This is a genomic window from Flexistipes sp. (genome assembly GCF_036172515.1).
Taxonomy (GTDB): domain Bacteria; phylum Chrysiogenota; class Deferribacteres; order Deferribacterales; family Flexistipitaceae; genus Flexistipes.
This window is the reverse complement of sequence record NZ_JAXKVW010000005.1, coordinates 1-57671: the sequence shown is the minus strand read 5'-3', so window position 1 is coordinate 57671 and position 57671 is coordinate 1. Positions and strand designations below refer to the sequence as shown.

Genomic DNA, 57671 nt, shown 5'->3' with positions numbered 1-57671 from the left:
GATCCCCACTCCAATCAGAAAGTTGTCGTAAGAAGGAATGAGCGCAACAAAATGGTTAACCCTAAATCAAAGGTCACTTATGAGCTGCTGCGTCCGCAATTCTCCGAAACGGAACTGGAAGCACTGTATATGTATCTAAAACCGGGTGCTTTCAGCGGCAAGGAGAGCCATTCCCATATAGGTGAAGAGTTTGTAATTGTTTTGAAAGGGCAGTTGGAGGTTTCAGTTGAGAACGAAAGCTTTCTTTTGGATGAAGGTGACTCGGCTTTATATAAATCCAATCATCCGCACAGCTGGAAAAATCCTTCTGATGAAGTCACGGAAGTTCTCTGGATAAATCACCCCCCCACATTTTAAAAGTGTTTATTACGATAAATTTGTTGTCTCCATACTAACTCAAAAAATTAAACAATCATTCTTTAGAAATAATAAGAACTGCCAACTATACAGATTTTTGAAAATTAATTACTCAAGTTTGCTTAACAAAAGAGCTTTATAAAATAGAAGTTGACTGCAAATTGTTTTTATAATAAAAATAATAAGCTAAGGAGGTGGCTATGAAATACATATGCACAATATGTGGTTATATTTACGACCCAGCAGAAGGTGATCCGGACAGCGGGGTGGAGCCGGGCACAAAATGGGAAGATGTACCCGAAGATTGGGTATGCCCTGAATGCGGAGCTCCAAAAAGCAGTTTCGAGCCTTATGAAGACTAAGTACTAAGTTAAGATAAGCCACCAGAAGGTGGCTTTTTTTATAGGAGGACAAAATGAAAGCGGTAAAGATAAAAGACAATATACATTGGGTCGGAGTATACGATCCCGACCTGGAAGTTTTTGACATTGTAATACCAACAAAACACGGAACAACGTACAACAGTTACCTTATTGAAGGTACAAAAAGTAAAGCTCTCGTGGAAGCCAACAAATTTGTTTTCACAGATGATTATCTCAACACAATAAGAGAGATTACCCCCATTGAAAAAATAGACTATATAATACTCAACCATAATGAGCCGGATCATTCGGGAGCCTTACCGGAGCTTCTGAAAATAAACCCCGACATGCAGGTTATTTACTCAAAGACTGCAAAAACTTTTGTCGAAAATATAGTAAATACTGAGTTTGACGGACGCTCAGTAACAGACGGAGATTCAATAGATCTTGGCGGCAAGACATTGAAATTTTTTCATACTCCCTTTCTGCACTGGCCTGACACGATGTTTACATATTTAGAGGAAGACAATATACTTTTCCCTTGTGATTTTTTAGGCGCACACTACTGCCCTGATAATATATTTAACGACCAATTAAAAAACAAAGAAGAAGCGAAAGGAGCATTTGAATTTTACTATAACTCAATAATGCGCCCCTATAAAGAACACATATTGAGGGCATTGAAAAAGATTGAACCGTTAAAAATTGACATTGTCTGCCCTTCTCACGGTCCGATTTTAAGGGAGAATCTTGATTACTACCTGAGTTTTTACAAAGAAAAAGCCGAAAGATATTACAGGAATAACCCGGAAAAACAGATTACCATGGTATATGCTTCCGCGTATGGAAATACCAAACTCATGGCTGATAAAATAAAAGCCGGTGTGGAAGAATCAGGGGTAAAAGTTAAAATGTTTGATGCTGCCGGTGACGATATCAATAATATTATTGATGAAATTGAAATTTCTCACGGTCTGCTTGTGGGCACTGCAACGATAAATGCCAAAGCGCCCAAACCTATCTTTAACCTATTTGCACAATTGGTTGCACTGAATGTTTCGGGCAGAAATGCAGGTGCTTTCGGCTCATTTGGCTGGAGTGGCGAAGGTGTCAAAATGAGTGAGGATATTTTAAAAACAATGCGGATGAAACTACCACAGCCTTCGCTAAAATTTAAAATGACACCGAGCAAAGATGAGCTTCAGGAAGCATACAACTGGGGCAACAGCTTTGGTCTCTCTGTTATGGAAGGATAAACGGACTGAAGGGGCTTAGTTCCCCTTCTCCTCTTTCTAAAAGATTTTGTATATATCCTCCTCATTGCCTGCTACATACAGCTCGTCATCTTCCTGAAATTTTATATCCGGATCGGTAATTAATTTTATTGGATTATCTTTACGTTTGAAAAGTATAGCGTTTATATTGTATTTTTCACGCAGCTTAAGATCTTTCAGAGTTTTTCCGGCAAATTTTTTGCCCAGTTTCACATTAACCAGCTTTACTTCACTGTCCACATCAATTATTTTTAATATATCAGGTCTGCTGATTCGGTGTGCCAGACGTTCAGCCATCTCTCTTTCCGCCAGCACAACTTCATCTGCTCCGATTTTCAGGAGAATTTCCTCATGTATTTTCCTGTTAGCTTTAGCGATAATTCTTTCAACTCCAAGTTTTTTAAGATTGGTAACGCATAAGATCAGCTGTTCAAGGTTGTCACTCATACCCACGATAACCGTCTTAAAATCCTGTATTTTTAATTCCTCTAATGCATCATAGTCCGAAGCATCGGCGACAACAGCTTCCGTAACCTTCTCTTTTATCTGCTCAACAAGTTTACGGTTTCTGTCCACAGCCAGAATGTTATTGCCAAGTTCAAACAGTTCTACTGCAAGTCTGTAACCGAAAATACCCAAACCGATTACTGCATAATTTTTTTCACTCATATATCACCCCAGTATTATTTTTTCTTCCGGGTAAGTCAGTTTCGAAGTTTTTTCTTTCAGTAAAAGCATAGTTATCAATGTAGCAGGCCCGATTCTGCCCAGAAACATACAGGCCGTTATAATTAATTTGCCGAAAATACCTAATTCGCCGGTGATACCTAAGCTAAGCCCCACCGTTCCTAATGCGGACGTAACTTCAAAAAGGGTATCCATAAAGGTGAAGTCCCCGAAATAAAGGAGTAAAAGCGTTGCTATTACAAGAAAAAATATGTACATGGATATAAGTGCATATGCTTTAAGTATATTAATCAAAGCTATGTTTCTGTTGAATATCACAACTCTTTTGTTGCCCCTCAGTATACTATACATTGAAACAACAGCTATATAAAAAGCCGTAGTTTTTATACCGCCACCGGTTGACCCCGGAGATGCTCCGATAATCATAAATACAATCATCAAAAACTGCGTAACAACATGAAGACTGCCTATTTCTACTGTATTAAAACCGGCGGTTCTCGTTGTAATGGCTTGAAAAAAACTGTCAATAACACTCAACGTGCCTTTTTCGAGCATAAAAATCAGTAAAGTCCCTGAGATAATCAACGCAAATGTAGTGTAAATAACAATTTTAGTGTGCACTTTTATTCTCTCATTGGAAAAAAGCGTCATAAAAATATTATAGATCACATAAAAACCTAACCCACCAAAAACAATAAGAAACATCGTTGTTATCTTTACAATACTGTTACTGCCGACAAGGCTGCTGTCAAATGTGGAAAAACCTGCATTACAAAACGCCGAAACAGCATGAAACAAGCCGTAATAAGCTGCATCTTTCAAAGCAAAGCCGTCCAGAAAAAAACCGTAACTCAGAACCAAAAAACCCACAAACTCCATTACAAATGTATAAATAACAACAATAATTAGTACTTTTTCAGCTTCCTGTATGCTTTTACTGTCAGTTATTTTGGCAACCATAAATTTTCTGGAAAAATCGAGCTCACCGCGCAAAAAAAGCAGCAACGACGAAGTCAATGTCATGATTCCTATTGCTCCCACCTGCATCATAAGCATAATAAAAAATTGTCCCCAGAAATTAAAACCAGACGTGTCCACCACAATAAGGCCTGTAACACAGACAGCTGAAGTGGCAGTAAACAATGCATCGATATAAGAAAGACCTTCGGTATGCTTTACAAAAGGCATTTTTAAAAGGAATGTACCCGCTATGATAAAAAGCGCAAATGTAATAAAAAGGTACATCCAGGGATTTATTTTAAAATTAAACATAATCAAATAAAAAAGAGAGACTTAAAAAGTCTCTCTATAATAAGTTATTTCACTTCTTCAAATTTTTCTTTAGACGCGTTACATACAGGACATTTTTCAGGCGGTTCTTCGCCTTCATAAATGTAGCCGCATACAGTACATTTCCATTTATTCATATTCTCTCCTTATAGAGCAACGACTTCCTTCACCTCAGGAATAGCTTCTTTAAGCCGCATTTCTATTCCGTGTTTCAAAGTCATAGTGCTGAAAGGACAGCTGCCACAGGCTCCTGTCAACTGCACCTTTACCACACCTTCATCACTAACGTCAATAAGCTCTACATCGCCACCGTCTGCCTGAAGAGACGGTCTCACCTTTTGGAGCACTTCTTCAACTCTTTCTTTCATAATATCTTAAACCTCCTGATTTGTCTCTTTATTTTTAATTTTTTCTTTTATTTCGTCAACAATTTTCGGATCTTTACCCACTCTCTCATAATAATCTTTAAGAGCAGCTTCAATAGCTTCCTCAGCCATTACAGAACAGTGGATTTTTGCCGGCGGCAGACCTTCAAGAGCCTCAACAATAGCATTATTGGTAAGCTCAAGAATTTCTTCCACTGTTTTCCCTTTCAGGAGCTCCGTTGCCATAGAACTCGAAGCAATCGCTGCACCACAGCCGAATGTTTTAAATTTCACATCCTCAACAACTCCATCGTCATTGATTTTGAGAAAAAGTTTCATAACATCCCCGCAAGCAGGGTTACCTACTTCACCCACTCCGCTGGCGTCCTCGATTTCACCCATATTCCTGGGATTCATAAAATGTTCCATTACTTTTTCACTGTATGGTCCTTTTGCCATAATTTCCTCCTGCTATTTGTTATAATATGGTGACATTTCACAGAGTTTATTAACAATCTCCGGTGTTATCTCCAGAACTCTGTCCACCTCATCCTCAGTATTGTACTTTGACATGGAAAATGTAAGTGAACCGGCACAAATATCATTGGGAACACCTACTGCCGTCAGCACATGAGAGGCTTCCAGCTCATCCTCGTCCTCAGCCTGGATATTTGAGGAACATGCCGAACCGCTTGCCCCGTATACATCTTTTAGCGAATACCATAAAAGGAGTGATTCGCCTTCTATATATTCAATCCAAAAACTGACATGACCGGGTAACCTATCGTTCTTGTCTCCAGTAAAGTGTATGAAGTCGAACATTTCGTCAAGGCCATTCCACAACTTTTCCTGCAATTTTTTCATCCTGGGTACATATTCGCCCATTTCTTCCTTTGCAATGCGTGCTGCTTCGCCCAGACCTACAATGGCCGGTACATTTTCAGAGCCGCTGCGGATACCTTTTTCCTGAAACCCGCCGTCAAAAAGAGGGTTTATCTTCACTCCGTTTCTAACAAAAAGTGCTGCAGATCCTTTGGGACCGTAAAAATTCTGGCCTGCAAGACTCAGCAGATCACATCCGAATTCATTTACATCAATCTCTGCATGACCCACTCCTGCAACAGCATCGGTATGAAAAAGAACCTCATTTTTCCTGCAAATCTCACCTACTTTTCTTAAATCCTGAACAGTTCCAATCTCAGGGTTAGTATGCATAACCGATACAAGTGCAGTTTCGGGGGTTACAGCTTTCTCCAGAGCATTCATATCTATCTTTCCATTTTCATCAACTTTTACTTTTGTAATATCATAGCCCTCGTTCATTAATTTTATGCATACATTCTGTACGGAAAAATGTTCTATTTCACTTATAACTATATGTTTTTTTTCTTTTATTCTATCAGTACCCAAAACACCTTTTAAAGCAAGATTATTCGACTCAGTGCCGCAGGATGTAAAAATAATCTCATCATTCTCAGCACCTATAAGATCAGCCACATATCCCCTTGCCTCATCAATTGCCTCAAAAGCTTCCCTGCCCAGAGGATAAAAATGTGCACTGGGATTTCCGTATTTTTCCGTATAAAAAGGGATCATCTTATCAATAACTCGTTTATCAGGTTTCGTTCCGGCAACATTATCCATATAGACCATAAATCGCTCTCCTTACATCACAGTTTTTTTAGCTCATCTAATATCTGCTTTGTATAAATATGCAGATAGTCACCATAAACGGTTACCATACCGTTATTCTCTTTTCTGAAAACCAACCCTTCATTGGCTATAATATCTGCCAGGTTCCCCGTTTTCCCGTACAAATCTTCGCCTGCAACATTTTCTGTATTGCCACAAATGTCCAATATAAGTCCTGTTGAAACAGGTAGCAACCTAAAAATAAAATTTTTTCTTACTTCATCCTTTATATTTGTCAAATATTTATCAAAAAGGGTGTTGCCTTCTGTTGCAACATTGAAACCCAGATTAAAATCAATAACCTTACTGTTATAGTCTGAGAAAGCCAAAAGGTGTCTTGTCTGGTTTATCAAATCATCAACACCGTCTTTGCCGAAAACAGCAGCAGGCAGACTGCATACGCCCTTAATTTCATCAATGTCATCACACACAGAGTTAAGAATATACTCCACCGGATTTAGAACTTTACAGATATCAACATCCTCAGAATAGTATCCTGCTGCATCAATAACGCTGCCGTCAAAATCACCGGCATTGCCGGCCAGACTGTCACCGCCTGGCAGAACCAGGAGAACATCTTCATCGCCAAACTGACTTAATTCTTCCATTTGAGCTGAAGGAACTTCCGACTGCAAAACAGGCATTTTCTCTTTTTCTGCATAAACATTAATGCTAACCTCAGGCATCTGTCCCTCTATTGCAGTAATAACTTCATTTAACAGTAAAGATTCCCCTGCAAAAATGCCCACTTCCATTCGCATAATAACACCTTTTTTGTCTTTTTAAAGAAGATACACATGATTTAATAAAATGCAATAGGTATTCTGAAAATTAATTTTCTATTTTTGAATATTTTAACGTGCCGTTATCCATTGTAAATCTGAGATTCTTTACCGGTTCCCGCCACCCTCCGAGATTTCTGTAAATATCGCCGTTATGTGAAATGGTTATTGCTGCGGCGTTTCCAATATCTATAATAAAAAAATCACTGAAGCTTATGGTTTTGGTCAAACCACCTTCAGCTATAAAATCCAACTGTTTTTCATTATCTATATTCACATGAACCCAACAAGTATCTGAAAAATCCAGCGATACATTATATTTCTTTTCAACAACTTTTTTCTCTTTATTTAATTCCTGCGTTATCTCATAAGGAGTGATTTCATTATCCTTAGCTTTCCCGTCACTTTCAGTTGCATTTTCTGTAATTGATGACTGGTTGTCTGTTTTCGGCGTTTGTTCCTTTTCACCCGCAATTTTTTCCGAAGAAATATTGTCATCCGGAAAGGCTTTGCTTTCATTTAAGTCAGTGTTATTTTCCGAAGCCCTGTTATCCGTAACAAGCCCTGCATTGCCCTCTGTCAGTCTTATTTCCTTATGTGTGGAATCAGAGGGTACAAATATGTATGCAAGAATTCCCCCAATAATAAGCAGGAGAAAAACAGCGGCAAATACTGGAAATTTTCTTTTCGAATCAGCAGAAGAATAATCCTCCTCCGATTCCTGAGCCTCCTGAACCTGAAAATCTTCCTTTTTGCATTCCGATTCAAAAAGACTTTTAACATCATCGTATGTGTATCCGAGATATTCCGCATATTTTTTCACAAAACCGTAGCAATGTACATATGAAGGGAGACTGTCAAAATCACCGCTTTCAATAGCTTCAATTGCCGCCTTACTTATCAACGTTGCTTTTGATACATCCTTTATACTCTTATCCTGCTCTTTTCTTTTCTCACTGAGAAAATGACCTAAATCACTCATAATAAAGCCCCATTTTTTTCAGATAAGAAGCGGCTGTTTTTGCTTCCTCACTGTCAGGCTGCAGTTCTATAATTTCTTCCATAACTTTTGCAGACTGTTCATATTTGTTCTGATTGTAATAATACTTGCCCAACTCAAGATTTGCTGGAAGAAAAACAGGGTTTCTCTTTAACGCCTTTTTCAAAATATCTATCGCCTTATCATGCTCTTCCCAGCTTTTATAAATTCTGTACATATACATATATGGAGACATGAACCGGGGGTTGGTTTCCACTGCCCTCTTAAAATACTCCAGTGCTCTGTCGTAACGCCCTTTTCCATAAAGGGAATACCCCATGTTGTAATAAATCATTCCATGATTTGGATATCCGGGATCTTCGAGCACAATTTTCCATTGTTTTACAGCCTTTTCAACATTTCCAAGAGAAGCCAATGTGGAAGCATATGCATTATGGTAGTCGGAGTTGGAAGGGTCCAGTTCAATAGCCCTCTCTAAATATTTCTGTGCTTTCAGCAACTTGTTATGCTTCAGGTAAAAAGTGGCAATTGCATAGTGTGTTTTGGCATCGTTTGGTTTATATTTCAGTGCCTTTTCAAACTCTCTGATTGCCATATAATCCTTATCTGTATTCAGATAAGCAAGCCCCATTTTGTAATGCGACTGAAAAGCATTATCATTTTTTGCCGCACAGCCCAGTATAACGAAAATCAATAATAAACTAAGCGCTATTCTTTTCATAAATTAACCTCAGCCCGTATAGTGTAAGATTGGGTTCATATTCTTGTATATATTTTGATTCATCAATATAAATGCTTCCTAAACCTCCCGTAGCCACAGCCTTTACTGAACTGCCTTCAAACTGCTCTTGAATAATTTTTTCTATTATGCCGTCTATCATTGAGAGGTAACCGAAATACACTCCGGATTTCATCGATGAAGTTGTACTGTTTCCCACAACTTTCCGGCATTTTTCTATTTCAATCTCCGGCAACTTCGCCGTCTTTGAATGCAATGCATTTACAGAAAGTTTTATACCGGGGCTGATAACCCCTCCGATATATTCACCCTTTCTGTTCACAACATCAAAAGTTGTGGCCGTTCCAAAATCAACAACGATACAAGGCGCCTTATAATATTTAATCGCAGCAGCCGCATTCACAATTCTGTCAGCACCAATTTCCTTGGGGTTTTCAAATTTAACAGGTACCCCCGTTTTTATACCGGGGCCGATAACTATGGGTTCAATATCAAAATATTTGCGGGCAAGTTTAGTAAAAGTGTAAACAAGCGGCGGCACAACACTGGAAATAACCATTCCGCTCAGCTGATCAAAGTCTATTCCCCTGTTTTTAAGAAGAAGCATAATAGTGGCAGCATACTCATCGGTTGTTCTCATGGAATCGGTTGTTAACCTGCAATTTCCTGCAAGATTGCCCTGCTTATCAAAAATCCCGAATACTATGTTGGTGTTGCCAATATCAACGGCAAAAATCATAGCCTATGTCACCAGAGTAAATTTTTGTCAGTTTACCTGATTTTTCTGCAACAATCAAGGCACCATTTGAATCGATACCTTTTTCAAGAACTTCCGTCTTTTTATTATCGATATGAATATTGACAGGTAAGTTCAGATGAGCTGAATAATCGTACCATAATTTTTCAATATTTATTTCATCATTCATAAACCTGCTGAAGTAATCCTCGAATGTGTTCATGAATAAAGCCATAATTTTTTCCAGTTCGGCATCCTTTCCCGTTTCGTCCTTTATTGAGGAAGCCGTAGGGATAATCTTGTTTACCTTTTCTGCATTTACATTAACCCCGATGCCCAGAACAATTTTTGCAAGTTTATTCCCGTTAAATTTCGTATCAATTAAAATACCGGCAATCTTTTTACCCGCATATACAATATCATTAGGCCATTTTAAGTAGCATTTAAAATAAGTTCTTAAAACATCGCACATGGCAAAACCGGCTAAAATATTGAGTGGAAGTATACGGTCACCCTCGATTTTCGGCAGAATTAAAGTAAAATATAAGTTTCCCCCTTCAAAATCAGCCCATCTACGCCCGCTTCTGCCCCTGCCTGATGTTTGCCTTGACGCAGTTATTGCAGAAAATACAGGGCACTTATGTTCAAGTGCATAGGTATTAGTGGACTGCAGCGAATCAAACACCTGCAGATTTCTGCCGAAATTTTTTGTTTTCAGGAATAAATTGTACTTATCTCTGTCAAACATTGAGTGTTGTTTCAACTAATTTCAAAAGATTTCCGGTATCGGGAGATTTGGTAAGCATTTCAACACTTTCATAATCACCAACATTGAAAGCACCGGGATTTGCGGTATATATGATAATAGGTACTTTGCTCGTTTTTCTGATTCTCTCCAGGAATTGCACACCGTCAAGCTTAGGCATGCGCAAATCCAGTATAACGAGATCAACATCCTCTTCGCTAAAACTTATCAGAGCTTCTTCACCGTTTACGGCTGTAATAACATTGTAATTCAGATCACAGAATTCATCCCGCATCAGCAGTCTTATATTGTCGTCATCGTCAACAATCAGTAGAGTTTTCAACTTATTCCTCCTGCAAAGCAGAATATATTTCTTTTTTCACAAAAATTGCAACCAATTTTTTACCCAACATCCCCTTTTCTGCCTTGACGTTTAAAATCCGCAATGTTTTATTCCAGGATACAGCTCTTTTATACGGTCTGTTTTGTGCAGTCAAGGAATCATAATATATCAATGAATCTTTCCACCATAATTAAAATTCATTTGCAATACATTTTACTTGCATATAAAATTATAACATAATTCCTTAAAAAGGGAAAAAAATATAGGAGGTTATTATGGCTACTGAAGTGGGAGAAGTTTATTACTGTGAAATATGTGGTAACAAAGTTGAAGTTTTGGAGAATGGAGCCGGTGACCTTGTTTGTTGCGGAGAAGAAATGGTGTTAGTGGATTAATCCATGCATTATCGGCGGCACAGTTTCTTAAAGTGCCGCTGCTTTTTCTATCATTTCAATACTTTTACAACATAATACAAACATATCTTGAATTTTGAGCTAAATTTTCTTATAAGCATACATTCAGTTCATATCAACGGAGGAAAAAATTGGCAGGACACAGTAAATGGGCAAACATAAAACACCGTAAAGCGGCTCAGGATGCAAAAAAAGGGAAGGTTTTCACAAAAGTCGCTAAAGAGATAACCGTGGCAGCTAAGCTTGGCGGCGGTGATCCTGAAATGAACCCGCGTCTGAGAATGGCACTGGACAAGGCAAAAGCAGTTAATTTACCTAAGGATAATGTGGACAGAGCTATAAAAAAAGGAACGGGAGAAGGTAACGAAGCAAACTTTGAGGACGTTATGTATGAAGGCTACGGTCCGGAAGGTGTGGCAATACTTGTCCAGGCACTTACGGACAATAAAAACAGAACCGTTTCTGAAGTACGCAGCACAATGGCTAAGAAAAACGGCAATATGGGTGAAGCAGGATGTGTTTCCTGGATTTTTGAGAAAAAAGGTGTAATAAGCATCCCCCTTAACAACGTCGGAGAGGACCAGATAATGTCATTGGCTATTGATGCAGGTGCCGAAGATGTGGAAACGGGTGATGACTCATACGAAATAATTTGTGACCCCGCAGACTACGAAGACGTAAAAAAGACAATTGAGTCGGAAAACATTTCATACGAATATGCCGAAGTAACCATGAGACCGAAAACAACTATAGAAGTAAAAGGGGATAATGCCAAAAAAGTCATTAACCTTATTGAAGCACTGGAAGATTTAGATGACGTTCAGGAAGTTTATGCAAATTTTGACATAGATGACAGTGAATTAGAGGACGAATAACGTTGATTATCTTTGGAATAGATCCCGGCCTCAACAATACTGGTATAGGCATTCTGGACGTTTATGAGAAAAAAATATCTTATAACTCTCACTATGTAATAAAGACCAATGCCAAAAATTCTCTGCCTGAGCGCCTTAAAACAATTTGCTCCTCACTGCAGAACCTTTACACTGAATATAAACCTGAGTATGCTGCTGTGGAAGATATTTTCTATTCGGTAAATGTAAAAAGTGCAATTCTATTGGGACAGACACGAGGAGCCATAATTGCCACCTTGTTGGGATGCAACGTTGAAATGTTTGAATTCACCGCATTGCAGATAAAAAAATCTGTTGTGGGATACGGCAAAGCCGATAAACATCAGGTAAAAAAACTGGTGGAACTTCACTTGGGTAAAACATTTGACAAAAAGATCCCTCTTGATGCAACGGATGCTTTAGCCTGCGGGATTTGCCTCGGACTGAGTTTAACAGGAAAATACAATGTTTTATAGTATTTCCGGAACCTTAGTACATAAAGAACCCGGTAAGGTTGTATTGGAAACCGGCGGCATTGCTTATGAAATTCTGATTGCACTGAATACTTTCTCCGCTCTTCCTGAATCCGGATTCTCTGTAAAGCTTTATACCCATCTTATTATCAGAGAAGACGGTATGTATTTATACGGTTTTCTGGATGAGCAGGAAAAACGGATTTTTTTGCTGTTGAACACAGTATCCAAAGTGGGTCCCAAGCTTTCGCTGGCTGTGTTATCCGGGATATCAACACAAAAACTTAAAGATGCCATTTTGAGCAATGATTATCCACTCATTGCCACAATTCCGGGAATAGGCAAGAAGACTGCCGAAAGAATTGTACTGGAGTTAAGGGATAAGTTTGATGAGGTATTTGAACCGGTGGAGCAGAAAGCCTCTGCAGCCGAGGATGTTTTGAGTGCTCTGGCAAATCTCGGGTACAAGAGACAGGACTGTAAAAATATTGTGACAAAACTTTCAGGCGATTACGACGATTTTGAAACCCTTCTTAAAGAATCACTGAAAAAACTTTCCAAATAACCACAACCCGGCAGGCTCTCTCACACTCCCACTCACTCCCACATTGAGAGCTTTGAATAATCCCATATTTGTCACCCTGAACTTGTTTAATGTGTTCCACATATTTACCAACCTGTTAGGTTGGTGCCACAGGGTCTCATAAACTCTTGATAATACAAGATGCTGAAATAAATTCAGCATGACGTTTTTGTATAATTCAAAGCTCCCACATTCATATGCACTTTCACAGTCAAACATTATTGTTAACAGCTTTCATATAATCTTCGTAAAATTTTTTTTCACTAAATAAAAATGTTTTATCAGAATGATGCATAATTTTATCCGCCAGTCCATCAATATCGTTTTTGGAATATATATTTTCTTCAGGAATTATTTCAGGTAAAACCCCGACATCTGAAGCAACAACAGGGATACCTTCGGCCATAATTTCAAAAGCCACACGGCAAACGGCTTCTGAACCGGTGGAAGCAACCACCCCGAGATCCAATGCACTCAGACAGTCAGCAATGTCTTCCCTGTATCCTGTTATTACTGATATTTTTTCGATTCCGTTTTCCTTTAAAAGGTTCTTTATATCCTCATTTGACAGATTAGTTTCATAACCAATCAAAACAAGACGTATATTCTCCATCCCCTTGGCATAATAAAGCTTGCCTACAGCCTTTATCAGATTCTCATGACCCTTAACATAATCAAACCTGCCCACAATCCCCACAACATAATCCTTTTCGCCAAAACCCATTTCTTCTCTTACCCTCGCTCTTCCTTTTTCACTATAAATAAATTTTTTATCATCAACCCCTCCGTAGACAACACTGATTTTTGACGGGCTGACTCCAAGATTTTCCACATATTTGTTTTTTATAATTTCCGCAGATGTAATAATTCTGTCGCAAACAGAGTGAACAAAATAATTAAAAAATCCCTTTTTGGGCTCGCGGGTATCGCCCCTTGTACGAATAAGTTTAAAAGATTTTTTGCCGAGAACTTTCTTAAAGGCAAAATACCAGAAAAACTCCCCGCGGTGACAGTTCACAACGTCAGGATTAAAACGTTTTAAAAGCTTATTCACTTCGCAGATATTACGAAAAACTTTCAGTGGATTATTCGAATTCAGATCCAGTCCGACAGTTTCAAGAGAATACTGCCCGGCTTTATCCATCGGGGGTGTGCCTGGTAAACCGAGGACAATGACATCATGTCCATAACCTTTCAAAATTCTTGAAAGATTTACGGCATACCAGGCAGTAGCATTGTACCATCTGACATTCACAACATGCAAAAATCTCATTCTGCCGCTTAATCAGCCTGCTTCCTCAGATAAGTGGGAATCTCAAATTCCTCCTCATCAAAATCGTCCAGCGTCTTTAACCCTCTGTCCATTTTCTTTATATTGTTGACCTTTTTAATGATTGATGAACTCTCAGGCGTGGATTTTTTCACATATTCATCCAGATTAACAGTTTTTGTACTTTCCTTAACCTTGCCTATACCGGTTGCAACAATAGTAACTTTGATTTTACCTTCCATATTCTCATCAATAACCACACCTTTGTAAATTGCAGCATCTTCACCGGCATTTTCATAGATAAGCTGAGCTATATTCTGGATTTCAAACATGGTCAAATCGCTTCCACCCGTAATATTAATCAGAATGCCCTGGGAACCTCTTATATCGGCATCTGCAAGCAGAGGACTCATCAGTGCACGTTTGGCAGCTTCTTCATCCCTGCTCTCTCCTGATGCTTCACCTATGCCCATAAGTGCCATTCCCCGGGAGCTCATAATTGCTTTAACATCGGCAAAATCCACATTGATATATCCATCGCTGTTAATTGTATCCGAGATACCCTGCACACCCTGTCTTAGTACATCATCGGCAATTCTGAAAGCTTCCTGAAACGAAGTGGTTTTGTCGATAATATCCAGAAGCCTGTCATTGGGAACCACGATAAATGTATCCACATGCTCCTTCAGGAACTTCATCCCCTGGTCTGCAAATTCATTCCTCCGTTTTCCTTCCCAGTAAAACGGCTTAGAAACAACGGCAACAGTTAGCGCCCCCAGGTCTTTTGCAATACTTGCAATAACAGGAGCTGAACCGGTGCCAGTACCACCGCCCATTCCGGCAGTAATAAAGACAAGATCTGAGCCCCTGAGTGCATCTTCAATAGCTTCGGCATCCTCAACAGCGGCCTTTCTTCCCACTTCGGGATTTCCGCCCGCTCCCAGCCCTTTGGTCAGCTGTGTTCCCAGCTGAATTTTAAGCGGTGCCCTGTTTTTAGACAAAGCCTGAGCATCGGTATTAGCAGAAATAAAATCCACACCATCAATACCGGCTTTAATCATGTTGGTGATGGCATTTCCGCCGGCTCCACCAACGCCGATTACCTTAATAACTGCACCTTGTGCAATTTCCTGAAATTCAAACATAATATTCACCCCCGTAAAGTTTAGAAAAACTCTCCAAACCAGCTTTTCATTCTATCCAGAACTTTTCTGAATACTTTCTCATCGCTTCCTCTGGAAATTTTCACCTGTTGGTGCCCCTTTTTGGCAGCATGCAGAGTAAGACCAACACCTGTTGCATAAACAGGATTTTCCACAATATCAGTCAAACCACCGATGCCCTGAGGCCTGCCTACCCTGACCGGTACCTCAAAAATTGAAGAGGCCAGATATTCAATCCCCTCAAGGTTTGAAATACCGCCGGTTACCACAATCCCGGCACCCAGTATTTCAAGAAGCTGCTTTTTCTGCAGTTCTCCCAGAAACATCTGGAAAATTTCCTCACTTCTCGCCTGCAGAATTTGGGTCAGCACAGGTCTTGAAATTTTTCTGGGAGGTCTTCCGCCCACTGAAGGTACATTTATGACTTCATCTTCTGAAACAAAGTCCATCCAGACACAACCGTGCTCCTTTTTAACCTTCTCTGCTTCAGATTCCGGTGTATTCAATCCAATAGATAAGTCCCTGGTAAAATTATTCCCGCCAATGGAAAGAACAGCTGTATGGTAAACCGCATTCCGTTTATAAACAGCCATATCTGTCGTGCCGCCTCCTCCATCGATAAGGCATACACCTATCTCCTTTTCATCTTCCGACAACACGGCTTCGCTGGAAGCAAGCTGCTCAAGAACAATATCATCCACTGAAATTCCCGCCCTTTCGCAACTCTTTAAAATATTCTGGGCACTGCTCACCGCTCCGGTAACAATATGAACATCCACTTCAAGCCTAACACCGTTCATACCTATCGGGTCCTTTATCTCCGTTTGTCCGTCCAGAATAAACTGCTGAGGAATAACATGAAGGACTTCACTGCCGATAGGTACATCAACTGCAGAAGCGGATTCAATGGCTCTTTCCACATCTTTCCTGCTCACTTCTCTGTTTTTTACGGCAATTATTCCTCTTGAATTAAAACTTTTAACGTGTCCTCCTGCAATACCTGCACAAACGTTCTTAACCTGAACACCGGCCATTCTTTCGGCTTCTCTTAAAGCCTCAATTATAGCTTTAACAGTACCGTCAATATTAATCACCACTCCTTTTCTTAAACCGGAGCTCGGCACACAACCAAGGCCGATTATATCCAAACTGTCATCATTATTTTTTCGGCCGATTACTGCACAGATTTTAGTGGTCCCTATATCTAAACCTGCATAAATATTATCCTGCTTCATTCAGCACCCCTTTTACATAAATTTTCTCAGGCACTCTTAAATCAAGATATTCAAGGGATGAATATCTCTCTGTCAAAAAGTCCTTTAGCCGGTACGCTTTTAAAAAAGCATCAGGACTGTATGAGCCTTTTATTTCATAACTATCTTTGTATATTGTGAAATAGGATTCTTTTAAAACAATCTTTCTATAATTATTCAGCGAGCCCTTTTTATAGATTTCAGCAAAATTTTCTAAATAGGATGAGCCAACGGTATCTTTCATAAACACACTCATATCATTCTCACTGCATTTTACCTGTATTTTTTTGGAGTTATACGTGTAAACAAAACACTCGCTATCATTTTTACATGTAAATAACCCCTTATTTTCATAGACAATTATTTTTACCGTGGATGGCCAGATACGTTTTATTTCCACTCTTTCAATCCATTTGTCTTTGGTTATTTTTTCAGCCCTTACATCAAACTTGAAAAGGTTCTCACCCAGGTGTTTTTCATACATTTTTTTAAGTCTTTCTCCGTTTCCATTGATTACACCGGAGATTTCTATATTTTTCACATCAAAGTAATCGGAGCTGAAAATCATTTCTTTGACATTAGGATAAGCCCAAAAAGCGATAAGCAGTAACATTGCAATCATAAAAACAGCTTTCAGATAAAATTTAACCATGCAATTCTCCACTCGTGTATAGTATTTCCTCCACAAGTTCTTCAAAATTTATTCCAGCTTCGGCTGCTGCCTGCGGCAAAAGGCTCGTCTCTGTCATCCCCGGCAATGTGTTTATTTCAAGTATATACGGTGTGTTTTCCTTATAGATAAAATCCACTCTCCCGTATCCTGTGCACCCTGCGGCATTAAAAGCCCTGAGTGCCGTATCTTTAATTTCAGCCGTTTCCTTCTCTGTGCACCCTGTATTAAAAAGGTATTCGGTTTTTCCTTTGGTGTATTTGGACTCATAGTCGTAAAAACCGCTCTCCGGTTTTATCCAGATCGGCGGCAGTGCCTTGTCTCCTAAAATACCCACTGTAATCTCTTTTCCGTCTAAGAATTTTTCCACAACTATTTTGCCGTCATATTGGGCGGCAATCTTCAGAGCTCTTTTATACTCACCTTCCTGTTTTACAATTGATATACCTATTGTAGACCCCTCTCTGGCCGGCTTCACCACACACGGCAGAAAAGGAGGCTTTTGGTTATCTTTTGATGCAATTATAAATTCGGCTGTCGGAAGACCGGCTCCTCTTAAAATATATTTTGAGTAAGCTTTATCAAAGGCAAGGCAGCTTGCGGCGACCCCTGAGCCGGTATACGGTATCTTCAGAGATTCCAGAACAGCCTGAATTTTTCCATCCTCTCCAAATTTACCGTGTAAGCCGTTAACACAAATATCGGGTTTTATTTCCAGCAATTCTTTAAAAAAATTATCCCCTATATCCATAAAAATAATATTTTTATACCCGTTCTTTTTTAATGAATTGCCCATAGCTGTACCGGTGGTCAGTGAAACTTCTCTTTCACTTGAAAAACCGCCGTAAAGAACAACTATTCTCATGTTCTTATCAATCATTTATCCTCCAAAGCCTTTGCAAGTTCGGATGAAAAATTCGTAATATCACCAGCTCCGAGTGTTAAAAAAACCGTATTCTGATTTTTATAATTATCAATGTATTGTAAGAAATCCGAAGGCTTTTCTATATAAACCGCATCTTTAAATCCGTGTTTCTTTATTTCTGCAACCAGTCTCTCTGAGTTGACATTCTCAATCGGATCTTCACTGGCAGCATAAATATCAGTCACATAAAGCTCATCTGCGTCAAAAAAACATTTGGCAAAATCTGTCATTAAGGCAGATGTTCTGGAATATCTGTGCGGTTGAAAAATAGCAACCACCTTGTAATCGTGAAAAGCTTCCCTTACTGCCCGAAGGGTAGTGGAAATTTCCGTGGGGTGATGACCGTAATCATCAATAACTTTAACATTATCACTGTCAAGTCTCAGAGTCAGTCTCCTCTGAACTCCCTGAAAATTTTCCAGCCCTTTCTTAATTCTGTCAAAGGGTATTTCCAGCTCAAATCCCACTGCTATTGCAGCCAAAGCATTAAGAACATTATGTTCACCGGGCAGTGCAAGTTTAACCTTCCCAATCTTCTCACCGTGCAGTAAAACCTCAAATGATACGGAAAAACCTGTACGCTTGATATCATAACAGCTCACATCCGCTTTTGCGCTTAAACCGTAAGTTGTAAACCTTTTTTCGATATAAGGAATGATATCCGTTACATTCAAATCATCGATACATATAATATTTACACCATAAAAAGGAACCTTGTTGGCAAAACGGATAAAAGCATTTTTCAAATCGTCCATATCTTCATAGGCCTCCAGATGCTCAAGATCTATATTTGTAATCACAGAAACAGTAGGATAAAGCATTAGAAAAGATCTGTCACTCTCATCGGCTTCGGAAACCATAAATTCGCTCTTTCCCACCAACGCATTGTTGTAATCCCTGTTAAGGCGGCCACCTATCACTACAGTGGGGTCAAAATCCGCATAATACAGGATTTCTCCAATCATGGAAGTGGTGGTTGTTTTGCCGTGGCTGCCGGCAACTACTATTGAATATTTCATACGCATAAGTTCCGCAAGCATCTCTGCCCTCTTAATTACAGGGATATAGTTATCTTTTGCCCGGACAAGCTCAGGGTTGTCTAATCTAACGGCTGATGAATATACGACAAGATCTGCTCCGTCGACATTATCTGCACTGTGCCCCTGCATAACCTCTATCCCGAGATTAGAGAGCCTTTCAACTGTAGAGTTTCTGGCGGTGTCAGAACCGGTCACAATAAAGCCCAGATTGTGAAGTACTTCTGCTATCCCGCTCATACCTATTCCGCCAATACCAACAAAATGTATTTTCTTAATTTTGCCAAACATTACACAAACCCCATTTCCGATAATATAATCTCAGAAGCATTCAACCTTTTCACAGATGCCAGTTTCCTTGAAAAATCGTTATAGTTTTCAAACAGTGACATTATTTTTTTACAAAAATTTTCAGGAGTTGCTTCATCTTCTGTCAATACATAACCGTAACCATGCTCCTCAAAAAATTTAGCATTAAAATACTGGTGATTATCAGCTGCCAGCTTGAGCGGTATAAAAACAGCAGGTCGTTTTGCATACATAATTTCATAAACAGAGCCGGATCCCGCTCTGGAAACCACTGCATCACTCCATTTTAAAACGTCCTGAATATCATTAACATAATCCGTTATTTCCAGATTCTCACCTTCGCTTACGCCGTATTTCGACTTATATCCGTCAACGGTCTCATTATAAAGCATTGAGCCTGTCTGATGTTTAATCTCAATACCTTCTTTTTTCAGCTGTTCAAAAGATTCAATCATCAGCCTGTTGATAAAACGGCTCCCCTGGCTTCCGCCGAGCACCAAAAGATGTCTGGAATGCTCATATTTGGGCTCAATTTCAGCAATTCCTTCACGCACAGGATTCCCCGTTAAAACCGCTTCCGGTATTTCCATGTTTTTAATTTCAAAACTTACAAATACCTTTTTTGCAAATTTCACAAAGAATCTGTTGGCAAAACCCATAACGGAATTCTGCTCATGGACATAAATTTCGCATCTCTTTAACAGAGCAGCCAGGCCTGCTGCAGCTGAGGCAAAACCGCCCAGGAGAAGCACTTTGTCACTGCGTTTTATAATCTTCATATTTTTCAAAACCTGAACTGACAGCTTTGAAAAACTTTTTATTTTGTATAAGAAACCTTTTCCTTTTACCGGTGTAACATGCTGAACGATAAAAGGATAATGCAGGGGTGAAAGAATTTTACTGTCCACAGCCCTGTCAGAAACCATAAAGATAATATCCACTTTCTTTCTCTCCAGTTTTTCTGCTATAGCGATACCGGGATAAAGATGTCCTCCGGTTCCGCCTCCGGCCAGCACTACCCTCATCGCTCCTCCGCGCTTCTAAAAATGATGCCGAGTAAAAAAAGTTGGAAAACCATTGCCGAACCGCCGTAACTCACAAAAGGCAGCGGGATTCCTTTTGTCGGGGTCAGCCCCAAAACAACACAGAAATGGATAACGGCCTGGTAAAAAAGGACAAAACAAAGCCCCATAGTCAAATATCTTTTGTATCTGTCCACATGTGATGCCGCTATTCTAAGACCGCATACAAATAACACCAAAATCAGTATCACCACTGCAGCGGCTCCGATAATGCCGAATTCTTCAGCGATAATCGCATAAATAAAATCCGTATGGGCTTCAGGCAAAAAATATAGTTTCTGTGAGCTGTTCCCCAACCCTTTTCCAAAAATGCCCCCGCTCCCCACGGCGATAAGGGACTGAATCAGCTGGTATCCTGTTGTATCGCTGTATTTCCACGGATCAATAAAGCTCAGGATACGCTCTTTTCTGTACCCCATCATAACCAGTGAACCGAGTAAAGGAAGAATAAAAGCAATACCTGCAACCAAATGTTTCATATTCATCCCGCCTATAAAAAGAAGGGTGCCTGATACAGCTATCAATAAAAAAGCAGTACCGAAATCGGGCTCAATCATTACCAGTGATGCCAGAAAACCCAGCATCAGGCTGGCGGGCAGAAATCCTTTAACAAAAACTTTTATTTTCTGATCTTTTTTATCAAGATAGTGCGCAAGATAAACGACTACTGTAAATTTAGCCAGTTCTGATGGCTGGAGACTGAGAAACGGCAGGTTTATCCAACGGTGCGCACCGTTTATTGCCGGAAAAGCAAAAACTGATAAAAGAAGCACAACCGTGAGAAAGTATATTAAAACAACCAGCTTTCTGTATACATATAGTGGTGTTGAGTAACTGACATACATACAGCAGAGCCCCACAACCATAGCTATAATCTGTTTATAAAAGAAGAACGATTCAGGTTTGCCAATACGCATAGCCTGAAGTGAGCCCGCCGAAAAGATAAATGTCATTCCTATTACAAGGAGTATCGCAACAGAAACAAACATATAAAAGCGTTCATCCTTGTATTCAAACATTTAGTCCGCACCCCTTAAGTTTTTCATTTACCCTGTTTTTAAAATACTTCCCCCGCTCCTCAAAATTGCTAAAACTGTCGAAACTGGAGCACCCGGGAGATAATAAAACTGTATCTCCTGACTTTGCAGATAACAGAGCAATGTCAATCGCTTCATCAAGGCTGGCGCAAACCAGCTTTTCCACATCAACATATCTCTCCAGCTGGCGGTTAAGAGAGCCGGCAGCCTCTCCAAACAAAACAAGCTTCTTTACCACTTTGTTAATCGGTTTTGCTGTCCCTGAGTAGTCGGCATTTTTAATTCGGCCGCCCATAAGAAGAATCACATTCCCATCAAGCGCATTTAAAGCTGTCATGGTTGATTCAGGATTTGTGCTTTTCGAGTCATTTATATACTTCACCCCTTTTGATTCCGCAAATTTTTCACATCTATGTTCCAGGGGCTGCAGTGAGGATACAACCGTGGAAACATCCCTTTGCAAACCATATACTTCATCTGCCAGACACATAGCAAAAGCCAGATTAAGCAGATTATGCCTGCCGCTGAGTGGATACGAACGGGTGTCAGCATAAAACCTGCCAAAATCCAGAATATCATTCTTAATAACGGGAAACTTTTTCAGTTCCGGATCTATAAAATTTACACTTTTTGAAATGTTAAAATTCTCAAAAACAGGTGAGTCGAGAAGATAGGATCTTTCTGCTTTTACAAATTTAAGAGCTGCCAGCTTTGATGCTGCATAACTCTTTATATCCCTGTATCTGTCCAAATGATCAGGTGTAACATTGCATATACAAAAAGCATCCATTCTGAAGTTTTTCAGCAGGTCAATCTGGTAGCTGCTGAGTTCCACTACATAAATATCATAATCATCTTCTATAGCAACTTTACTGAACGTTCTGCCTATATTACCGCAATAAACAGCACCAGCACCAATCTGCTGCAAAATCTGCCAGGTAAGGTAGGTGATTGTAGACTTGCCGTTTGTTCCCGTTACCCCTACTATTTTTGCTTCAGATGACAGGTTTTCATATGCAATTTCCACTTCGCTGGTAACTTTATTTGCAGGAATGTTAACCTTGTCCGGGGCAATTCCGGGGCTTACAATTACTTTATCATATTTATCAAAATTGCACGAAGATACAGAAGGATATGATTTAATTGTATCGTCATAAATATCAACTTGACTAATATCTCTGCTCTTCAATAATTTTTCAGCGCCGCGGCCGCTGACTCCATAACCCAGTAAAGCGTATTTCACATTATCACCTTAATTTAAGTGTACTTATTGCAATCATCGCCAGCATAAATGCCAGAATCCAGAAACGAACTATTATTTTCGGTTCTTCCCAACCTTTAAGCTCAAAATGATGATGAATGGGCGCCATCCGAAAAAGACGTCTGCCTTTTGTAGCTTTAAAAAAGCCGACCTGCATAATCACCGAAACCGTTTCGATAACAAAAACACCGCCGACAATTGCCAGCACAATTTCATGTTTCGTTATCACGGCAACAGTAGCCAAAGCCGCGCCTATTGACAGACTCCCGACATCTCCCATAAAAACCGTCGCCGGGAACGTGTTGTACCAAAGGAATCCAAGCCCTGCGCCCAGCATCGCTCCGCAGAATACCGCCAGTTCCCCGGAACCTTCAACGTAGATAATCTGAAGATAATCGGCAAATTGAACGTGACCGGTAACATATGAAAATAAAATGAAAGTTCCGAAAGCAATTACAGAGGGCATTGTTGCAAGACCGTCAAGTCCGTCTGTCAGATTGACGGCATTGGAGGTACCCACAATAACAAAGAGTGCAAATAAAATGTAGAAAAAAGACAGGTCGAATAACATATTTTTAAAAAAAGGAAGAGCCAGTTTGGTGGCTGCACCGCTTTCATCGACAATGATTATACACACCACCGCAACAGCAGCAATAACAACCTGCAGAGAGAATTTAACCAATGGCTTCATCCCTTCAGGATCTTTCTTGACAGTTTTTATATAATCGTCTGCAAATCCAAGAACTCCTGTGGCGATAAAAACAAAAAGCACAATCCATATATATAAATTTGTCAAATCTGCCCATAACAAAGTGGAAAACAAAGCGGTCAGAATTATCATAATACCGCCCATTGTCGGTGTACCCTCTTTTTCTCTGTGCCGGGCGGGCTCATATCCTTTTGCCTTCTGGGAAAGCTGCATCTCTTTTAATGTATTTATCAGATATCCGCCAACGAAAAGACTTATAAGGAGCGAAGTAATGATTGCATAAGCAGTACGAAAAGTTATGTACTTGAAAACATTAAACAGTATAAAATGTTCGCTTAGCGGATAAAGCAGATTATACAGCACTTTTATTTTTCTCCTTTAAAAATTCAACAATGTTCTCGAATTTTTGCGATCTGCTTGCTTTGACAAGAAAAATTCCCTCATCCAGCTTTGTCAGATAGTTTTTCAGCTCGTTTTTATTTTTAAAAATGTACACATTCACACTCTCATTAAAAGCAGCATAACTTTCGCCAGTAAAAAGAAATGTGATATCTCTTCGTGAGCGCGCCACAGAGAAAAGCTCATTACAAAAATGATTGGCAAATTTACCTATTTCCGCCATTTCGCCAATTACCGCATATTTTTTATCTTTTTGTATCTTATGGATATCTTCTATTGCAGCCAGTATTGAATCAAAACTCGCATTATACGAATCATCAATGACAGAAATCCTTCCATCTTTGTTAATAAATGTTCCGCGGCCTTCTAACGGCCTAAAATCTGCTATGGCATCAAAAATATCATTATAAGGTATATCCAGTTTGGTACCAACGGCTACAGGGATAAGAGAGTTCATCGCGAAATGCTCGTATACATGGTTGATTCTGAATTCATATTTTTTATCTCCAAGTCCCACAACATAGTCAATATGGTTGTTACGCCTGATTTCTTCCATCCTTATATCACTATCCTCATCATCTCCGAAATAGTGGATATTAAGCTTTTCTGCCAAATTGCCGGTCGCTTCAAAATCATTCATATATTTTTTGCAGCTTTTATGAAGCCAAACCTCTCCGTTTAAACCGCCTTCTTTTTCTGACGGCGGAAGAGAATTAAGGATACTGAGTTTTTCACGGGCAAGAGCGTTTATATTCTCAAACATCCCTATATGAGACATTCCGATATTCGTCACTACAGCAGCATGGGGTTTTATATACTCACTCAAAAGTTTCAGTTCACCGTAGCTGTTAGTTCCCAGCTCAAATATTGCGTATTCCGAATCCAAATCGATATTGGATGCAGAATACGCAACACCGAGTTTATTATTAAAATTTTTAAAGGATTCATAAACCGGATATTTCTTCCCTATAACGGAAGCCAGCATAGATTTGGTGCTGGTTTTGCCTGCACTGCCCGTAACCGCAATTTTTACACCTTCATAATTTGCAATCATATATTTTCCGAAATTCTCCAGAGCTTTTTGGGAATCCTTCACAAGAATCTTGTTGGGATAATTAAGTTCATAGAAGGCTTCCTTTTCATCCATAACCACAAAAATCGCACCTTTTTCAATGGCCTCTTTTGCAAAATCATTGCCGTCAACATGCTCACCCTTAAGGGCAAAAAATATGTCCGAATATTCCACTCGTCTGCTGTCAATTTCCACTCTTCTGAAAAACACTTTTACTGTGGAAAGGTGGCAGTCAATGATATCAACAAAGATATCCAAAGGCTCACAAACCGGCACTTTCTTCCTCCAGAAGTTTCTTTATCTCTTGCCTGTCATCAAAGTGAATCGTTTTATCTTTTAATATCTGATAATCCTCGTGCCCCTTACCGGCCACAAGAATGATATCTTCTTCTTCAGAAATTTCATAAGCATGTATTATGGCCTCCCTTCTGTCAGGGATAACATCATAAGATGCGTTTCCGGCAAAACCTGCCTCAATGTCCCTGATAATAGACGCAGGCTCTTCCGTTCTCGGATTATCATTTGTAACGACAATCTTATCCGAATACGCCTCGGCTGCTTTTGCCATTCGTGGTCTTTTGGTTTTGTCCCTGTCACCGCCGCAGCCGAAAACTGTAATGAGACGTTTTTTCTTTAACCCGGCAAGGGATTGCAGCACATTTTTCAATGCATCGTCCGTATGAGCATAATCAACAAAAAAATATCTGTTGTTTACAACGATCTTTTCCAGTCTGCCGGGTATATTTTTAAGATTTCTTATTCCTTCATAAATGACCGTATCCGGAACACCAAGTATGTTTGAAGCCGCTGCTGCTGCCAAAATATTATATATATTATGCCTGCCCACCATATTGGACTGAAGTTTCAGTTCTTTACCGCATGCAGCCGCGAATGATACACCGTCCAGGCTGTTTTGAATGTTAAACGCCTTAAAGTCAGCACTGTTTTCAACGGCATATGAATAAGAAGGAATTACAGACATTCCGAGAAGCTTCTCTCCGTAAAAATCATCCGCGTTTATCAGGGCTTTGTAAGAATAATCAGAGTCAAACAGCTTCTGCTTGGCTTTAAAATATTTTTCCATATTCTCGTGGTAATCCAAATGATCACCCGTCAGGTTTGTAAATATCGAGAGATCAAAGCAGGTACCATGCAACCTCTCCTGCTCAAGGGCATGGGAAGAAGCCTCAATGCATACTACTTCCGCTCCCTTTTCGATTCCTTCACTCATCATTCTGTAATATTCATAAGAAGAAGGGGTTGTTGTTTTGGCCTGATAAACCCTGTCGACAACTTTATATTCTGTAGTCCCTATTCTGACAACCTTCATTCCGTTTGTTGAAAAGATACTTTCCAGCAAATAATTTATTGTTGTTTTACCGTTAGTGCCGGTTACCGCAATCTTCAGGATGCTGTCATCCCTTATCCCAAAAAAATTTTTAGACATCATTGCCAAAGCTTTTCTTCCTGAATCAACAACAATGTGGGGCACACTATCAACAGGTTTTTCGGTAACAAAAACCGCAATTTTACCGGTCTCTGCAATATCGTCAATATACTCATGACTGTCAGTACCCGCACCTTTGTAGGCAACAAAAACAGAGTTCTTTTTCAGAAAACGACTGTCAAAAGATATATCCCCCACTTCTGTATTGAGGATATCGGTTTCTCCTGACAAAACATTAACTCCCTTAAGAAGATTTTTTAGTTTCACTGTCTGCCCTTAATCGTTGTATTTTGTAACCTTTCTGCAGCATTATCTGCTCAGCAATTGATTCAAATGTATAAGCTGCGGTAGAGCCCCCGTAAATAGAAACACTCGGGGAATCATAAATCACAATCATTGCAATTTCCGGAGATGAAACGGGGAAAAATCCGACAAAACTTGCCACGTAATTTTTATATGAGTACCTGCCTTGATCAATCAGAAATTTCTGTGCAGTACCCGTTTTGCCTCCGATATCGATATATTCGCTTGATGCATTCACGCCGGTTCCATTGTCCACAACCCTTTTAAGAAGCATCTGCAAAGTTTTGGCAGTATTTTCACTAAGAAGCCTTTTGGAGCTTACATCAGGTTTGAAAATTTCCCCATCATTTACAGCCTTTTTTATCAGGTGCGGAGAGACCAGAACTCCGTCATTGGCTACAGCTGCATAATACTGAAGAATCTGCAAAGGTGTGACATAAATCTCCTGACCAATAGAAATTGAGGGTTTTGACAATCCTGACCATTCATCATAGTTCCTTAACAGCCCTTTTTCTTCGAAAATCCCCAAGACGCCGGAGCTTTTTCCAAAACCCATTTTTACCAGAAAGTCATGGAATTTCTTTCCGTTTGCGTCACTTGTGAGCTTAACTGTGCCGATATTACTGGAATTTACAATTACCTCCGAAGCTTTCAGTTTGTCATAAGCGTGCACATCGTTGTATGTATGTCCATAAACTGTGTATCTGCCGTTTTCACAGTCTACCTGTTTATTAAGGTTTAAATTTTCATGCTCAAGAAGAAAGCCGAACGTTATAGCCTTAAAAATCGATCCCGGCTCAAAGAGATAATTTGTGAGCATACTTTTCCAGGTTGATTTGGAATATTTTTCAAAATTATCCGGATTATAAGAGGGATAGGAAACACTGAAAATTATTTCTCCTGTGTTCACATTAATACCGGCTGCTATCCCTTTCTCGGCACCAAAGCGTTTCATATCTTTTTTAAGAATAATGCCCGCTGTCTCCTGAATTTCTGAATTTATAGTAAGATAGACCCCCTTTGAACTTTCTGAAATATATTCTTTATCTTTCAGAAGTATAGGTCTGTTACGGCTGTCCCTTAGATATATCACATTTCTTTTTTCTCCTTTCAATCTACCATCCAGAGCGTATTCAACACCCTGAAGTCCCTGATTATCCACCCCTGTGAATCCTACGATTTTTGCCACATCTTCACCTTTGGGATAATATCTGTTTTCCTGCATGATATAGTGTATATAGGGATACCTTTCTGATATTTTTCTTGCTTTAACCACCTCAACATTTCTGGTAAGCCAGATAAAACCCTCTCTTTTTCTCAAATAACTGTAATTTCTGCTGCTCATATCCAGATTATAATCTTTTAAGATAAGCTTTATTCTGTAAGGGTCTTGAATATCCCTTCCATAAACATAAAGGGATGCACTTTTTTTATTTTCTGCCAGAACAGCCCCTTTCCTGTCATAAATCACCCCTCTGTTTTTATGAAGCTGTACCTTTCTTAAAGACTGATTTTTCGCATATTCCAAATAATCATCATGCTTATAAATCTGCAAATATACCAACCGGACAAAAATCGACAGAATCACTATACTTAACAAGATTAAAACAAAGGAAAGCTTGAACCTCTCATTCCACATAATATACCTTCGTGTTTTCCGGGAATTTCATTCCCATAGCTTTTCCCTTTTTATACAACCTGTCTTTGTCGGCCAAAGCATTATAAGCTTCCTGCAGTGACTGCAAATTTATCTCTTTACTTTCTATTTTTGCAGACAAGCGGGAAATATCATATCCGACATTAATATATTTTTGTTTAATGACAATTATAGTAAAAACAATAACCACTACTACAAGAATTTTAAGCATCAAGCTGAGTACAATATTTGTTGAGCCGGCTTTTATAGCTGCTTCGTTGTGCTTCATATCACTTTCTCCGCAACTCTCATTTTTGCACTCCTGCTGAGGGGATTTCGTTTGATTTCACTTTCCTTTGGTGTGATCGGCTTTTTGGTGATAAGCCTGAACGTCTTTTTCTTATCACATCTGCATTCAGGAAATTCCGGAGGACAAATACAATCTTTGGCATAAAAATTAAGCATATCCTTAACAAGCCTGTCTTCCAGTGAGTGAAACGATATGAAAACAACACGACCGCCTTTTTCCACAATTTTCTCAATTTTATTAAGCAGTGATTCTATCGCCTCCAGCTCCTTATTGATAAATATCCTTATCGCCTGAAAACTTTTTGTGGCTGGATTTTGACCATGTTTATGAAACTTTTTCGGAACCGCTTCTGAGATTACCGAGGCCAGTTCCGATGTTGATTCTATCTTTTTCAATACTCTCTTTTTTACTATTGAATCGGCAATCCTTCCGGCAAAAGGTTCTTCACCATATTTCTTCAAGATATTGACAAGCGTTTCTTTAGGGTAATTATTAACAACTTCGTAAGCTGTAATCTTATCACTGCTGTCCATTCGCATATCAAGAAAACCGCTTTTTCTGAATGAAAATCCTCGTTTTTCATCCATGAGCTGATAATTTGACAAACCAAAATCTGCATAAAGACCTGTTATCCGGGCAATTTTAAGTTCTTTTAACACAGAATCCACATCTGCGAAATTAGACTGGACAACATTAACATTATTATAACCATCAAATATTTCTTTAAGCCTCTTTACTGCATCTTCGTCTCTGTCCAGAATAATCAGCCTCCCATCGGAAGACAGTTTTTTATAAACTCTCAGGGCATGACCGCCGCCGCCGCCGGTACAATCCACATATATTCCATGAGGATTTATTGCCAAATTTTCAATTAGCTCCTCTGTCAAAACAGGTTTGTGCATAGTCCACCGGCCTATAAATTTAGTTCCGGAAATTCTTCACTTATCGAATCAAAAAGATTTTCTACATCAATATCCTCAAATTCAAGCTCCCATTTAGACTTAGGCCAGATTTCAATTTTATTCATATGGCCGACAATAACACATTCTGAATTCAAACCTGTTTTTTCCCTAAGCATATTAGGGATCAACACTCTACCCTGTCTGTCAATGGAGCAGTCTTCTGCAGTTGAATACAGGTACCTGAGAAATTTTTTCCCCTGAGTATCTCTGGGTGGGTTTTCTTCCCACATCTTTTCCAATTTCTGCCATTCATATATGGGAAATGCAGCTATATGGCTGCCCAGTGTAACAAGTATTAATGATTCATCTCCGTATTTAGTCTTAAGGACATCCCTGAATTTCGATGGGATACTTACACGACCGGCGTCATTAATTGTGTGGAAGCTTTTACCCTTAAAACTAGTCGGAGTTTTCATAACATTACATACCATTTTATGACATTTTATACCAAATAATACATGAATATTCCAAATAGTGTCAAGTTTAATTGAGTAAATAATTTGCAGACGTATTTTATTATCTGATAATTAATTTGATTATCAGTATGTTAACTTCTAAAAAATCTTTTATAAAAAGTGAAATATAAACAAAAAATTAAGATTTGAATTCAAGTTTCGCACTTGTTTTGTTATTACAAGCAAAGCGGCCCTCAATGCCGTCCTTGTGAGGATCCGACGACGGGCGGAGACGAAGCAATCTCCTGTAAAGTACATGAGCTTACTTCGGGACTCCCTCCCTCGTAATGACGCCGTTTGTCCGTCTGCAATTCACCTTTAGGGGAATAAATAGAATGTTACACATATTTACCAGTCTAAAGAACTAATGCTAGCCGCAGGCGTTCTTATGAGCGCAACAAAGCATTGTTCATACATTTAAAAAGTGCAAGTGCAAAATTGAATTGGAAATATAATAAGTTTCTATGGATTTAATAAGGCCGTTTAGATGATGCGATTGAGATCTCAAATAAAGTACTTTAGAAGAATTCATATAAACCGAGCACATAAAAATTTATGTGCCCGGTTATTTTTATTTATACCTTTCAGCAACACTGACCCGGTTGAGCTCTCTCATTAGCTCAATTTCCGCTTTGCTGAATTTATGTGATTCTTCCTGTCTGGCTGCCTCCAGTTCTTGCTCTTTTTCAACTTTCCTTCTGATCGCTTCTTCCAGGTCAATTTCTCTTCCAAGCTCCGCACCTTCGGCAAGAATGATCACCCTGTTATTGTTGACTTCAAGAAAACCTCTGTCAATAGCAGCATACTCAGTAGTTTTGTCATGTTTATAAATCAACTCGCCTATATTGAGAGCTGTTAAAAATGGTGTGTGATCAGGTAATATACCGAAATCACCTTCTACCCCCGGGGCGATTACTTCGTCCACTTCCAGATCCAAAAGTTTTCTCTCAGGTGATACAAGTTCAAGTTTAAGCTTTTCAGCCATGATTATCCTCTTGTCTTAAGCTGTTCTGCTTTTTCCAAAGCCTCATCTATCGTTCCGACAAGGTAAAAAGCCTGCTCGGGAAGATCATCGTGTTTACCGTCAAGAATCTCCTTAAAACCTTTAACCGTTTCATTGAGTGTTACATATTTACCGGGCATACCGGTAAACTGTTCAGCAACAAAGAATGGCTGAGAAAGAAATCTCTGTATTCTTCTCGCTCTTGAAACAGTCAGTTTATCCTCTTCAGTTAATTCTTCCATACCAAGAATTGCGATAATATCCTGCAATTCTTTGTATCTCTGAAGAACCTTTTGAACATCTCTAGCAACATCATAATGTTCTTTACCTACAATGTTGGGATCAAGAATTCTGGAAGTGGAGTCCAGAGGGTCAACAGCTGGATAAATACCAAGCTCTGCAATCTGTCTTGAAAGAACCGTTGTAGCATCCAGGTGAGCAAAAGTTGTTGCCGGAGCAGGGTCAGTAAGGTCGTCAGCTGGAACGTAAACAGCCTGAACTGAAGTAATAGATCCCTTCTTGGTTGAAGCAATTCTCTCCTGCAATTCACCCATTTCCGTACCAAGTGTCGGCTGGTAACCAACAGCTGAAGGCATTCTTCCCAAAAGAGCAGAAACTTCCATACCTGCCTGGGTAAATCTGAATATGTTATCAACAAACAAAAGAACGTCCTGTCCTTCTACATCCCTGAAATACTCAGCAATGGTCAGTCCTGTAAGACCGACTCTCATCCTGGCACCAGGAGGCTCGTTCATCTGACCATAAATCAAAGCCACTTTCTCAAGAACACCGGACTCCTGCATTTCAAGCCAAAGGTCATTACCTTCCCTTGTCCTTTCACCAACACCGCAGAAAACGGAATAACCACCGTGCTGTTTTGCAATATTATTGATAAGCTCCATAATAAGCACAGTTTTACCAACACCGGCACCACCAAAAAGACCGGTTTTTCCACCTTTAGTATAAGGCTCAAGAAGATCAATCACTTTAATACCGGTTTCAAGGATTTCATTACCTGTGTCCTGATCTTCCAGCTTAGGTGCTTCCCTGTGGATGGGCCAGTGATCGTCAGCTTCCACCTCGCCCTGTTCGTCAACAGGCTCACCGATAACATTGAGAATTCTACCCAGTGCGTTTTTACCAACAGGGGCAGTAATCGCCTCGCCGGTATTTTCAGCATCGAGGCCCCTGACAAGACCTTCTGTAGATGTCATACCAACGGATCTTACTGTGTTTTCTCCAAGATGCTGTTCAACCTCGCAAATAACAATATCACCGCTAATCGGATTCTTAATTTTCAAAGCTGTGTAAATTTCCGGTAATTGACCATCTTCAAAGTGGACATCAACAACCGGTCCAATTACCTGAACAATTTTCCCTACATTAGCCATTATTTACACTCCATTATCATAGTATTATTTTAAAGCTTCCGCTCCGTTAACAATATCAAGTATTTCGGTAGTTATTGCAGCCTGTCTGGCTTTATTATAGTTAAGCGTAAGCTTTTTAATCATCTCTCCCGCATTACGTGTTGCATTATCCATTGCCGCCATTCTGGCACCATGCTCACCAGCAACTGATTCCAAAATACAGCTGTATATGGTAAAATTTATAAAACGGGGAATTATTTCTTTCACAAGCGTATTGGGATCAGGCTCATATAAATAATCAACAACAGATTCACCCGTTTCTTCCTCAGTTTCAAAATCCAAAGGCAGAATCTTTTTTACTTTTGCAACCTGGGAAGCAACAGACTTGAATTCGTTGTATACAACATATAGCTCATCAATCTCATCATCATTAAAAAGTCTTACTGCAGAATCACCTATTGTGATTGCATCATCGTATGTAATCTTTCCGCCAAACGAGATATATTTTTCCTCAATCTCATAATCTCTTCTCTTCACATATTCATAGCCGTTCTTGCCAACACAAATAAGCTTGAAATCTTTGTCAGAATGCTCACTGCGAAATTGAGAAAACAATTTGTTAATATTACTGTTAAATGCCCCGCACAGCCCTCTGTCAGATGTAATAACAATCACACCAATATTCTTTATTTCTTCCTTGGGCTGCAATAATTTATGTATTTCCGGATTTACCCGCTTGCTTATGTTTTGAACGACCTCATAAATCTTATCGGCGTAAGGCAGGGCTGCTTCCATTGCCTCCTGAGCTCTTCTCAGTTTAGCAGCCGACACCATTTTCATGGCATTGGTAATCTTCTGTGTATTTTTTACCGAGCTGATTTTTCTTTTAATATCCCTCATTCCAGACATATATAAACCTCAACTTTAGGAAGAAAACTGTTTTTTGAATTCTTCAACAAGTTTCTTTAATTTCTCTGTTAACTCATCCGAGAGCTTCTTCTCTTTCTTTATGCCTTCGAGTACATCAGGATAGTTTGATTTGGCAAAAGATATAAGCTCTTTTTCAAAACGGGTTATATCTTCAACAGCTATATCATCAAGATAACCGTTAACACCGGTGAAAATGGACAGAACCTGATCCTCTACAACTATAGGCTGATACTGTCCCTGCTTAAGCAGCTCAACAAGCCTCTCGCCTCTGCTTAACTGAGCCTGGGTTGCAGCGTCAAGATCACTGCCGAACTGTGCAAATGCAGCAAGTTCTCTGTACTGGGCGAGATCCAGTCTGAGTCTTCCTGCAACCTGTTTCATGGCTTTAATCTGAGCTGAACCACCAACCCTTGAAACCGAAAGACCAACGTTAACAGCAGGTCTGATACCAGAGTTAAAAAGGTCAGTTTCAAGATATATCTGACCATCCGTAATCGAAATAACGTTTGTGGGTATATATGCTGAAACGTCGCCAGCCTGTGTTTCAATTATAGGAAGTGCCGTTAGCGAACCCGCGCCGTATTCATCGCTGAATTTAGCAGCTCTCTCCAAAAGTCTTGAGTGAAGATAAAACACATCGCCGGGGAAAGCTTCACGTCCGGGCGGCCTTCTTAAAAGCAGAGAAAGCTGTCTGTAAGCAGTGGCTTGTTTGGAAAGGTCGTCATAGATAAGCAGAGCGTGCTTGCCTCTGTCTCTGAAATACTCTCCCATTGTACACCCGGCAAAAGGTGCAATAAACTGCAGCGGAGCCGGCTCACTTGCAGTAGCTGAAACAACAATAGTGTAATCCATGGCTCCATGCTTTTCCAGCGTATCCACAACCCTTGCAACTGTCGAACGTTTCTGACCGATTGCCACATAAACACAGATCACATCTTCGTCTTTCTGGTTTAAAATCGTATCAATAACAACAGCGGTTTTACCCGTTTGTCTGTCACCGATAATGAGCTCCCGCTGTCCTCTTCCGATCGGTATCATCGAGTCAATAGCTTTTATACCTGTCTGCAACGGTTCTTCCACAGGCTGTCTTTTAACAATACCGGGAGCAATTTTCTCAATATCGTCATATTCATCTGTTTCAATTTTCCCTTTGCCGTCCAGTGGCTGGCCAAGCGGGTTAACAACTCTCCCCACAAGGGCTTCACCAACAGGCACGGAAGCGATTCTTCCCGTTCTTTTTACGACATCGCCTTCTTTAATATGCTCGTAATCGCCCATAATAACGATACCAACATTATCTTCCTCAAGGTTGAAAACGATTCCGTAAACACCTCCGGGAAACTCAACCAGTTCTCCGGCCATTGCATTATCAAGACCGTAAACTTTTGCTATACCGTCACCGGCACTCAAAATTGTGCCGACTTCTTCCACCTGAACTTTTTGTTCAAAGTTTTCAATCTGATCTTTAATGATCTTACTTATTTCTTCTGCCCTGATCTGCATATAACCTAACTCCTTATATGTTATTATCTAACCTGTCATTTCTTCTTTCAGTTTTTCAAGCTGCCCTTTAACACTGGCATCGTATTGGGTACTTTTAATTTTAGCCAGGAAACCACCAAGCAGCGACGGATCTTTTTCCACCTGCACGGAAACCTTTTTCCCTGTTATCTCATTGAGTTTACTAACCAATTCATCTTTAACCTTTTCATCCATATCAATTACTGACCTGACATCGGCTACAGCCTCGCCCCTGCTTTCTCTGTAAATATCTGAAAAACTTTCAACTATATTTTCCAGTTCTTCAAGACGGTTTTTTTCCACCAGCAGCTTCGTAAAAGATAGTAAAAGATCAGAGATAACACCTTTATCCTTCAGTTCTGAAAAAACGGCACTTTTACTTTCTTTAGGGATCAGAGGATTTTTTACCAGTTCTCTGAATTCAGCATTGGAATAATAAAAATCAATCAGATTTTGAAGCTCATCCAGGACTTTGCTGACACTATTCTCTCCCGAAGCTATCTCAAACAAAGCACCGGCGTATCGTTTCGATATAACAGTACCTATCAATTTGTCACTCCTATTTTAGCAATATAATTTTTAACCAGTCTTTTTTGCATATCATCTGTAAGACGTTTTTCAATCTTTTGCTCGGCCAGTTCAAAAGCAAGTTTTGCCGCTTCTTCTCTAAGCTCAGCCTTAGCTCTGTCAAGATCAGACTGTATCATATCTTCTGTCGACTTTTTTAATTTTGCGATGTTATTCTCTGCATCTTCCAAAATGTTCTTTCTTTCGGAATCTGCCTGCTTTTTGGCACGCTCTTTCATTGTCTGCAGCTCTTTTTCCATCTGCTGAAGTTTGAGTTTATAATTCGTAAGTTCAATTTCGGCATTTTCTTTTGCTTTTTCGGCATTTTCGATCGATTCTTCTATCTGCTTTGTTCTGTTATCCAAAAAGTTAATAAACGGATTTTTTAAAAGTTTGTAAAGAATCGCCACAAAAACAACGAACACAATAATTCTCCATACGAGCCCCATAAAATCAGGGCCGTGACTGCCGCCTCCTTCTGCTGCCATCAGCATTGAAGGTAAAAGCAATATATTAAATAAAAGAACTAATCTATTCATTTCAGACCCCTCCTTACGCCACTTTACCAATAATTTTGTCTACTATTTCCTCAGCCATATTTTCTGCATCAGACCTCAATGATGCCTTTGCTTCCTCTTTCTGTTTGTCAAGCTCCTTCCTTGCATTCTCGAGCTTTTCATCCATTTCTGTTTTAACCTTGGCGTACATTTTTTCCGCTTCCAGAACAGCTTCGTCCTTAGCCTGCTTATGGTAATCGGCTGCTTCCTGCTTCACCTGCTCAAATTTTTCCTCGTACTCTTTTTTATGCTTTTCAACTTCTGATCTCAACTTAGCAGCCTCACTGTTAAGAGACTCTATTTTCTCATCACGTTTTTCCACTGTATTGAGAACAGGGTTAATTATCATTTTTTTGCCAATGAATAAAATAATAAGAAAGTTCACAATCTGAATCAATAAAGTACTATCAATACTAATCATTCATCGCACCTCATAAGCCGCATTATTGTATACTGTACACAGAACTCGTAAAAGTTAGCAAATATATATTTTTTTGTCAACTCATTTTATGTGTAAAAAAGTTTTCCGCACAGAGGATTATTAAGCTTTTGGAAAACCCAAGAAGCATCCTGGTAACACAATATTTTAAATTTACTAACATTAAAATTTGTTTATGTAAATAATATTTGTCTTAGCAACCTTCCAAAATTTTTGTACTTGTGCTATTTGACAATACTTTATCTAAATATCGGTATTTTCACGCATGAAGATATCCCAATATTAAGCACAGTTGTATATTTATTCGTTATGTCGTTTCATATGGTATGAGATTTCTCACTTCGTTCGAAAGAATGCCTGCGGCTAGCACCAGTCTTTTATACTGGTAAATATGTGTAACATCCTATTTAGCTATCGCTGATAGACAGTATGCATGTAATTGTCACCTCGAGCGAAGCCGAGAGGTCTCTTTGCAATATAACAGTAGAGATCTCTCCGCTCCACTCCGTTCCGGTCAAGGTGACAAAAAGTAGAAACCTGTCATCCCTCGCCCCGTTAAATGCCGTAAGCAATCAGCGAAGCTGATATTTAACAGGGTGAACAAAGACTTGCAACAGTTACAAATACGAAATTTGAAATATTAACTGTTTAGAGTCATGTACAAAACAGTAAAAAAAGAATTGAAAAATTAGACTAATTACAATATAGTAAAGAATATACCGTACGTTCGGTATTTAATCTTTTAAAAATATTTTTATGTCTTTCGGAGAAAAATGTGAGCACTAAAGGGAATAAAACAACAGATAAGATACTTGATTCAACTATAGAATTGATTTTTCAAAAAGGGATAGAAGCAACAAGTATTTCCAATATCATAACCAAAGTCGGCATGTCAAAAGGAAGTCTTTATTTTCATTTCCCGGACAAACACACTTTGATAACAGAAGCTTTGAGCAGGTATGAAAATTCATTTTTTGAATTTATTAGCGCTTCTTTGCAGGGCAGTTCTCCCGGAGAAAAATTGGAGAATTTCTTCGAATCGGTAAAAAAGATGCATAAGTCAAAAAATTATTCAGGCGGCTGTATTTTTGGTAATACAGCTTTGGAAATGGCTGATAAAAACGATTCTTTATCACAAATGGTTAAAAATGTTTTCGACAGATGGATTTCAATGTTGAGCAGTATAATTGATGATGCTCAGAAAACCGGTGAAATAAGAAGTGATTTAAATTCTCAGATACTGGCTGGTTTTATCGTTTCATCTGTAGAAGGCGGAATAATGCTTTCCCGTCTTGAAAAGAAGGGTGCGCCCCTTTCTCAAACACTCTCTGCGTTAAAAATAATGCTTTGCTTAAAACAAAAAGGGCAATAAGGAGGTAGAAATGGTGTATTACTTAATTATAAAAAGCGCCGTGAGTAAATGAGACCTGCAATTTAGTTTGTAATCAGCACCAATTGTAAGATAAAATATATTATGAAATATCAAACAAGGAGGAAACTATGAAAAAGACAGGATTAGTAATTGCACTCTTTATAGCAGCCGTTTTTGTAGTGTCATGCGCAAAAACCGATATGCCGAAAACGGAACCGGCAAATGTATGGAACTATTTGCAGGATCAGAATTATACCGATTGGCAGTTGTTTCCCGGAACAACAAAATTATACCCCGGTGAATCACCTCACGGCGCTTTCCTTACATCTTATATTAACAAGAAAACTGCAAAAAGTGTTAATAATGATGAATTTGCTTACGGCTCAATAATTGTAAAGGAAAACTACACCCCCTCAAAAAAGCTGGCAGCTGTAACAGTCATGTATAAAGTAAAAGGATTTAACCCTGACGGAGGAGACTGGTACTGGGCAAAATATTCTCCAAAAGGCGATGCACAGGCTGTTGGTAAAGTAAAAGGGTGTATACAGTGTCACTCGGCAGTAAAAGGCAGCGACTGGTCATATCTGAAATCAGAGATGTAGAACAGCTTTTAAAGGGCGGACATTTGTTCCGTCCTGATTTTTCGGAGGTTAATCATGCCGCATCTTCAATTTGAATTCAGTTTCAATGCTGACAGTGAAAGCAAAAGGAAATTTGCTTCAAAAATTATGGAACACTTCTCTGAAATAATGGACACAGGAACGGATCACATAGGCATCACAATAAGAGAATTTGAAGACAACGGTCTTTTTCTGGGCAGAGTAAAAAACTCAGAGGAACTCATAGCCTTCATAAATGCAGATATAAGAGAGGGCAGACTGTATGAACAAAGAAGAAAACTTGCTTTAGCCTTTATGAAAGAAATAAACAAATTCTTTAACGTACCTTTGTCCAATATGTATGTAATTTTCACCGAGCATAAGGGGGAAGACTTTCACCTTTACGAAAGAGCCCTGAAATCCTGGCGGGAAGGTGAAGATCCGCTAAAAGATTAGTCAGGCACTGGGTATAATTTCAGCGGTTTGCCGATTGCATACCCCTGGGCATAATCAACGCCCAGATCTTTCAGTTTATTATAAATATCCGAGTTAGTCACAAATTCTGCGATTGTCTCAGCATTGATGCTCTGCGCATAACTTACAATTGATTTTACCGTTTTATAAGATTTATTCGATTTGAGAAGGTTTTCTATAAGGCTGCCGTCAATTTTGATATAGTCAATATTTATCTCATGATGCCTGCTGAAATTGGAATAGCCCACACCAAAATCATCAATGGCAATTTTAAAGCCGTCTTCTTTAAGGTTAATAATTTTTGATTTCAGATTATAAATTTCCTCATTTTCCAGAATTTCCAACGTAACTCTTTCATGATCGATATTGTTGATTTCACATTGACTGAGTATAAATTTTTCAAACTCCTCATCAGCCAGATCCTGAGCAGTTATATTAATCGAAAAACCGCATTGAAGATTCCTGAAGATTTTACAGCTTTCGGATATAACAATTCTTCCTATTGAAGGTAAAAGACCGAGCTGTTCTGCTGAGGCCAGAAACATTGAAGGAGAAATAACATCATTTTTCCCAACCATTCTTATAAGGCATTCGTACTTAGGGATCTCTCCGGTTCCGATTTTCTGGATTGCCTGATAATAAGGTTTCAAAACCATCTTACTTTTACCCTGCAGTACACCTTTTAGAATATTCGACCACAGAATGTTTCTTTCATAAAATTTTTCCACGTCCTCATCAAACTGACAATATGAAATTTTCTTCATATTTCTACTTTTTGCTTCCCTTAATGCTATATCCATTCTGTTAAAAAGGTTGCTGCCAATGTTGTCGCCATAAAAATTGTCATTATGGGAAATGCCACATACAAAAGACGGTGTCACATTTAAGCTGTTAATCCGAATAGGATTTTCACTTATAAAGTTTTCAAGCTTTTTTACAATCATCTCTGCAAAATCGAGAAGGTTTTTCTTTAAAGATGTTTTATCCAGACATGCTGCAAGAGCAAAAACATCACTGTGCAGTCTGTAGACTTCTGTATTATTGAAAACCAAAGAATTAGCAAATTCGGACAATTTTCTTCCAAAGCTTACCAGAAAATTATCCCCCTCTTCATTTCCGTAGCAGCTGTTTATCTCCCCGAAATTTTTAATATCAATGCCCAATAAAACAATCTTTTTGCATTTTTGAACATTCAGCTCATTAATCAAACTGTTCCTGTTGGGAAGCCCTGTCAAATCATCCTTTAAAATCATAACCTTATCTTTTGTGTATTTTAAAGGATATTATATCAAACACAGCGCTGAAAATCAATGTACTTTTAATTTGGCAACTGTCCAAAATTTACACATTTAAAAATCAGTGAGGCGTGAAGAAAAGTATTTAAAGGTATTTGAGGTATTTAAAAGTAATTGGAGTAGTTGAGGTTCAAGCCGCGCGCAACACTTCCATCTCACTATCTCACCAGCTCACTCTCTCACTATTTTTTGTCAGTAAGCAGCTTCCCTCCGACACTGACATTGTCCTGCCTGTTTTCTTTCATTAAAATAATTATGCTCTCTTCAGGCAGGGAATACAATTCCGAAGCCGCCTCTGTGACTTTCTCCACGAAATCTCTTTTCTTGGATAAATCATCAGTTCTAGGCCCTTCTACAGTTATCACCGGCATATGAGACCTCCTTATCAGGATTAATTTATTCTAATGCAACAGCAAGTAAAAGTACAGACAGAGCATATTTGTTACTGGGGTTATATCTTTTCAAAACTTCAAAATTATGAAAAACTGCCCAGTAAATATCCTCTCCTTCGTCTTTCAGACGTATAAGTTTAGCTTTATGCCCTGATAACCCGAACGGAAAACTAACACCTTTCTCCTTTAACATGGAAATACTCATCCACTCACCGGTTAGTTTCCTGCGGCCGAAGGCAACCGATACAGCGGTAGGGTCGGAATAGTGCCAGCCGTGTTGTTTTAGAAAATTCGCCACACTGCCTATTGCATCAGACATGGAATTTACCAAATCAACCTCTCCGTCTTCATCGAAATCCACTGCATATTTTAAAATATTTGAAGGCATAAACTGAGGATATCCTATCGCACCGGCATATGATGATCGTATCTCTTTGGGATTAATATTATTTTTATAGGAATAAATCAGCAGATTTCCCAGTTCGTATGTGAAATATTCACTCCTCCTTTCATAATTCATAGCAATTGTATACAAAGAATCCAAAGCATTAAACTCCGGCGAATATTTCCCGAAAAATGTTTCCACTCCCAGGATGGCTGCAACAACTTCAGAGGGAACGTAGAATTCGTTTTCAGCTTTCTCCAGTTCCTCCCTGTATTTTCTGTAAAAGTCTTCACCCAGGGATATCCTTTGCTCATTGACAAAAATTTTTTTATAATCTCCCCATTCTTTAGTTTCAGCAGGTTTTGAAATCAAGTCTGTGACTTGGTCAACAATTTCTGCTTTTGATAAATTTTCTTTTACATAGCTCTTTGGAAGATCAAACTTTTCAGCTATCTTATCAGCGATTACCAAAGAATGGGAGAAAGATGAAAAACATAAATAAAAAAACAGAGTGAATATTAGTCTCAACATGGGATTAATATATTAACTCTATCCGGAATCTTCAATGGAAGAAAAAAAATAATTTAGAATTATACCAGATCAGGCAATATACCCTTTAATTTAGCGCTATATTTTGTTAATATTATTTATAAGATACTCAATAAATTAATTAAGAGGTTGCCATGAGTAATCAAGAGTACGATTTTCAATGGGAGCATTTGGGGGATATCCGGGACGGAAGGCCTAACCTGGGTGAAATGACAAGTGTGGCTACATACAGATTAATGCAGTACACGCTGAGGGACGTATTGACAAAGGAGTTGGGTTATGAAAAAGCTCTTGATATATTATCCAAAGCAGGGATGAAAGCCGGCGAAGAATTTTGCAGAAACATGCTTGATACAAGTCTGGAAATGAATGATTTTATTGAGCATTTAAAAGATGTGCTTATTGAATTGAAAATGGGCGTCTTGAGGGTTGAAAAAATGGACATGGATTCGTTAAAGATGGTGTTTACAATGTCGGAAGATCTGGACTGTTCAGGTCTGCCTATTATAGGTGTGGAATTCTGTGATTACGATGAAGGCTTTATTGCGGGAATTCTGAAGGTATATACAGGTCAAACGTTCAATGTTAAAGAAGTTGACTGCTGGGCTACAGGTGAACGGATATGCAGGTTCAAAATTGATTTGGCAGAATAATAATGAATATCGAGGACTTCCATAAAATAATTAAAAATGCGCTTAACAAGGGGCCGTCTGCCTACGATTTTATCAATAAGAAAAACATCAACTGCGGAGAGAAAAATCAGTTTTGCGAAGATCTGGCAGCACTGCTAAACCAGATAAAAGAGGCTTATGAGTGTACTAAAAAGCTTTCAGAAGGAGATCTGGATATAAACTGCAGCAAAACAAATTTCTTTGCAATGCCTGCAAAAAACCTTCAATCCAACCTGAACCATCTTACCTGGCAGGCGCAACAGATATCCGATGGTGATTATAATCATAAGGTCAGCTTTCTTGGAGATTTCTCCGAAGCATTTAACAAAATGACGGAATCGCTTAAGGAAAAGGACGCTCTGGAAAAAAGACTGATCGAGGTGCTGGAGGAAAAGGCAACAACTGATTCCCTCACCAAAATTGCTAACCGTTCAAAATTCAATGAAATCCTAACTCATGAAATGGAAAGAGCAGACAGGTACCAAAACGGACTTTCCCTAATTATGCTTGATATTGATCATTTTAAAAAAATCAATGATACATACGGACACATAAAGGGTGATGAAACGCTGAAAAGACTGGCCGAAATTGTGGAAAACAACATCAGAAAATCCGATTTTTTTGCAAGGTGGGGTGGTGAAGAATTTATACTTCTGGTTCCTCACACCAGCCTTGACAATGCTGCAATGCTCGCTGAAAAACTCAGGAAGTTGGTTAAAACATCCAAACAGCCGGTGGATTGTCAGGTAACCTGCAGCTTCGGCGTCACGCATTTCAAAAAAGGTGATACTGCAAACACTTTTACAGACAGGGCCGACAAGGCTCTGTATAAAGCAAAAGAAAACGGAAGGGACAGAGTCGAAATAACAAAATAAATTTTACCCGGTTTTTTACTAAGCACACTTACATATTTGTCTGCTATATCGTTTCTTATGGTAGAGATCTCTCGACTGCACTCCGTTTCGCTCGAGATGACAGCTTTTTGTCATCCCGCTGTGTTCCCGTCCGTAGACAGATAGGAGAATTTCCCTCTGTATGTTAATAATTTCTCGGAACCTGAAGCATTTTGTCTATTGAAGTATAAGCCCTGTTTCTAAGTGCAGGATCAAGTGTTATCTTATACTGCTCCTTGACCAATGCGTCGTAAACTTTTTTCAGATTTGTCTTCTTCATATTTTTACATTTAAAGGAATCATAGGCAAAATAAAATTCTTTATCCGGGTTTTCTTTTCGAAGCCTGTATCCCACACCCTCTTCCGTTCCGATTATAAACTTTTTATTGTCAGTCTCTTTGGCGTATTTGTACACACCTGATGTTGAGCAAATATGATCCGCCATATCCACAACTTCAGGAGGACACTCAGGATGAGCAACAAAAAGAGCATCAGGATGCATACTCTTTAATGCTTCCACTTCCTTCTTTGTAACCCTTTCGTGTATGGGACAGAAACCTTCATACAAAATCACTTCGGTATCCACAAATCTTGAAACATAATGTCCGAGATTTTTATCCGGGACAAAAATAACTTTATCTGTATCCAGAGATTTCACAACATTTACAGCGTTGGCAGAAGTACAGCATATATCACTCTCAGCTTTAACTTCAGCCGATGAGTTAACATAGCAGACAACCGGCACACCCGGATACTCCATCTTCAGCTGCCGCACCTTGTCACCCGTAATCATATCTGCCATCGGACATCCTGCTTCTATCTCCGGAAGCAGGACGGTTTTTTCAGGTGATAAAATATGAGCCGTCTCAGCCATAAAATGAACACCGCAGAAAACAATGGTATTCTGCTGAACCTTCGAAGCCTCAATACTTAAGCCCAGAGAGTCGCCTGTAAAATCGGCAATTTCCTGAATTTCATCAATTTGGTAGTTATGAGCAAGTAAAACTGCATCTTTTTCTTTAAGAAGTTTTTTTATTTCTGCTTTTAAATCCATATTACTCCCCGTAATATTTTTTTATCTTCTCAAAATGTACAACCCTTTTTGTTGTTTTATCTATAGACAAATTAACAGCATTAAAGATTAAAGTTCCTTTTTTTTCAACATCAAATTTTGCAGGCATCGAATAAAGAAAGCGTTTCATTGCCTTTTCATAAGTGGTACCAATTACTGAATCGGCACTGCCGCACATTCCCACATCACTTATATAGAAGGTTCCTTTCGGCAGCATCCTGTCATCATTGGTCTGAACATGCGTATGCGTACAGCAGACAGCGGCAGCCCTTGAGTCTGTGTAAAGTCCGAAGGCCATTTTCTCACTTGTGGCTTCTCCGTGGAAATCAACCAGATGAAGGGCATCCGGTTGTTTTTCATAAAGTCTGTCAAAAGATCTGAAAGGACAGTCGGAAACGGGCATAAAAACACGCCCCATAAAATTTGAAATACAAACACTTACACCATCTGCTTCAACAGTTTTAAAACCGACTCCGGGCACACCGTCAGGATAGTTGGCCGGTCTTATTACATTTTCGTACTTCTCTATCTCTTTTTCCGTATCTTTTTTATCCCAAATATGGTTACCGCTTGTCATAAAATCAATACCCAGTTTTCTCAGCTCTTTATAAACATTGAGCGTTATTCCAAAACCACTGGCTGAATTTTCAACATTGGCAATAACCAGGTCAAAAGAAGCTGTTTCACTGAGTTCCTTCAGAGCCAGGGAGGCGGATCTGCGCCCGCTCCTTCCCACTATGTCTCCGATAAACAGAACCTCTAGAGTTTTATTATTTCGCATACTCTACAGTTCTCGCCTCTCTTATAACCGTAACCTTAATCTGACCGGGATAGGTAAGTTCTTCCTCAATCTTTTTGGCTATATCCTTAGAAAGTGTAACCATTGTATCATCATTAACCCTGTCCGGCTCAACAATAATACGCAATTCCCGTCCTGCCTGAATGGCGTAAGCCTTACTGACCCCTTCAAAGCTTGAGGATATTTCCTCCAGTTTCTCAAGACGCTTTATGTATGATTCCAGCACTTCCCTTCTGGCACCAGGTCTGGAGGCTGAAAGTGCATCAGCAGCCTGTATAAGAACAGATTCCGTATACTTAAATTCCTCTTCTCCGTGGTGGGAAAGAATGGCATTGAGAATCCTGGGATCTTCCTTGTATTTCTTAACAATATCAACGCCCACTTCCGTATGTGAGCCTTCACTTTCCTGATCGACAGCCTTACCTATATCGTGCAGCAGTCCCATGCGTTTTGCCATCTTTTCATCCAGTCCCAGCTCTGCAGCCATGATACCCGCTATCTTGGCCACTTCAATAGAATGGCCTAAAACATTCTGGCCGTAGCTTGTTCTGTATTTGAGTCTTCCGATAAGTTTCAGAAGATCAGAATGTATATTATGTATCCCCAGATTAAATGCTGCCTCCTCACCAACTTCATAAATGTGTTTTTCAACTTCCTGTTTACTCTTTTCATAATGCTCTTCGATTCGTGAAGGGTGAATCCGGCCGTCGGAAATCAATCTTTCCAGAGTAAGTTTTGCAATTTCCCTGCGGAACGGGTCATAAGAGGAAAGTATTACTGCCTCCGGTGTATCGTCAACAATAATATCCACTCCCGTTACACTTTCAAAGGTTCTGATATTTCTACCCTCTCTGCCGATAATACGACCTTTCATTTCATCGGAAGGAAGATTGACCGAAGATACGGCGATTTCACTCACATATTCAGGTGCGCATCTCTGTATGGAAGTGGCGATAACACTTTGAGCTTTTTTATCGGCAGTTCGTTTTACTTCTTCTTCAATTTCTCTGATTTCACGTGCCGCATCCACTTTAGCCTCTTCTACCATTTCCTGTCTGAGCAGCTGTTTTGCCTCTTCCCGGGTCATACCCGATATTTTTTCTATTTCCTGGATCAGCTGCAATCTGATGCTGTCCGTTTCAGCTTTAATCTTATCTACTTCAGCAATCTTATCTTCATATTCCTTTTCCCTCTGGATAATCATCTCTTCTTTCTTCTCGGCCAGTTCGACCTTTTTATCCAGTGCTTCTTCTTTTGCCAGAATTCTTTTTTCCTGAGCCTGTAATTCTTTCTTTCCTTCTTTTATTTCATTTTCAGCTTCCTGTTTCCCTTTGAAAATGATTTCTTTGGATTCCAGTTTTGCTTCTTTAATAATTTCATCAGCTTCACGTCTGGCCTTATTAAGTATTTCCTCGGATGTTTTACCGACTTTGGCATTGTCAGATTCAATTTTCTTCTTCACGATAACTGCGCCGGCTACAAAACCTGCAATAAGGGCTACAACGCCAATCAAGATGTATAACCAAACCATTATTTCCTCCTGTATATATTTTTTTCTGTAATCACCACATCAAGTGGCACATCATGTTCTTCCGTTTCAATTCTTTCCACTACCTGAAAATCATATGCAAAACCAACCTTTAAATCAAACAAATAATTTTTTAAAAGCTTATCATAATATCCTTTGCCGAATCCGATTCGGTTGCAGTTTGTATCAAATACAAGAGCCGGTACTATTGCAACATCAATCTGTTCAGGTTCATCTGTTAAAGAGACAGGCTCTTTGATACCCAGACTGCATGTTTCCAAAAATTCACTTCCTTCAAATCTTCCGATAAAGATTTCCTCAAAACACATTTTGGGAAGATAAATCTTTTTACCCCTTTTATGCAGATAGTTAAAAAGCCATTCCGTTTCAATCTCATTTCCGAAATTGCAATAAAAAAGAAAACTTTCCCTTTCACCGTAAAGCTCAATAAACTTTTCACACACCTGCCTGCTGGCCTTACTGATAAAGTCACCATCAAGCTCATTTCTCATTCTTTTTATACGTGCCCTCAGAGTTGCCTTATCAGCTGTCATATTTTTTAATCCCCTTCCAGAGTCTTTTGAGCCTTTGGGCTATCTTACCTTCAAAGCCGGAGTCGGACGGGTTATAAAAAACTTTTTCACTTTTCATATACTCCTGAGCCACAAATTCACCATAATCAAATGGATATTTGTACCCTGCAGGATTATGACGGATATTTTCAGGCGGATACGGGTTGGAAGCCTTTAAATATTCTTCGGCCTTTTTCCCGGCTGTGTAAGACCGGTTGCTTTTCGGACAGGAAGCCAGATAAGTAACCACATGCGAGAGAATAATATCTCCTTCCGGCATACCCACTTTCAAAAAAGCTTCATAAGCGGAATTTGTAAAAGCAAGTGCATCGGGCAAGGCATTGCCGATATCTTCGGAAGCTGAAATAAGGAGCCTTCTGAAAACGCTTTCCGCATCAACTCCGCTTTTCAGAAGTTTTTTTGACCAAACGAGTGCCGCATCCGGATCACTGCCGCGTATACTTTTTATCATTGCCGAAAGCAGATCGTAGTGCTCGTCCTCAGAATAACCCATTTTCATTATCAAATCTTCCACTTCCGAAACATCCAAAAACATTTCACCGTCTTTGACAGGTGACGTCATTGCAGCAATATCAAGCATATTGAGAAATCTTCTTGCGTCACCGTTCGATGCTTCACAAAGTCTTTCAAACACTTCATTGTCAACTGTTATTCCCTCAACGTCATACATTTTTTCTATTTCAGCACAAGCCTGCTTAAAAATGGATTTCAATGCATCTCTGCCTAAAGGCTCAAATGTAAAAAGAAGGCTTCTGGATCTCAGTGCAGGTGTTATTTTAAAATACGGGTTTTCAGTGGAGGCACCTATGAGCTTCGCATGCTTCTCATCAATCAAGTCCAAAAGAAGATCCTGTTGGACTTTTGAAAATCTGTGAATCTCATCAATAAAAATCAGAACCGGTTTGCCATAGGATTTTGTGGAATCCACAATATTTTTCAATTCAGATGAGCCTGAAGAAGCCGCATGTAAACGGTAAAAAGGCAGCGACAAAACCTCACCTGCTATTTTGGCAAGACATGTTTTGCCTGTGCCGGGAGGCCCTACAAAAATAAGGGAATCGAAACTTCCTTCCGAAATAATTTTGCGCAGAGGAGCATTATCCGACAGCAGATGACGCTGTCCCTTTATTTCGTCAAAATGTTCTGGATATATCCTGTCAATCAGTCTAAATTTCATAAATATAAAAAAAGCCCCCGCATGTGCCGTGCGTGCAGTCCATTTGCAGCCCTGGCTAACCAGGTGGGGAAAATCACGGCTGCGTTAGGCTTCCCGCTCAAAGGCGGGCTTGCACACGGCAACCAGTATCAATTCCCCTTTTTTAGAGGTGTTGGCTCCAAATTTTCTACACTTTCACGGGCACCGCAGGGGCTACCCTCTATCCGATATTTACTTCCAGTTCGTCAAGTTTCCGCTCTAATCTTTCAATAGCTTTTTTACTTTCGCTTATTTCCTCTTTCAGCATAAAATATTCAGCAGCTATATTAAAAGCAGCCATTACTGCAATCTTAGAAGTAGTTAAAACATGAAGGTTTTTCTCTATCTCTTTCATCCGCAACTCAACAAACGAAGCTATATCTTTTATATACTCTTCGTCACCTTCAGTTTTAATTTTATACTTATCTCCGTAAATATAAACCTCGGAAACATTCAATTGCCACACCTCTTAAGGTAACCTGCCCAGCAGATTTTCAATTTTTTCGGCTATTGCTTCTCTCTCATTTTTGTACTTTTCATTCTCCTCTTTTAAGCTTTCTAATCGCTTTTCAAGTTCTTCGTTTTTGCCTTTCAACTGCTGGTAGTCTTCCAGCAGAGCTTCAATTTTTTCAGATAAACTGTTTATATTTTCTAACATTTCCATACTTATTAAATACAACATTTACCCAAAAGTGTCAATGAATCTATTTCTGACGTCACCCCATTTTTCGTAGTGCAAATATTTTTCAATGTAATTTGCACAAATGAAGCAGCCGATGTCGAATGTGTTCCACATATTTACCAGCCTTTTGGCTGGTGTTAGAGAAACGTACTGCCGGTTAGCGGTCACACCCTGTGTTGGAAGGTAAAGTGGATAAATATTTGCAAATAAAAACAATTATGAGAGGAGGGGGATGTGTTCCACATATCTACCAGCCTTACGGCTGGTGCTAGTAGACGGTTAGCGGCAGTAGTTTCGAGTTTCGGCTGCGAAATGCGTGCAAATTACATTGAAATCAGTTTCATATTAGCTAAGTATATGTAAAACAATATTTTTATATAATTTTTGGGGTGATACCAGATCTATTTTTATTGGAAAAGTGAGATAGTTAGGTGGTGAGGTGGAGAAGTAGAGGCAAAGGTTAAGGTTGAGATGTTTTAGAAAGTTAAGACCCTTGAATAAGTACCCCATCCAACCTTCTCCAACTTAGGGGAGGGGTTTTATCTCCAATCTACCAAAAAGTTATGAGTGAACATATACTGCCCGCCTCTGGGCGAAAGGTGGTAAAGTTTATAAAAATAAATTACTCAAAAATTTTAAGTTGTGTGGTCAGTTGGTACCTCAAAATACATCAAGTACCTCAAATACCTTTAACTACCTTTTTTTCACGCATCACGCATCACGGTTTTAAGCATCACGGTTCCTTTATCTCAACTCAGCAGAGTACTTTTCGCTCAGTCCTTCGATAATTTCTTCAAGAATCTTGTTTGTTTCCTCATCCGTGAGCGTCCTGTCAAGTGCGGAATAGAATATTCTGAACGTCACACTGAGTTTATTCTCACCGATCTTATCCCCCTGATAAATATCGTATACCACAGCATCATAGACCAGAGGACCAAAATTTTTGATGTATTCAAGTAAGTCACCGGCATTTACAGTGTTATCCACCACAACCGATAAATCTTTATAAACAAACGGATAAACTGAAAATTTTTCATAATGAAAATCACCTTTCACTTTTTCATTAATCAGTTTTTCCAGATATATTTCACATAGATAAAGATCTTCCTGAATATCTTCCTCTTCGGCAATATTAGGATGAAGCTGCCCTATAAAACCGTAACCTTTCCCGCCAACTTTTATTTCAGCAGATTTGCCGGGATGTAGAAAATCATACTTCTCATTTTTTTCATATTCAGCGTTAATTTTAAAGGATTTAAAAAGATTATCCAGCACCCCTTTCATATAATAGAACGTATCCACCCGGCTGCCTGTATTCCACGACAAAGGGAAAAAAGAGGCTGTGGCGCAAAAAGCCAGCCCGGAAAGCTGCTCAGGAATAGATTCATTTCTGTCGATAAATGTCTTCGCAATTTCAAATAATCGTATATTCTTAAATCCCTGATTGATATTCTGTTTTGCTGCAGCAACTACACCGGGAAAAACATATGTCCTTAACGTATCCATATCTTCTGAAATAGGATTTAAAAGCTTTACAAAATTATCCTTTTTATCAAATCTGCTCAAATAACGCTCACTCATAAACGAGTAATTTATTACTTCATTGAAACCAAGTGTTTTAAGGCTGCTTTTTATATTTTTTGCATTTTTGAGAAAAGGTTCCGGAGGCGCACTGTCGGCTGACAATCTGGGTACCGTAGCCTCAATATTGTTATAACCGTAAATTCTTGCCACCTCTTCCGCCAAATCCTGCCACCTTTCGATATCAACCCTGTAGGGGGGAACTTCTACCGTTAATTCTCCCTGTTTGGTTTTAACACCAAAGCCAAGCTCTTCCAGTACTTTCGACATTTCTTTTTCGGAAATCTCTGTTCCAAGCAATTTGTTTATTTTATCAACTTCAGCATTTACGGACAACGGAACATATTCTTTATAATCATTTGAAAGAACGCCGTCAGCCACACTGCCGTCAGCATTTTCCTTAAGCAGCGAAGCAGCATAATCCACCATTGAAAGTGTATTAACCCTGTCTATTCCCCGCTCGTATCTGTAAGAGGAATCCGTTTGAAGGCCGAGTTTCCTTGCAGTCATTCTGATATTTTCAGGCTTAAAATAAGCACACTCCAGAAAAACATCTTTCGTATCATCATGAATCCCGGAATACTCCCCGCCCATTACACCGGCGATTCCTATGGGCTTTGATTCATCTGCAATCACCAGCATACTTTCATCAAGCAAGCGTTCTTTGCCGTCAAGCGTCATTATCTTTTCACCCGGCTTAGCCGTTCTGACTATAATCCCACCTTCGATTTCTCTCAGATCAAAAGTATGTAAAGGCTGACCGTACTCAAACATGATGTAATTTGTAATATCGACAATATTGTTAATCGGCCTTACACCAACAGCACGCAACCTGTTCTGCATCCACAGTGGAGAGGGTTTTATTGTAACATCTTTTATAATTCTGCCCAGATAAACGGGGCACTTTTCTTCATCTGTAACCTTTACGTAACTGTAGTCAGATGCATTAAGGAATTTATCACTCTTAATTTGGTATGAAGTTTTTTTCATTTTCCTTGAGTAAAGCGCAGCAACTTCTCTTGCCACACCCCTTATGCTGAGGCAGTCGGCCCTGTTTGGAGTAATACTGATATCAAGTACATAATCACCCAAACCGAGCACCTCATTTATGTCTTCATTTACCGGCGTATCTTCAGGAAGGGGCATAATCCCGTCACTTTTTTCTTCAAGATTCAGCTCAGCTGCAGAACATATCATACCAAAAGACTCCACACCTCTAAGCTTCGCTTTTTTAATTTTAAATCCACCCGGTAAAACAGCCCCAACTTTGGCAAAAGGAACAATCTGCCCTTCAGCTACATTAGGCGCACCGCAGACCACATTATAAATATTTTCACCGTCAGAAACTTCACACACGGAAAGCTTGTCAGCATTCGGATGTTCTTCCACTTTCTTAACAGCAGCAGTCACCACATTTTCAGCCGCTTCCAATTTATCCACGCCTTCGATCTCCAGACCAGACATGGTTAACCTTTCTGCAAGTTCAAAGACTTCTATCCCGGAAATATCAACAAAATCATTCAGCCAGCTTAAGCTTACTTTCATTATCTACCTCTAAAACTGTTTTAAAAATTTCAGGTTATTATCAAAGAAAAGACGCAAATCATCTATGCCGTATCTAAGCATAGCAATCCTTTCGATTCCCATTCCGAAAGCATACCCGGAATATTTTTCAGAATCATAATCAACTGATTTGAAAACTTCCGGATCCACCATGCCGCAGCCCAGAATTTCAAGCCACCCCGTGTTTCCACAAACGCGGCATCCTTTCCCGCCGCATATAACGCAACCCATATCCACTTCCGCACTGGGTTCGGTAAACGGGAAAAAGCTCGGTCTGAACCTCACCGGCACATCATCACCGAACATCCTTTTTACAAACAATGTCAGCGTACCTTTTAAATCCCCAAAAGTCACATCCTCGTCCACCAGCAAACCTTCCACCTGGTGAAACATAGGCGTATGTGTAACATCACTGTCACACCGGTACACCTTTCCCGGTGCAATCACCTTAACAGGCGGTTTTACCCTTTCCATAGTCCTGACCTGTACAGGAGAGGTATGTGTTCTCAAAAGTAAATCATCGGAGATATAAAAGGTATCCTGCATATCCCTGGCAGGGTGTTCTTTGGGGATATTGAGAGCCTCAAAATTATAAAAATCACTTTCCGCTTCAGGCCCGGTTTCCACTTCAAATCCCATGCTTACAAATATATCGACAATTTCATCATAGATACGTGTTACCGGATGTATGGAGCCTGATGTAAAAGGAAAACCCGGCAGAGAAATATCGATGGACTCCGAATTCAGCTGGGCTTGTTTTTCTTTGAGTTTAACCTCTTTTTCCTTTGCTTCGTATCTGGCTTCAAAGTCCTGCCTTATTTCATTAATTTTTTTACCAAGCTCAGCCCTTTGCTCGGCAGGCACACTTTTCATCTGTTTGTTAAGGGAGGATATCAGCCCCTTTTTGCCCATATATTTTACTTTAACGGCATACAGGCGCTCAAGAGAGTCAGCCTGACTTATTTCTTCCACATATCCTTTTGCTGCAGAGAGATCAAACTCCATTACTCACCTCAAAAGACTTTCATCACAATGCTTATAAAAAAACAAAAAACGGAATCATTTTTAACGGTAAAAATAAAGGGGTGCTGCATGCACCCCCTGATAATTTTAAGCGGAAACTTGTTTTACAAGTTGCTCAAATTCCTCCGGATTGTTGACAGCCAGCTCTGAAAGAGCTTTTCTGTCGATTTCAATATTATTCTTTTTCAATAATGAGATGAGCTTACTGTAGCTCAAACCGTGCTGTCTTGCAGCAGCATTGATTCTTACAATCCATAATCTTCTGAAATCCCTCTTTTTTTGTTTACGTCCTCTGTAAGCATGGGCAAGGGATCTCTCTCCCACCTCACGGGCCTTTTTGTAAACACTGTGGTTAACGCCCCTGAAACCTTTTGCCAGTTTCAGCCATTTTTTTCTTCTCTGGCGAGTTTTAAATCCGCCTTTTGCTCTTGGCACAATTATCCTCCTTTAATTACGTATAAGGTAAAAGTTTTTTAATGTTCTTGGCATCTTGCCCTTCCAGGATGCCAGGGTGGCGTAAGTCGCGCTTTCTTTTAGCGGTCTTTGAGGTGAGGATGTGCCTCAATCCCTGCTTTTTGTGTTTCACTTTGCCGGAAGCCGTAATTTTAAAGCGCTTTGCGGCTCCTCTGTGACTTTTCAACTTAGGCATTACTACCTCCTAATTACTCGTTGGATGGTCCTATAACCATCGTCTGCAATCTACCCTGCATCTCTGGTTTTTTTTCAACAACACAGAGATCACCGAGCTCCTTAACAACCCGGTCAAGCAGCTCAAGCCCGTGGTCTTTATATATCATTTCCCGACCTCTGAATCTGACCACGACTTTAACTTTATTTCCTTCAGATAAAAATCTTCTTATATGCTTCATTTTTGTATTGTAATCATGCTCTTCGATTTTAGGCCTGAATTTGATTTCTTTAACTTCGATTTGGTTTTGTCGCTGCTTTTTGCGGGCTTCTTTTTCTTTTTTGGCTTTCTCAAATTTAAATTTGCCGTAGTCCATTACCTTACATACAGGCGGCTTGGCCTGCGGCGCAATTTCAACCAGGTCGTATCCGCTTTCATTCGCAATATTAAGAGCTTCCTCCAGAGAAACTATTCCTTTCTGTTCGCCATTTTCAAGAATCAGTCTTACTTCACTGCCGGTTATCTCTTCGTTTACCCTTTCCTTATCGGCCTTTTTCGCTGCTATAGATCACCTCCACAAATTTGTACTTTTATTTTTTTCAAGTTCATTTATTACACCAATATATTCACTAAAATCAAGGTTATTTTTATTTTCACCGTTTCTTAACCTAACAGATACGGTATTATTTTCAACTTCATCTTTACCGATTATTAACATATGAGGTATTTTTTCCAGCTGAGCTTCCCTGATCTTATATCCTATTTTCTCATTCCTGTAGTCCGTATCAACCCTGAAACCCTCTTTTTTCAGTTTTTTTGCAATACTTTTGCAGTAATCCAGCTGATCGTCGGATATATTCAGAATTTTCACCTGCGCGGGTGCTATCCAAAAAGGAAAAGCTCCGGCATAATGTTCCGTTAAAACGCCGAAAAATCTTTCAAGAGAACCCAGCAGAGCTCTGTGAACCATAAAAGGTCTTTTCTCCCGGCCGTCGGAATCCACATACGTCATATCAAAACGCTCCGGAAGATTAAAATCGAACTGAATCGTGGTCATCTGCCACTCCCTGCCAATGGCGTCCTTAACCTTCAGGTCTATTTTAGGCCCGTAAAAAGCGCCTCCGCCTTCATCCATTTCAAAATCGATTCCGGATTTTTCAATGGCTTTGGTCAGGGATGATGTAGCTTTCTCCCACATGGCATCATCGCCTACACTTTTTTCAGGCTTGGTGGCAATATATCCTTTTATAGATGAAAAGCCGAAAGCCTTCCAGATATTCAGTGAAAATTCAAGAACCTCACTGATTTCATCTTCAATCTGTTCGCTTGTGCAGATAATATGTGCATCATCCTGTGTAAATCCGCGCACCCTGAGCAGCCCGTGCAATACACCTGATCTTTCATAACGATAAACCGTGCCAAGCTCAGCCCACCTTAACGGAAGGTCTCTGTATGAGCGTGTCTTTGTTTTATAAATCATTATATGAAAAGGACAGTTCATAGGTTTGATAAAATAATCCTGACCTTCTATATCCATCGGAGAATACATATTGTCTGCATAAAAATCCAGGTGACCGGAAGTCTTCCATAGGTTGGATTTTCCTATATGAGGAGTATAGAGTATCTCATAATCATTCTTAATATGCTCATTTCGCCAAAAATCCTCTATCGTGAGTCTCATTTTGGAACCCTTGGGCAGCCAGCAGATAAGACCTGAGCCTATTTCATCGAATGAGGAGAACAATTCAAGCTCTTTGCCAAGCTTTCTGTGGTCGCGCTTTTTTGCTTCCTCCAGACGTTGAATGTATTCATCCAGCTCACTCTTTTTGAACCAAGCTGTTCCGTATATTCTCTGAAGCATTTTGTTGTTTTCGTCACCGCGCCAGTATGCCCCTGCAACCGACAACAGCTTAAAATGCTTTATTTTGGAAGTGTTATCCAGATGAGGACCTCTGCATAAATCTATAAAATCACCCTGCTCATAAAGGGAAACTACATCTTCATCCAGCTCAGAAATTATTTCAGACTTATAGTTTTCTCCCATTTCATCAAAAAGTTTTACCGCGTCATCTTTGGACATCTCTTTGCGTCTTATATCCATTTTTTCATCGGCAAGCTTTTTCATTTCCTTCTCTATCGAATCCAGATCCTCCGGGGTAAAAGGATTATCTATATCAAAGTCATAGTAAAACCCGTCTTCGACAACAGGACCGATAGTAACTTTTGCCTCCGGAAACAGACGTTTTACAGCATGTGCCATTAAGTGGGCAGTGGAATGTCTTAAGATTTCCAAAGCTTCCCGGTCGTTTTTTGTAAATATTTTCAGACTGTCTCCGTCGGAGAGTTTATAATATAGGTCTACCTGTCTGCCGTTCACTTCTCCGGCGATTGCATTTTTAGCCAAACCTCTGCCGATTTTTTCTGCCAAATCAAGGATAGAAGCACCCTCTTCAGCTTCAATACAGCTGCCGTCCGGCAGATATATATTCATTTATCACCTCGGTTGTTCTTATCAAAATATAAAATAGGTTTTATACAGTATTATTGCACACTTTGTCAACTCTCAGTTGGATTTTAGTAGGTGATTTATGTATTTAAGTGCTCAGAAAATCAAAATCTAACACATACCAAACATTCTATTTCACTCTCTCCTCTACCTCTCCATCTCACCACTTTTCCTGCTTTCTCAATATAAAATGACGCAAAAAAGGAGCCATTACAAGGAGCCGAAGGCGGCGTGGTAATCTCGGGTACGAGATTGCTTCGCTACGCTCGCAATGACCACAAACGTCATCGCGAGGGCGGCAGCCCGTGGCAATCTCGCATCCCGTATGGGAGATTGCTTTGTCTCCGCCCGGCGTCGAATCCCTGCAATGACTTCAGATTATTTTCTATGCGGCGGTGCCATGAATTCCGGGCCCACCGGATCTTTAATTTCCTCTGAAAGAATTTTATCTATCTCATTCATACCGCTTTCATCAATATGCCAGCCGTAAATATTTGCTATCTTTTCAACCTGATACGGTTTTCTTGCTCCCAGAAGAGCTGTTCCTATTTTTGTTTTGTCCAGCACCCATCTTATGGCAAGATCCATAACCGTTTTTCCGTAATTTTCCCGGGCAAATTTATCCAGTTTATCCACTGCGCTAAGATATTGCTTGAAGCGGTCACCTTTAAACTTTGGATCGATTTTTCTCAAATCATCCCCTTCAAAAATTTTGTTCTCAGTCATTTTTCCGGATAGCAGCCCTCTGCAGATTGCGCCGTAAGTAATTGGAACAATGTTGTTTTCCAAACAGTAGGGGAGTATGTCATCTTCAATCTGCCTTTCAAACATATTGTAAGGAGGCTGTGAAGTATGAATCGGTGCAGTTTTTCTGAATTCATCCATCTGTTCAGTAGAATAATTACTGACCCCGATTGCTCTTATCTTTCCCTTTTCCACAAGCTTGTTTAAAAACTCCGCCGTTTCATCAAAACTTACGAGTTTGTCCGGCCAGTGAATCTGATAAATATCGATATAATCCGTCTGCAGTCTTTTCAGGGAATCATCAATCTCTTTTTCAAGACGCTCTTTTGAAGAGTTGCGGAAAACACCGTCGTCATTCCATTCTAATCCTGCTTTGGTGGCCAGAACAATCTTATCGCGGTTACCATATTCTTTCAGAGCCTTTCCAACAATGCTTTCTGATTTGCCGAAGCCGTAAACAGGAGCTGTGTCAACCATATTTACTCCTGAATCAAGGGCTTTGTGAATGGTTTCAATGGACAGTTTTTCATCAGTACCACCCCACATCCAGCCTCCGATTGCCCATGTACCAAGGCCGACTCTTGACATCGTATATTAAGAAAGTAGGAAAAATTGTTTAACAGGCTATTAAAAAGTTGTATAAGGTTCCAGAGCACTGAAGGTGATAAAGGACATAATTGTCATTGGTTCAACGAAACCGTTCGAA

65 protein-coding genes and 1 other RNA gene (1 of these 66 running past the window's edge) are annotated in these 57671 nt (G+C 39.5%); 12 read left to right on the top strand and 54 right to left on the bottom strand.

What is annotated here, in order from left to right; translation table 11 throughout:
- The 3 genes from UMU13_RS05265 to UMU13_RS05255 form a co-directional block, all read left to right on the top strand.
- A protein-coding gene (locus UMU13_RS05265) for a helix-turn-helix domain-containing protein (RefSeq protein ID WP_328217613.1) crosses the window boundary here: on the top strand, nt 1–357 show its 3' portion. It extends 189 nt beyond the left edge of the window; the window shows 357 of its 546 coding nt (coding positions 190–546); its start codon lies off the left edge, out of view; the stop codon is at nt 355–357.
- Between the two features lie 200 nt (nt 358–557).
- Nucleotides 558–719 carry a rubredoxin gene (gene rd, locus UMU13_RS05260; RefSeq protein ID WP_013886778.1) on the top strand — a complete coding sequence of 54 codons (162 nt, stop codon included), beginning with the start codon at nt 558–560 and terminating at the stop codon, nt 717–719.
- 53 nt (nt 720–772) lie between these two features.
- Nucleotides 773–1975 (top strand): FprA family A-type flavoprotein, encoded by a 1203-nt coding sequence (locus tag UMU13_RS05255; protein WP_328217612.1) that lies wholly within the window; start codon nt 773–775, stop codon nt 1973–1975.
- Nucleotides 1976–2011: 36 nt separating this feature from the next.
- Here UMU13_RS05255 and UMU13_RS05250 read toward each other — a convergent pair whose 3' ends face one another.
- The 13 genes from UMU13_RS05250 to UMU13_RS05190 form a co-directional block, all read right to left on the bottom strand.
- The gene (locus UMU13_RS05250; RefSeq protein ID WP_328217610.1) at nt 2012–2662 is read right to left on the bottom strand and encodes a potassium channel family protein; all 651 of its coding nucleotides are present in this window, start codon (nt 2660–2662) and stop codon (nt 2012–2014) included.
- A 3-nt stretch (nt 2663–2665) separates the two neighbouring features.
- On the bottom strand, nt 2666–3952 hold the full coding sequence (locus tag UMU13_RS05245) for a TrkH family potassium uptake protein (RefSeq protein WP_328217608.1): 1287 nt from the start codon (nt 3950–3952) through the stop codon (nt 2666–2668).
- 44 nt (nt 3953–3996) lie between these two features.
- Nucleotides 3997–4107 carry a rubredoxin-like domain-containing protein gene (locus tag UMU13_RS05240; protein ID WP_328217607.1) on the bottom strand — a complete coding sequence of 37 codons (111 nt, stop codon included), beginning with the start codon at nt 4105–4107 and terminating at the stop codon, nt 3997–3999.
- A 9-nt stretch (nt 4108–4116) separates the two neighbouring features.
- Nucleotides 4117–4338 (bottom strand): NifU family protein, encoded by a 222-nt coding sequence (locus UMU13_RS05235; RefSeq protein ID WP_328217606.1) that lies wholly within the window; start codon nt 4336–4338, stop codon nt 4117–4119.
- Nucleotides 4339–4344: 6 nt separating this feature from the next.
- On the bottom strand, nt 4345–4794 hold the full coding sequence (nifU, locus tag UMU13_RS05230) for a Fe-S cluster assembly scaffold protein NifU (RefSeq protein WP_013886784.1): 450 nt from the start codon (nt 4792–4794) through the stop codon (nt 4345–4347).
- Between the two features lie 12 nt (nt 4795–4806).
- A complete protein-coding gene (locus tag UMU13_RS05225) occupies nt 4807–5988 on the bottom strand; it encodes a cysteine desulfurase family protein (RefSeq protein ID WP_328217604.1) in 1182 nt (393 codons plus the stop codon).
- A 17-nt stretch (nt 5989–6005) separates the two neighbouring features.
- A complete protein-coding gene (locus UMU13_RS05220; RefSeq protein WP_328217603.1) occupies nt 6006–6788 on the bottom strand; it encodes a hypothetical protein in 783 nt (260 codons plus the stop codon).
- A gap of 70 nt (nt 6789–6858) precedes the next feature.
- Nucleotides 6859–7791, bottom strand: coding sequence for a RodZ domain-containing protein (locus UMU13_RS05215; protein ID WP_328217602.1), 933 nt, complete (start codon nt 7789–7791; stop codon nt 6859–6861).
- Nucleotides 7784–8530: a tetratricopeptide repeat protein gene (locus tag UMU13_RS05210; RefSeq protein ID WP_328217600.1), complete on the bottom strand. Its 747-nt coding sequence runs from the start codon at nt 8528–8530 to the stop codon at nt 7784–7786. Before UMU13_RS05210 ends, UMU13_RS05215 begins: the two co-directional genes overlap by 8 nt.
- Nucleotides 8511–9287, bottom strand: coding sequence for a type III pantothenate kinase (locus tag UMU13_RS05205; protein WP_328217599.1), 777 nt, complete (start codon nt 9285–9287; stop codon nt 8511–8513). The genes UMU13_RS05210 and UMU13_RS05205 overlap by 20 nt, the downstream gene beginning before the upstream one ends.
- Entirely contained in the window at nt 9271–10032 is a 762-nt protein-coding gene (locus UMU13_RS05200; RefSeq protein WP_328217597.1) for a biotin--[acetyl-CoA-carboxylase] ligase, read from the bottom strand. The genes UMU13_RS05205 and UMU13_RS05200 overlap by 17 nt, the downstream gene beginning before the upstream one ends.
- A complete protein-coding gene (locus tag UMU13_RS05195; protein ID WP_328217595.1) occupies nt 10025–10372 on the bottom strand; it encodes a response regulator in 348 nt (115 codons plus the stop codon). The genes UMU13_RS05200 and UMU13_RS05195 overlap by 8 nt, the downstream gene beginning before the upstream one ends.
- A gap of 1 nt (nt 10373) precedes the next feature.
- Nucleotides 10374–10544 carry a hypothetical protein gene (locus tag UMU13_RS05190; RefSeq protein ID WP_328217593.1) on the bottom strand — a complete coding sequence of 57 codons (171 nt, stop codon included), beginning with the start codon at nt 10542–10544 and terminating at the stop codon, nt 10374–10376.
- A gap of 103 nt (nt 10545–10647) precedes the next feature.
- On the opposite strand from UMU13_RS05190, the gene UMU13_RS05185 reads away from it, so the two are divergent.
- The 4 genes from UMU13_RS05185 (at nt 10648) to ruvA (ending at nt 12716) form a co-directional block, all read left to right on the top strand.
- Nucleotides 10648–10767 carry a desulfoferrodoxin FeS4 iron-binding domain-containing protein gene (locus tag UMU13_RS05185; RefSeq protein ID WP_273265828.1) on the top strand — a complete coding sequence of 40 codons (120 nt, stop codon included), beginning with the start codon at nt 10648–10650 and terminating at the stop codon, nt 10765–10767.
- Between the two features lie 149 nt (nt 10768–10916).
- The gene (locus UMU13_RS05180) at nt 10917–11660 is read left to right on the top strand and encodes a YebC/PmpR family DNA-binding transcriptional regulator (RefSeq protein ID WP_328217590.1); all 744 of its coding nucleotides are present in this window, start codon (nt 10917–10919) and stop codon (nt 11658–11660) included.
- A gap of 2 nt (nt 11661–11662) precedes the next feature.
- Nucleotides 11663–12154, top strand: coding sequence for a crossover junction endodeoxyribonuclease RuvC (gene ruvC, locus UMU13_RS05175; protein ID WP_328217589.1), 492 nt, complete (start codon nt 11663–11665; stop codon nt 12152–12154).
- The gene (gene ruvA / locus UMU13_RS05170) at nt 12144–12716 is read left to right on the top strand and encodes a Holliday junction branch migration protein RuvA (RefSeq protein ID WP_328217588.1); all 573 of its coding nucleotides are present in this window, start codon (nt 12144–12146) and stop codon (nt 12714–12716) included. Before ruvC ends, ruvA begins: the two co-directional genes overlap by 11 nt.
- A gap of 229 nt (nt 12717–12945) precedes the next feature.
- On the opposite strand, the gene UMU13_RS05165 is transcribed toward ruvA, so the two are convergent.
- From UMU13_RS05165 to UMU13_RS05055, 23 genes are all read right to left on the bottom strand, one after another.
- Entirely contained in the window at nt 12946–14007 is a 1062-nt protein-coding gene (locus UMU13_RS05165; protein ID WP_328217587.1) for a glycosyltransferase, read from the bottom strand.
- Nucleotides 14008–14015: 8 nt separating this feature from the next.
- On the bottom strand, nt 14016–15149 hold the full coding sequence (ftsZ, locus tag UMU13_RS05160) for a cell division protein FtsZ (protein ID WP_328217585.1): 1134 nt from the start codon (nt 15147–15149) through the stop codon (nt 14016–14018).
- Between the two features lie 20 nt (nt 15150–15169).
- A complete protein-coding gene (gene ftsA, locus UMU13_RS05155) occupies nt 15170–16402 on the bottom strand; it encodes a cell division protein FtsA (protein ID WP_013886798.1) in 1233 nt (410 codons plus the stop codon).
- Complete coding sequence (locus tag UMU13_RS05150; RefSeq protein WP_328217584.1) at nt 16389–17072, bottom strand: cell division protein FtsQ/DivIB; 684 nt, start codon at nt 17070–17072, stop codon at nt 16389–16391. Before UMU13_RS05150 ends, ftsA begins: the two co-directional genes overlap by 14 nt.
- Nucleotides 17065–17970, bottom strand: coding sequence for a D-alanine--D-alanine ligase (locus tag UMU13_RS05145; protein ID WP_328217583.1), 906 nt, complete (start codon nt 17968–17970; stop codon nt 17065–17067). The genes UMU13_RS05150 and UMU13_RS05145 overlap by 8 nt, the downstream gene beginning before the upstream one ends.
- The gene (gene murC, locus UMU13_RS05140; RefSeq protein ID WP_328217582.1) at nt 17967–19343 is read right to left on the bottom strand and encodes a UDP-N-acetylmuramate--L-alanine ligase; all 1377 of its coding nucleotides are present in this window, start codon (nt 19341–19343) and stop codon (nt 17967–17969) included. Before murC ends, UMU13_RS05145 begins: the two co-directional genes overlap by 4 nt.
- On the bottom strand, nt 19343–20386 hold the full coding sequence (murG, locus tag UMU13_RS05135; RefSeq protein ID WP_328217581.1) for an undecaprenyldiphospho-muramoylpentapeptide beta-N-acetylglucosaminyltransferase: 1044 nt from the start codon (nt 20384–20386) through the stop codon (nt 19343–19345). The genes murC and murG overlap by 1 nt, the downstream gene beginning before the upstream one ends.
- A complete protein-coding gene (gene ftsW, locus UMU13_RS05130; protein WP_328217580.1) occupies nt 20383–21462 on the bottom strand; it encodes a putative lipid II flippase FtsW in 1080 nt (359 codons plus the stop codon). Before ftsW ends, murG begins: the two co-directional genes overlap by 4 nt.
- A complete protein-coding gene (gene murD / locus UMU13_RS05125; RefSeq protein WP_328217579.1) occupies nt 21455–22723 on the bottom strand; it encodes a UDP-N-acetylmuramoyl-L-alanine--D-glutamate ligase in 1269 nt (422 codons plus the stop codon). The genes ftsW and murD overlap by 8 nt, the downstream gene beginning before the upstream one ends.
- Nucleotides 22724–22727: 4 nt before the next feature.
- The gene (mraY, locus tag UMU13_RS05120) at nt 22728–23813 is read right to left on the bottom strand and encodes a phospho-N-acetylmuramoyl-pentapeptide-transferase (protein WP_328217578.1); all 1086 of its coding nucleotides are present in this window, start codon (nt 23811–23813) and stop codon (nt 22728–22730) included.
- Nucleotides 23803–25197: a UDP-N-acetylmuramoyl-tripeptide--D-alanyl-D-alanine ligase gene (locus tag UMU13_RS05115; protein ID WP_328217577.1), complete on the bottom strand. Its 1395-nt coding sequence runs from the start codon at nt 25195–25197 to the stop codon at nt 23803–23805. Before UMU13_RS05115 ends, mraY begins: the two co-directional genes overlap by 11 nt.
- The gene (locus UMU13_RS05110) at nt 25184–26635 is read right to left on the bottom strand and encodes a UDP-N-acetylmuramoyl-L-alanyl-D-glutamate--2,6-diaminopimelate ligase (protein WP_328217576.1); all 1452 of its coding nucleotides are present in this window, start codon (nt 26633–26635) and stop codon (nt 25184–25186) included. Before UMU13_RS05110 ends, UMU13_RS05115 begins: the two co-directional genes overlap by 14 nt.
- On the bottom strand, nt 26613–28226 hold the full coding sequence (locus UMU13_RS05105) for a peptidoglycan D,D-transpeptidase FtsI family protein (RefSeq protein ID WP_328217575.1): 1614 nt from the start codon (nt 28224–28226) through the stop codon (nt 26613–26615). The genes UMU13_RS05110 and UMU13_RS05105 overlap by 23 nt, the downstream gene beginning before the upstream one ends.
- Before the next feature lie 73 nt (nt 28227–28299).
- Nucleotides 28300–28596 (bottom strand): hypothetical protein, encoded by a 297-nt coding sequence (locus UMU13_RS05100; protein ID WP_328217574.1) that lies wholly within the window; start codon nt 28594–28596, stop codon nt 28300–28302.
- Entirely contained in the window at nt 28593–29519 is a 927-nt protein-coding gene (rsmH, locus tag UMU13_RS05095; protein ID WP_328217573.1) for a 16S rRNA (cytosine(1402)-N(4))-methyltransferase RsmH, read from the bottom strand. The genes UMU13_RS05100 and rsmH overlap by 4 nt, the downstream gene beginning before the upstream one ends.
- 11 nt (nt 29520–29530) lie before the next feature.
- Complete coding sequence (locus UMU13_RS05090; protein ID WP_328217572.1) at nt 29531–29995, bottom strand: division/cell wall cluster transcriptional repressor MraZ; 465 nt, start codon at nt 29993–29995, stop codon at nt 29531–29533.
- A 610-nt stretch (nt 29996–30605) separates the two neighbouring features.
- Complete coding sequence (locus tag UMU13_RS05085) at nt 30606–31019, bottom strand: F0F1 ATP synthase subunit epsilon (protein WP_328217571.1); 414 nt, start codon at nt 31017–31019, stop codon at nt 30606–30608.
- A gap of 2 nt (nt 31020–31021) precedes the next feature.
- Nucleotides 31022–32428 (bottom strand): F0F1 ATP synthase subunit beta, encoded by a 1407-nt coding sequence (gene atpD / locus UMU13_RS05080; RefSeq protein ID WP_328217569.1) that lies wholly within the window; start codon nt 32426–32428, stop codon nt 31022–31024.
- Between the two features lie 24 nt (nt 32429–32452).
- Nucleotides 32453–33316, bottom strand: a complete 864-nt coding sequence (atpG, locus tag UMU13_RS05075) for an ATP synthase F1 subunit gamma (RefSeq protein ID WP_328217568.1) — start codon at nt 33314–33316, stop codon at nt 32453–32455.
- 15 nt (nt 33317–33331) lie between these two features.
- The gene (gene atpA / locus UMU13_RS05070; RefSeq protein ID WP_328217566.1) at nt 33332–34840 is read right to left on the bottom strand and encodes a F0F1 ATP synthase subunit alpha; all 1509 of its coding nucleotides are present in this window, start codon (nt 34838–34840) and stop codon (nt 33332–33334) included.
- 27 nt (nt 34841–34867) lie between these two features.
- Nucleotides 34868–35407 (bottom strand): ATP synthase F1 subunit delta, encoded by a 540-nt coding sequence (atpH, locus tag UMU13_RS05065; protein ID WP_328217565.1) that lies wholly within the window; start codon nt 35405–35407, stop codon nt 34868–34870.
- Nucleotides 35404–35964 carry a F0F1 ATP synthase subunit B gene (gene atpF / locus UMU13_RS05060; RefSeq protein ID WP_328217564.1) on the bottom strand — a complete coding sequence of 187 codons (561 nt, stop codon included), beginning with the start codon at nt 35962–35964 and terminating at the stop codon, nt 35404–35406. The genes atpH and atpF overlap by 4 nt, the downstream gene beginning before the upstream one ends.
- Nucleotides 35965–35977: 13 nt before the next feature.
- Nucleotides 35978–36403, bottom strand: coding sequence for an ATP synthase F0 subunit B (locus tag UMU13_RS05055; protein ID WP_328217563.1), 426 nt, complete (start codon nt 36401–36403; stop codon nt 35978–35980).
- Between the two features lie 793 nt (nt 36404–37196).
- Between UMU13_RS05055 and UMU13_RS05050 the strand changes: the two genes are divergently transcribed.
- The 3 genes from UMU13_RS05050 to UMU13_RS05040 all read left to right on the top strand — a co-directional run bounded on the left by UMU13_RS05050 (nt 37197) and on the right by UMU13_RS05040 (nt 38848).
- Entirely contained in the window at nt 37197–37793 is a 597-nt protein-coding gene (locus tag UMU13_RS05050; protein WP_328217561.1) for a TetR/AcrR family transcriptional regulator, read from the top strand.
- A gap of 128 nt (nt 37794–37921) precedes the next feature.
- Complete coding sequence (locus UMU13_RS05045; protein WP_328217560.1) at nt 37922–38395, top strand: cytochrome P460 family protein; 474 nt, start codon at nt 37922–37924, stop codon at nt 38393–38395.
- Nucleotides 38396–38449: 54 nt separating this feature from the next.
- Complete coding sequence (locus UMU13_RS05040) at nt 38450–38848, top strand: tautomerase family protein (RefSeq protein WP_328217558.1); 399 nt, start codon at nt 38450–38452, stop codon at nt 38846–38848.
- Here the strand turns inward: UMU13_RS05040 and UMU13_RS05035 are convergent.
- From UMU13_RS05035 to mltB, 3 genes are all read right to left on the bottom strand, one after another.
- Nucleotides 38845–40119 (bottom strand): EAL domain-containing protein, encoded by a 1275-nt coding sequence (locus UMU13_RS05035; protein ID WP_328217556.1) that lies wholly within the window; start codon nt 40117–40119, stop codon nt 38845–38847. The genes UMU13_RS05040 and UMU13_RS05035 overlap by 4 nt on opposite strands.
- 224 nt (nt 40120–40343) lie before the next feature.
- Nucleotides 40344–40532, bottom strand: coding sequence for a 4-oxalocrotonate tautomerase DmpI (dmpI, locus tag UMU13_RS05030; RefSeq protein ID WP_328217554.1), 189 nt, complete (start codon nt 40530–40532; stop codon nt 40344–40346).
- A 25-nt stretch (nt 40533–40557) separates the two neighbouring features.
- Nucleotides 40558–41469 (bottom strand): lytic murein transglycosylase B, encoded by a 912-nt coding sequence (gene mltB / locus UMU13_RS05025; RefSeq protein WP_328217552.1) that lies wholly within the window; start codon nt 41467–41469, stop codon nt 40558–40560.
- A gap of 152 nt (nt 41470–41621) precedes the next feature.
- Here mltB and UMU13_RS05020 point away from each other — a divergent pair, with 152 nt between their 5' ends.
- Together UMU13_RS05020 and UMU13_RS05015 are read left to right on the top strand one after the other, a co-directional pair.
- The gene (locus tag UMU13_RS05020) at nt 41622–42140 is read left to right on the top strand and encodes a V4R domain-containing protein (RefSeq protein WP_328217551.1); all 519 of its coding nucleotides are present in this window, start codon (nt 41622–41624) and stop codon (nt 42138–42140) included.
- A gap of 2 nt (nt 42141–42142) precedes the next feature.
- Complete coding sequence (locus UMU13_RS05015) at nt 42143–43033, top strand: GGDEF domain-containing protein (RefSeq protein WP_328217549.1); 891 nt, start codon at nt 42143–42145, stop codon at nt 43031–43033.
- Between the two features lie 163 nt (nt 43034–43196).
- On the opposite strand, the gene nadA is transcribed toward UMU13_RS05015, so the two are convergent.
- From nadA to UMU13_RS04940, 15 genes are all read right to left on the bottom strand, one after another.
- Nucleotides 43197–44105 (bottom strand): quinolinate synthase NadA, encoded by a 909-nt coding sequence (gene nadA / locus UMU13_RS05010; protein ID WP_328217548.1) that lies wholly within the window; start codon nt 44103–44105, stop codon nt 43197–43199.
- A gap of 1 nt (nt 44106) precedes the next feature.
- Entirely contained in the window at nt 44107–44904 is a 798-nt protein-coding gene (locus tag UMU13_RS05005) for a TIGR00282 family metallophosphoesterase (RefSeq protein WP_328217547.1), read from the bottom strand.
- Nucleotides 44894–46453, bottom strand: a complete 1560-nt coding sequence (gene rny / locus UMU13_RS05000; protein ID WP_328217545.1) for a ribonuclease Y — start codon at nt 46451–46453, stop codon at nt 44894–44896. The genes UMU13_RS05005 and rny overlap by 11 nt, the downstream gene beginning before the upstream one ends.
- Nucleotides 46453–47004: a 5-formyltetrahydrofolate cyclo-ligase gene (locus UMU13_RS04995; protein ID WP_328217543.1), complete on the bottom strand. Its 552-nt coding sequence runs from the start codon at nt 47002–47004 to the stop codon at nt 46453–46455. The genes rny and UMU13_RS04995 overlap by 1 nt, the downstream gene beginning before the upstream one ends.
- Complete coding sequence (locus UMU13_RS04990; RefSeq protein WP_328217541.1) at nt 46994–48220, bottom strand: replication-associated recombination protein A; 1227 nt, start codon at nt 48218–48220, stop codon at nt 46994–46996. The genes UMU13_RS04995 and UMU13_RS04990 overlap by 11 nt, the downstream gene beginning before the upstream one ends.
- A 10-nt stretch (nt 48221–48230) precedes the next feature.
- A non-coding RNA gene (ssrS, locus tag UMU13_RS04985) (6S RNA) lies at nt 48231–48415 on the bottom strand.
- A 4-nt stretch (nt 48416–48419) separates the two neighbouring features.
- Nucleotides 48420–48704, bottom strand: coding sequence for a cell division protein ZapA (locus tag UMU13_RS04980; protein WP_328217539.1), 285 nt, complete (start codon nt 48702–48704; stop codon nt 48420–48422).
- A 3-nt stretch (nt 48705–48707) separates the two neighbouring features.
- Nucleotides 48708–48902, bottom strand: a complete 195-nt coding sequence (gene zapB, locus UMU13_RS04975) for a cell division protein ZapB (protein ID WP_273266481.1) — start codon at nt 48900–48902, stop codon at nt 48708–48710.
- A 762-nt stretch (nt 48903–49664) separates the two neighbouring features.
- Nucleotides 49665–52046, bottom strand: a complete 2382-nt coding sequence (gene pheT / locus UMU13_RS04970) for a phenylalanine--tRNA ligase subunit beta (RefSeq protein ID WP_328217537.1) — start codon at nt 52044–52046, stop codon at nt 49665–49667.
- Nucleotides 52047–52055: 9 nt separating this feature from the next.
- A complete protein-coding gene (gene pheS / locus UMU13_RS04965; protein WP_328217535.1) occupies nt 52056–53069 on the bottom strand; it encodes a phenylalanine--tRNA ligase subunit alpha in 1014 nt (337 codons plus the stop codon).
- A 105-nt stretch (nt 53070–53174) separates the two neighbouring features.
- The gene (rplT, locus tag UMU13_RS04960; protein WP_013886837.1) at nt 53175–53522 is read right to left on the bottom strand and encodes a 50S ribosomal protein L20; all 348 of its coding nucleotides are present in this window, start codon (nt 53520–53522) and stop codon (nt 53175–53177) included.
- Nucleotides 53523–53538: 16 nt separating this feature from the next.
- Nucleotides 53539–53736 carry a 50S ribosomal protein L35 gene (gene rpmI / locus UMU13_RS04955; protein WP_013886838.1) on the bottom strand — a complete coding sequence of 66 codons (198 nt, stop codon included), beginning with the start codon at nt 53734–53736 and terminating at the stop codon, nt 53539–53541.
- A gap of 13 nt (nt 53737–53749) precedes the next feature.
- Entirely contained in the window at nt 53750–54280 is a 531-nt protein-coding gene (gene infC / locus UMU13_RS04950) for a translation initiation factor IF-3 (protein WP_013886839.1), read from the bottom strand.
- A gap of 3 nt (nt 54281–54283) precedes the next feature.
- Complete coding sequence (thrS, locus tag UMU13_RS04945) at nt 54284–56206, bottom strand: threonine--tRNA ligase (RefSeq protein ID WP_328217531.1); 1923 nt, start codon at nt 56204–56206, stop codon at nt 54284–54286.
- Nucleotides 56207–56599: 393 nt separating this feature from the next.
- Nucleotides 56600–57553 (bottom strand): aldo/keto reductase, encoded by a 954-nt coding sequence (locus tag UMU13_RS04940; protein WP_328217529.1) that lies wholly within the window; start codon nt 57551–57553, stop codon nt 56600–56602.
- Nucleotides 57554–57671 lie beyond the last annotated feature (118 nt).

Bases quoted from the DNA above. Each gene is read 5' to 3' on its own strand.
- rd (WP_013886778.1), top strand. From the start codon at position 558: ATGAAATACATATGCACAATATGTGGTTATATTTACGACCCAGCAGAA.
- UMU13_RS05255 (WP_328217612.1), top strand. From the start codon at position 773: ATGAAAGCGGTAAAGATAAAAGACAATATACATTGGGTCGGAGTATAC.
- UMU13_RS05250 (WP_328217610.1), bottom strand. From the start codon at position 2,662: ATGAGTGAAAAAAATTATGCAGTAATCGGTTTGGGTATTTTCGGTTAC.
- UMU13_RS05245 (WP_328217608.1), bottom strand. From the start codon at position 3,952: ATGTTTAATTTTAAAATAAATCCCTGGATGTACCTTTTTATTACATTT.
- UMU13_RS05240 (WP_328217607.1), bottom strand. From the start codon at position 4,107: ATGAATAAATGGAAATGTACTGTATGCGGCTACATTTATGAAGGCGAA.
- UMU13_RS05235 (WP_328217606.1), bottom strand. From the start codon at position 4,338: ATGAAAGAAAGAGTTGAAGAAGTGCTCCAAAAGGTGAGACCGTCTCTT.
- nifU (WP_013886784.1), bottom strand. From the start codon at position 4,794: ATGGCAAAAGGACCATACAGTGAAAAAGTAATGGAACATTTTATGAAT.
- UMU13_RS05225 (WP_328217604.1), bottom strand. From the start codon at position 5,988: ATGGTCTATATGGATAATGTTGCCGGAACGAAACCTGATAAACGAGTT.
- UMU13_RS05220 (WP_328217603.1), bottom strand. From the start codon at position 6,788: ATGCGAATGGAAGTGGGCATTTTTGCAGGGGAATCTTTACTGTTAAAT.
- UMU13_RS05215 (WP_328217602.1), bottom strand. From the start codon at position 7,791: ATGAGTGATTTAGGTCATTTTCTCAGTGAGAAAAGAAAAGAGCAGGAT.
- UMU13_RS05210 (WP_328217600.1), bottom strand. From the start codon at position 8,530: ATGAAAAGAATAGCGCTTAGTTTATTATTGATTTTCGTTATACTGGGC.
- UMU13_RS05205 (WP_328217599.1), bottom strand. From the start codon at position 9,287: ATGATTTTTGCCGTTGATATTGGCAACACCAACATAGTATTCGGGATT.
- UMU13_RS05200 (WP_328217597.1), bottom strand. From the start codon at position 10,032: ATGTTTGACAGAGATAAGTACAATTTATTCCTGAAAACAAAAAATTTC.
- UMU13_RS05185 (WP_273265828.1), top strand. From the start codon at position 10,648: ATGGCTACTGAAGTGGGAGAAGTTTATTACTGTGAAATATGTGGTAAC.
- ruvA (WP_328217588.1), top strand. From the start codon at position 12,144: ATGTTTTATAGTATTTCCGGAACCTTAGTACATAAAGAACCCGGTAAG.
- UMU13_RS05165 (WP_328217587.1), bottom strand. From the start codon at position 14,007: ATGAGATTTTTGCATGTTGTGAATGTCAGATGGTACAATGCTACTGCC.
- ftsZ (WP_328217585.1), bottom strand. From the start codon at position 15,149: ATGTTTGAATTTCAGGAAATTGCACAAGGTGCAGTTATTAAGGTAATC.
- ftsA (WP_013886798.1), bottom strand. From the start codon at position 16,402: ATGAAGCAGGATAATATTTATGCAGGTTTAGATATAGGGACCACTAAA.
- UMU13_RS05150 (WP_328217584.1), bottom strand. From the start codon at position 17,072: ATGGTTAAATTTTATCTGAAAGCTGTTTTTATGATTGCAATGTTACTG.
- UMU13_RS05145 (WP_328217583.1), bottom strand. From the start codon at position 17,970: ATGATTGATAAGAACATGAGAATAGTTGTTCTTTACGGCGGTTTTTCA.
- murC (WP_328217582.1), bottom strand. From the start codon at position 19,343: ATGTTTGGCAAAATTAAGAAAATACATTTTGTTGGTATTGGCGGAATA.
- murG (WP_328217581.1), bottom strand. From the start codon at position 20,386: ATGAGGGTAGTGCTGGCCGGAGGCGGAACCGGAGGACATCTTTATCCC.
- ftsW (WP_328217580.1), bottom strand. From the start codon at position 21,462: ATGTTTGAATACAAGGATGAACGCTTTTATATGTTTGTTTCTGTTGCG.
- UMU13_RS05100 (WP_328217574.1), bottom strand. From the start codon at position 28,596: ATGAAGCACAACGAAGCAGCTATAAAAGCCGGCTCAACAAATATTGTA.
- rsmH (WP_328217573.1), bottom strand. From the start codon at position 29,519: ATGCACAAACCTGTTTTGACAGAGGAGCTAATTGAAAATTTGGCAATA.
- UMU13_RS05090 (WP_328217572.1), bottom strand. From the start codon at position 29,995: ATGAAAACTCCGACTAGTTTTAAGGGTAAAAGCTTCCACACAATTAAT.
- UMU13_RS05085 (WP_328217571.1), bottom strand. From the start codon at position 31,019: ATGGCTGAAAAGCTTAAACTTGAACTTGTATCACCTGAGAGAAAACTT.
- atpD (WP_328217569.1), bottom strand. From the start codon at position 32,428: ATGGCTAATGTAGGGAAAATTGTTCAGGTAATTGGACCGGTTGTTGAT.
- atpG (WP_328217568.1), bottom strand. From the start codon at position 33,316: ATGTCTGGAATGAGGGATATTAAAAGAAAAATCAGCTCGGTAAAAAAT.
- atpA (WP_328217566.1), bottom strand. From the start codon at position 34,840: ATGCAGATCAGGGCAGAAGAAATAAGTAAGATCATTAAAGATCAGATT.
- atpF (WP_328217564.1), bottom strand. From the start codon at position 35,964: ATGAATAGATTAGTTCTTTTATTTAATATATTGCTTTTACCTTCAATG.
- UMU13_RS05055 (WP_328217563.1), bottom strand. From the start codon at position 36,403: ATGATTAGTATTGATAGTACTTTATTGATTCAGATTGTGAACTTTCTT.
- UMU13_RS05045 (WP_328217560.1), top strand. From the start codon at position 37,922: ATGAAAAAGACAGGATTAGTAATTGCACTCTTTATAGCAGCCGTTTTT.
- UMU13_RS05040 (WP_328217558.1), top strand. From the start codon at position 38,450: ATGCCGCATCTTCAATTTGAATTCAGTTTCAATGCTGACAGTGAAAGC.
- UMU13_RS05035 (WP_328217556.1), bottom strand. From the start codon at position 40,119: ATGATTTTAAAGGATGATTTGACAGGGCTTCCCAACAGGAACAGTTTG.
- dmpI (WP_328217554.1), bottom strand. From the start codon at position 40,532: ATGCCGGTGATAACTGTAGAAGGGCCTAGAACTGATGATTTATCCAAG.
- mltB (WP_328217552.1), bottom strand. From the start codon at position 41,469: ATGTTGAGACTAATATTCACTCTGTTTTTTTATTTATGTTTTTCATCT.
- UMU13_RS05020 (WP_328217551.1), top strand. From the start codon at position 41,622: ATGAGTAATCAAGAGTACGATTTTCAATGGGAGCATTTGGGGGATATC.
- UMU13_RS05015 (WP_328217549.1), top strand. From the start codon at position 42,143: ATGAATATCGAGGACTTCCATAAAATAATTAAAAATGCGCTTAACAAG.
- nadA (WP_328217548.1), bottom strand. From the start codon at position 44,105: ATGGATTTAAAAGCAGAAATAAAAAAACTTCTTAAAGAAAAAGATGCA.
- UMU13_RS05005 (WP_328217547.1), bottom strand. From the start codon at position 44,904: ATGCGAAATAATAAAACTCTAGAGGTTCTGTTTATCGGAGACATAGTG.
- rny (WP_328217545.1), bottom strand. From the start codon at position 46,453: ATGGTTTGGTTATACATCTTGATTGGCGTTGTAGCCCTTATTGCAGGT.
- UMU13_RS04995 (WP_328217543.1), bottom strand. From the start codon at position 47,004: ATGACAGCTGATAAGGCAACTCTGAGGGCACGTATAAAAAGAATGAGA.
- UMU13_RS04990 (WP_328217541.1), bottom strand. From the start codon at position 48,220: ATGAAATTTAGACTGATTGACAGGATATATCCAGAACATTTTGACGAA.
- zapB (WP_273266481.1), bottom strand. From the start codon at position 48,902: ATGGAAATGTTAGAAAATATAAACAGTTTATCTGAAAAAATTGAAGCT.
- pheT (WP_328217537.1), bottom strand. From the start codon at position 52,046: ATGAAAGTAAGCTTAAGCTGGCTGAATGATTTTGTTGATATTTCCGGG.
- pheS (WP_328217535.1), bottom strand. From the start codon at position 53,069: ATGGAGTTTGATCTCTCTGCAGCAAAAGGATATGTGGAAGAAATAAGT.
- rpmI (WP_013886838.1), bottom strand. From the start codon at position 53,736: ATGCCTAAGTTGAAAAGTCACAGAGGAGCCGCAAAGCGCTTTAAAATT.
- thrS (WP_328217531.1), bottom strand. From the start codon at position 56,206: ATGAATATATATCTGCCGGACGGCAGCTGTATTGAAGCTGAAGAGGGT.
- UMU13_RS04940 (WP_328217529.1), bottom strand. From the start codon at position 57,553: ATGTCAAGAGTCGGCCTTGGTACATGGGCAATCGGAGGCTGGATGTGG.